This is a genomic window from Flavivirga sp. 57AJ16, assembly GCF_028736925.1.
GTDB lineage: Bacteria > Bacteroidota > Bacteroidia > Flavobacteriales > Flavobacteriaceae > Flavivirga.
This window is the reverse complement of the sequence record NZ_JAQZAT010000006.1, coordinates 1-57,671: the sequence shown is the minus strand read 5'-3', so window position 1 is coordinate 57,671 and position 57,671 is coordinate 1. Positions and strand designations below refer to the sequence as shown.

Genomic DNA, 57,671 nt, shown 5'->3' with positions numbered 1-57,671 from the left:
TTGACTTATGCAGGAGACTTGTCTAATTTAAAGGAAGTTGAAAACAGTAATAATTATAAGTTTATTAAAGGGGATATTTGTGATAGGGGTTTGATAGAGGACTTATTTAAACAATATAACTTTAATGGTGTTATTCATTTTGCTGCTGAATCACATGTAGATAATTCTATAAAAAGACCAAATGAGTTTATAAATACGAATGTTTTAGGAACCTTTAATTTGATTGATGTTGCCAAGAACCATTGGATGGAAGGACCAAACAAAATAAAAAAGAATCATGAAACCTCTAGGTTTCATCATATTTCTACAGATGAGGTTTATGGTTCTTTAGGAGATACAGGGCTGTTTACTGAACAAACACCTTATGGCCCTAATAGTCCTTATAGTGCATCAAAAGCATCTTCTGATTTTATTGTGAGGAGTTATTTTCATACGTATGGGATGAATGTCGTAACAACAAATTGTTCAAATAATTATGGACCCAAGCAACACGACGAAAAATTAATCCCTACCATTATTAGAAAAGCATTACAAGGAGAAAGCATTCCTATTTATGGTAAAGGGGATAATATTCGCGATTGGTTATATGTCGAGGATCATTGTAAAGGCATAGATTTGGCTTTTCATAAAGGTGTTTCAGGAGAGACCTATAATATAGGAGGTCAAAACGAACGGGATAATTTATACATTGCAAATACGATTTGTGATATTCTAGATAAAAAATTACCAAAAGACACATCATATAAAGACCAAATTACCTTTGTTAAAGACAGGCCAGGGCATGATTTTAGATATGCTATTGATGCTGCTAAAATTGAAGAGGAATTAGGTTGGAAGGCTGAGGAGAGTTTTGAAACGGGGATACGGAAGACGGTTGGTTGGTATGTAAAAAAGTATAGGGTTTAATTTAAAGAGATTTCCACCTACGTGGAAATGAAAATAGAATTTTCAATGAAAGGAATCATACTAGCAGGAGGATCGGGCACACGTTTGCACCCACTTACTAAAGTGGTGAGTAAACAATTGATGCCTGTTTACGACAAGCCCATGATTTATTATCCTTTAACCACGCTCATGTCTGCTGGAATCAACGAGATTTTAATTATTTCTACATCCAAAGACACACCTAAGTTTAAAGATTTATTAGGAGATGGCAGCGGCTATGGATGCCGTTTTCATTACGCTGTTCAAGAAGCTCCTAACGGGTTAGCAGAAGCTTTTTTAATTGGCGAAGATTTTATTGGAAACGATAGTGTGGCATTAATCTTAGGCGATAATATTTTTTATGGATCAGGATTGGAACAAATTTTAAAAGCGAATACGAATCCTGATGGGGGGGTTATTTTTGCATATCATGTTTTGGATCCTCAACGTTATGGTGTGGTGGAGTTTGATAAAAATAACAAAGCCATTTCCATTGAGGAAAAACCACAAAGGCCTAAATCTAATTTTGCCGTTCCAGGAATTTATTTTTATGATAATAGAGTGATTGGTTTTGCCAAAAATATTAAACCGAGTAACAGAGGTGAATTAGAAATAACGGATATCAACAAAGCCTATTTGGAAGAGAATGCACTTAATGTAGAAATATTAGATAAGGGCACGGCATGGTTAGATACAGGCACTTTTAATTCACTTATGCAAGCATCACAATTTGTACAGGTCATTGAAGAAAGACAAGGATTAAAGATTGGCTGTATTGAAGAAATAGCCTATAAAATGGGATATATAGATAAATCCCAACTTAATAAACTTGCCGAGCCATTACTAAAAAGTGGTTATGGTGAATACTTACAACAATTAGTATAATATGATCGTTGAAGAAACATATTTAAAGGGCTGTTTTGTTTTAACACCTCAGGTATTTGAAGATGAAAGAGGGTACTTTTTTGAAAGTTTTAATAAAAAGATTTTTGAAGAAAAGACGGGAGTTGCTACTAATTTTGTACAGGATAATCAGTCCAAGTCTTCAAAAGGTGTTTTAAGAGGGATGCATTTCCAAGCTGGAGAATACGCCCAGGCGAAGTTAATACAAGTTGTAAAAGGGAAGGTACTTGATGTTTGTATGGATATTAGGAAAGAATCCCCAACTTTTGGAGAACATTTTTCTATTGTGTTGGATGCTATTGAGCATAAACAAGTTTATATGCCTAGAGGTTTTGCTCATGGTTTTTTAGTATTGGAAGATGATACCATTTTTTCTTATAAATGTGATAATTTTTATAATAAGGAAGCAGAATCTGGAATTTTATTTAATGATAAAGATTTAAATATTGATTGGAAGTTTTTGGGAGAAGATTTAGTGCTTTCAGAAAAGGACTTAAAACTCCCTGCATTTAAAAAGTTAGTTATATAATTTCCTAATGAAAAATAAAGTTATCAAGCAACCAATAACTAGCAACCAACGACCAACAACTGTATTGGTAACGGGAGCCAATGGGCAATTAGGAAAAACGATTGAGGAGTTATATGCTGACAATCAGAATAATCTTGGTTTTGTTTTTGTGTCGAAAGAAGAATTGGATATTACTAAAGCGAAAGATTTAAGACAGTTTTTTAATAATAACAATTTTGATTATTGTATAAATTGTGCAGCCTATACGAATGTGGAGCAGGCAGAAAAAACACCTGAAACTGCTTTTAAAGTGAATGCAGAAGGGGTTAAAAACTTAGCTGAAGTATGTAAAGAAAAGAATGTCGTTTTAATTCATATTTCAACGGATTATGTGTTTGATGGGGAAAAGAATGAACCATATACAGTTGATGATATACCCAATCCAATTAACGAATATGGAAGGTCAAAGCTGTTAGGGGAACAATATGTTCAAGAAATTTTACAAAAATATTTTATTATAAGAACATCATGGCTTTATAGTAAAAAGTATGGGAATAATTTTTATAAAACAATTCTTAAAAAAGTAAAAAAAGGAAAAACATTTTTTGTAACCGATGAACAAATAGGTTGTCCTACTGATACTGCTAGTTTAGCATTGTATATAATCAGTTTTATAGAGGTAGAAAGCACTAGTTTTGGAATTTGTCATTTTTGTGATGAAGAGGCAATGACTTGGTATCAGTTTGCAAAACAAATTTTAAAAGAAAACAATTTATTATTTCAAATGAATCTTATAAAGGCAAAGAAATATTTTACTTTTGCAGCCAGACCTAAATCAACCATTTTAATAAAGAAAAAAATATAATTTTATGAATAAAGATCAATATAAAATCGCTATTATAGGATTAGGATATGTCGGTTTACCTTTAGCTGTTGAGTTTTCAAAAAACAATTTTAGTGTTATAGGTTTTGATATTAATTTCGATCGAGTTGAAGCTCTAAGAAATGAATTTGATTACACCAATGAAGTATCAAAAGAAGATTTAAAAAAAGTAGCTCCTCTTATTAATTATACTGCTGATGAAAAGGTACTGAGTTCTGCAAATATATATATCATTACAGTTCCTACACCTATAGACTCTTTCAAGCAACCAGATTTAAAACCCCTTGAAAAGGCTAGTAATTTGGTAGGAACGTACTTATCAATTAAGGATATTGTTATTTATGAGTCTACAGTTTTTCCTGGTTGTACTGAGGATGTTTGTGTTCCTATTTTGGAAGAAGCAAGTGGTTTAATATTTAACAAAGATTTTTTTTGCGGATATTCCCCAGAAAGAATTAATCCAGGGGATAAAATAAGAAGAGTTCATAATATTGTAAAAGTGACATCAGGAAGTAATGAAGAAATAGCAGAAATAGTTGATAAACTCTATTCATCAATTGTATCAGTTGGAACTCATAAAGTGTCTTCTATAAAAATAGCTGAAGCTTCTAAAATAATTGAGAATACGCAAAGAGATTTGAATATTTCATTTGTAAATGAGCTAGCATTGATTTTTGATAGAATGAATATTGATACTTTAGAAGTTTTAGAAGCAGCAGGAACAAAATGGAACTTTTTACCCTTTCGCCCAGGTTTAGTTGGTGGGCATTGTATTGGGGTTGATCCATTCTATTTAACTCATAAAGCAGAAAGCTTAGGATACCACCCTCAAGTTATATTATCTGGCAGAAAGATTAATGATGATATGGGAGTACATATAGCAAATAAAATAATTAAACTTATGGTTAAAAAAGGCCATAGAGTAAAAGATGCTAAAGCATTAATATTAGGAATTACTTTTAAAGAAAATTGTCCAGATATAAGAAATTCTAAAGTAATAGATGTAATAGATGAACTTAAAGAATTTGGAGTAGAAGTAGAGATATTTGACTCTCATGCTAATAATGTTGAAGTTAAAAATGAATATGGAATAGACCTCATCGAAAAGCCTCAAGGGGTATACAATGCAATAGTATTAGCTGTTGGACATGACGAATTTAGAGACATGGATATTAGTAGTTTAGGAGATCATAACGCGGTTGTCTATGATATAAAAAGTTTTTTGCCAAAAGAACTAATTACAGATAGGCTTTAAGATTATTAAAAAGACTTAATTGATCTTCTATATAAAGATTAAAAATAAAAAAAGAGAAATCTAAACGGATGAAGGATAGTAGATACTTTGCACATGAGACGGCTATAATTGATGATAATTGTGAAATTGGAAAAGATACTAAAATCTGGCATTTTTCTCATATTATGTCTAATTGTAATATAGGAGAATCATGTAATATTGGTCAGAATGTTGTTATTTCTCCGGAAGTAAAGATGGGGAAAAATGTTAAAGTCCAAAATAATGTATCAATATATACAGGTGTGATCTGCGAGGATGATGTCTTTTTAGGGCCCTCCATGGTATTTACAAATGTTATTAATCCTAGAAGTGGTGTTAATAGAAGAGGACAGTATGCAGAAACTATTGTAAAAAAAGGAGCCTCAATAGGAGCAAACGCAACTATTATTTGCGGAAATAATATAGGCGAATATGCCTTAGTAGGAGCTGGAGCAGTGGTTACTAAATCTGTTAAACCTTATGCATTGATTGTAGGTAATCCAGCAAAACAGATTGGATGGGTTGGAGAATATGGGCATCGTTTGAGCTTTAATGAAAATAATATTGCTGTCTGCCCTGAAAGCGAACAAGAATATATTTTAAAAGGAGATACTGTAGAAAGAATTAAATAATATGATAATAGATTTCGCTAATTTAACAAAAGCTTATCAAGAGCATAAAGAAAATATAGACCGGGCCATAAATGATGTAGTGTCTACTTCTCGTTTTATAATGGGAGAAGAAGTAAAACAATTAGAAACTTTATTAGAGGAGTATACAGGAGCTAAGTATGCTATTAGTTGTTCTTCGGGAACTGATGCCTTATTGTTGGGTATGATGGCGCTTGATGTTGAACCAGGGGATGAAATTATAACGAGTCCTTTTACATTTATAGCTACAGCCGAGACCATTGCCTTTTTAGGAGCAATTCCAGTGTTTGTTGATATTGATGAATCGACTTATAATATTGATGTTAATCGTATTGAAGAAAAAATAACTAAAAGGACCAAAGTAATTATGCCTGTATCTCTTTATGGACAAGTTGCAGATATGGATGAAATTAATGAATTAGGAAGAAAATATAAAATAACTGTTATAGAAGATGCTGCCCAAAGTTTTGGAGCAACATATAAAGGAAAAAAAAGCTGCAATCTTTCTTCTATAGGATGTACTTCTTTTTTTCCCGCTAAACCTTTAGGTTGTTTTGGAGATGGAGGCGCTTTGTTTACCAATGATGAACAATTATCGGATAAAATAAAAAGTATGAGAGTTCATGGACAGACGCAACGGTATTTTCATAAATATATTGGAATGGGAGGACGTCTAGATACGATCCAAGCGGCTGTTTTATTGGAGAAATTAAAGCATTATGAAAATGATGTAAAGAGAAGGCAAGATGTTGCAAAACAATATGACCAAAACCTTAAAGATATTGTTATAACACCATTTATAAAGGAAGACAACACTTCTGTTTGGGCTCAATATTCAATTCGTGTAAAGAATCGGGATAATATCCAAGCTATTCTAAAGGAAAAAGGGATACCAACAGCTGTACATTACCCTAAGCCGCTTCACTTACAAGAATGTTTCGAGTATTTAAAATATAAAAAAGGAGATTTTCCTATATCGGAGAAAGTATCAGATGAAATTATGAGTTTACCAATGAACCCATATGTAACTGATCAGGAAATAAATTATATAACAAAACAAATAAAGAGTTTACTATAAAATAAGTTAAGGTTCTTTATAATTACTACAACCGATACGTTTTATTAGTAAATACTATGTTAATCTTATACATTAAAATTAGATAAATGAAAAATTTTGCATTGATAGGTGCCGCAGGCTATATAGCCCCAAGGCATATGAAAGCGATTAAGGATACCAATAATATGCTTTTAGCTGCATATGATAAAAATGATAGTGTTGGCATAATAGACTCTCATTTTCCAAAAGCTGATTTTTTCGTGGAATTTGAAAGGTTTGACAGGCATATAGAGAAATTAAAATATGAGCAAGATTTATACTTAGATTATGTAAGTATTTGTTCTCCAAATTATTTACATGATGCTCATATTCGTTTTGCCTTGAGAAGTGGAGCTGATGCAATTTGTGAAAAGCCTTTGGTGTTAAACCCTTGGAATATAGATAAGTTACAAAAGGTGGAAGAGAAAACAGGAAAAAAGGTTTATAATATTCTTCAACTTAGAGTACATCCTTCAATAATAGCATTAAAAGAAAAAGTTAAGAACTCAAAAAAAGACACTAAGTTTGAGGTAGATTTAACTTATCTAACATCTAGAGGCAATTGGTACGAAACATCTTGGAAGGGAAATATAAGTAAGTCTGGAGGAATTGCAACAAATATTGGGGTTCATTTTTATGATATGTTATCGTGGATCTTTGGAGATTTACAAGAGAATATCGTACATGTTCATGAGGAAGATAGAGCCTCAGGATATTTAGAATTTCAAAATGCTAGGGTACGCTGGTTTTTGTCAATAAATGCAGAATATTTACCTAATGAAATAAAGAAAAAAGGCCAAACTACTTTTAGGTCTATTACAATTGACGGAGAAGAATTGGAGTTTAGTGGAGGTTTTACAGATTTACACACACTAGTCTATAAAGATATTTTAGAAGGAAAAGGGTATGGCTTGGATGCAGCTAGAACCGCCATCGAGATTGTTCATGACATAAGAAATACTATTCCAATTGGCTTAAAAGGAGAATATCATCTTTTTGCTAAAAAATAATGAATTAAAAACATTTGAAGTACTTTGTATGAAACCTAAAATTATAGTTGTAATTGGTGCGAGACCTCAATTTATTAAGCATTTCCCATTCGAAAAAGCGTCTTTGGGCATATTAGAATTAAAAACAATTCATACTGGTCAACATTATGATAGAAACATGAGTGACATATTTTTTGAACAATTAAAAATGTCAAAACCAGACTACACTTTAAATATAGGAAGTAGTAGTCATGGGGCTCAGACTGGAAAAATGATAATTGAAATAGAAGAAATTGTCGAAAAGGAAAAACCAAATGGCATGGTTGTTTTTGGAGATACAAATTCGACTTTAGCAGGAGCACTAGTGGCTGCAAAACTTCATTTACCATTATTTCATATTGAGTCAGGATTGAGAAGTTTCAATAAAGAAATGCCAGAAGAGATTAATAGGGTTTTAACAGACCATATATCAAACCTTTTGTTTATCCCTAGTCAAATAGCATTTAAAAACTTATTAAGAGAAGGTATTAATGATGGTATTCATGACGTTGGAGATATAATGAAAGATTTAGTAAAATTAGTCGTTAATAATGGAATTTTGAAGACCAGCAATGAAATAACAGACGACTATTATTATATTACTATTCATAGACCATATAATACCGATCAAAAGGAAAGATTGGAGGGCATATTAGAAGAACTCAATAAATTGAATAAAAGGGCGGTAATGACATTACACCCAAGAACAAAAAATTTATGTAAAAAATATGATATTGATTTAAAATCTTTTCAAAATATAGAATTCATTGAACCTCAATCTTACTTTGATAATTTGAATTACCTGTTTAATTCTCAAGGTTTAATTACAGATAGTGGAGGGATGCAAAAGGAGGCCTATTGGCTAAAGAAAAAATGTGTTACTATTCGAAAGGAAACAGAGTGGGTAGAAACTTTAGAGTTCAATGCAAATAAATTAGTTTTTGAAAACCTATCCCAAATTCAGGAAGAATTGAATATTGCCCCATTAAAATGGGATGATACGCTTTATGGTAATGGAAATAGTGCAGATAGAATAGTTAATTCTATTAATAGATATCTTAAACACTAGATTTGAAAATACTAGAAAAGATAAAATCATTTAAATCAGAATTCGTTAGGAATGTAATTTTGGTTATGACTGGTACTGCAATTTCCCAAGTTATAGCAATTTCTGTTACACCTATTTTGACAAGGAATTACACTCCAGAAGATTTTGGTTTTTTATTAATATATTTGAGTACTTTAACAATTGTTGGTACTTTTTCGACAGGGAAGTTTGAAAAGGCCATTTTATTAATGAAATCAGAAAGAGATATCAAAAAAGTTGTTTTCTTATCTCTTTTTATAAGTTTTTTCATTTCGTTTGTTTTATCTCTAATATTGTTTTTTGGAAAGTCTTTAATATTAGAGAATTTTTCTTTTAATGAATCTTTATATGACTGGTGGTATACGTTGCCTTTTTTGTTAATTATCTATTCAGAGTATAGTGTTTTTAATACTATTTTAAATTACCAGAAAAGGTTTAAAAAATTATCTATGGTGAAAGTTGTTAAAACAATTTCTAGTGTTATAATAAGTATATCTTGTATTTTTTTTATTAAAGATGCCAGAGGTTTGATATTAGGAGAATTTTTGGGCTACTTAATTGCGTTTTCATATCTTCTTTATTTGAATTCGAATTTTTTTAGGTTTGATAAAAAAATTATTGGCGAATCCAAAATCATTGCAAAAAGATATAAGAACTTTCCAATATATTCAATTCCATCTGATTTTATGAATATGGCATCTTTTCAGATGCCTGCCTTCTTTTTAACAACATATTTTGGAGTAGGAGTAACAGGTTTCTATTCTTTAATGAAAAGAGTTTTAGATGCCCCGGTAGGTCTGTTTTCCTCGTCAATATTAGAGGTTTTTCGCCAAAAGGCGTCTGAACAATATTTAGAGAAAGGTAATTGTAAAAATTTATTTGTAAAAACAGCAAAAAGTTTAGCAATCTTATCAATAATTCCATTTATAATATTGTTTCTATTTGCTCCCAAGTTATTTGCTTTCGTTTTTGGAGAAAATTGGTTAATAGCAGGTCAGTATGCTAGAATATTATGTATATACTATTACTTTAAATTTATCTCAAGTCCTTTAAGTTATATGTTTTATATTGCAGAAAAGCAAAGTATTAATTTTCTTTTACAATTTTATTTATTTCTCACTACAATTTTAGTTTTTAATTTGCCAAGATATATTGAAATAACCGAATTTAATTTGTTATGGATTTATGCAGTAAATTTGGTGTTTTTCTATGTAGTAATGTTTCTTTTTTCTTTTCATTTTTCTAAAAACCACAAATAATCTATTGAAAGTTAGTATAATAAAAAATAATAGTTGTCAAATAATAAAAGTAAACATAAAGTAAATGAAACTAACTACAGAGGAAATATGAAAAACGTAATTTTATTATCTTTTTTTTGGACAGGAATAAGGAGTTTTTTTTTGAAAGGTGAGACTGAATTTAAAGGTATGCCAGCTTTTACTAATACATTCTTTAAATTATTAAACGACGATAATGTCAATATCGTTTATGTTATATTTTTTGGAAGTAAAATTGAAACAAATTTTCAAATCAATAAAGAATATAAAGACAAAATAAGGGTTTATGGGTTTAGTCATTCAAATGGGTTGTCTGCCATTCGTGCGATTACTGGTCTTGTTTTTAAAACAGTTGGGATAATTATTAATAACAAGATTGATGTTATCTATGGTCATGGTTCTACAAGTGGGTTTGCGGGAATCATTGGAAATTTGACTGGAATTCCGAATGTTCGAAGGATATACGGAACATTCTTATGCAATAAATTAGATAAGTCTAAAATAAGCATTTTTTTTAAACACCCATTAGAATATTTTGCTTTTTCTCTGCCAGCTAAAGCGATAATTTGTACTAATGATGGTACAAAAGGAGACTTGGTTTATAATAAGATCGGGCATAAAAAAAGCCCTTTTTATTTTTGGTTAAACGGGATAGACAAGGTTAATAAAGATATTCTTTCTTTTGAAGAAGTTAATGAAAAATATAAAATTGGTTTTACTCCACAGATATGTTATTTGGCAAGAATAGATATTTGGAAGCGGCAACATTTATTAGTAGAGGCATTAAAAGTTTTGTCGAAGAAAAATGAATTTTATAACACAATAATAGCGGGGCCAGTTATTAATAAAAAATATTATAAAGAACTTAAAAATAACATTGAAAATAATGGGTTATCTAAAACTGTTAAAGTAATACCAGGTTTAACAAAGGAAGAAAGTATTAGCGTTATAAAAAAATCTGATATTAGTGTTTCTTTTTATGATTTTTCTAATCTTGGAAATGTGTTTTTAGAATCATTGAGCTTAGGAACTGTTATGTTAACAGAAAACATAAATAATTCTCTAGAGTTAATTGATGAAAATGTATTCTATGATACGAATCCTTTAAATTATGAGGAGACAGGCAATGTAATAGATAAGATTTTTGATAATAAAGAAGAATTGTTGTTAAGATCTAAACAAGCTATAAATTTTTCACATCAAAAACTCTTAACTTGGTCAGAAAGGGCAGAAAAAGAATTAAAGTTGTTATGTTTGGATACTTAATCAAGCAAGCCTCTTTAAGAATGATGGTTCTGTTTTTTAGCCTCTTATATATTAATTTTTTTAATGCCCAAGAGCTAAAAACTGACTCAAATGATTTTTCATTAGATTTTATGGATAAAATTTTTAGGCAAAAACCTGATGAAAATTTTTATGAATATAACATTGGTAGTTGGAAAACATTAATACAAGATTATAAGTTTGATTATCCTGGTTTGCCTGATTTAGCTTGGAAAACGAGGAGTACATTGGAAGCTTTTTTTCTCCTTTATAAGTTATCATCAAATAACAAATCTGCAGATTTCCATATAATGCTTACAGATGATTTGATAAAAACCAGAGATGATAAAAGAGGAATTATTGCGTGGAATGGTAGAATTTACAAATGTTGGTCTTCAGGTAATAGGTATAATTATGGATATTATAACTTGAAAGATAAGAGAGGGAAAATAATAGGTATTTTTGAATTCAAAGATGCGAAAATAGACCAATGTTATATATCCTTAATGAAATCAAAAACCTATCCTAATAATTTTGATATTGTTATTAATAACTTAAGAAATGGAAAAATCTTTAAGTTGGAAAATACAAATCTTTTTAATTTAGAAGAAGATGTAAAAAAGATAGAGTGGAATTCATATGTTTCTAATAATATAAAAAATAGGGTTGTTAATTATGTTTCTAAAAATTACAATATAAATAGTAAAATTGAGCTTGAAGAAATTCAAATGGAACGAATCAATAGTTATTATGTTCCTAGTATTGATGTTAATGCGATTCATATTAATAGTTTGATAAATTCATATTTGATATTAAAAGAAAGGAAGGAACTACGCAAATTAAAAAAATATCACAAATATATTGAGGAATCAATAGAAGCTAATACTAAACTTTATCTTAAAGAGAATGAAAGGGAATGCTATTTTTCATATCCTAAAGATGCTAAAACCTTTATGGGAGGAGGTATAGTATATCCATTTAATAAGCAATTTTCATATGTAGCTATGTTATCTAGATGGTATAAAATTACAGGAGATGATTTTATATATAAGATAATTAATAAGTGGAAGAATTATTTTCTAAGTAAAGTAGAAAAATCAAATCATGGTTTGGTTTGGAGATATTGGGACGACCCAACTAGTACTATTACAAGATATGAAACTCAAAATTATGGGAGCCATGATATAAAATACTTGATGACAATTTATGAAAATTGTGATATTTTTTCAAAGGGGGATATCATTAAGCTAACAAAAGCAATAAAAGAGAATTTGATTACTTGTAATCCAAACAAAGTAAGAACCAAAACGGCTTTCGATTTTAAATGGAGCTCTGACCAGTTACCAAATATAAATTATTTAGCTTTAGGGGGGGGGTGGAATGATCTATTTGAATGTTATAAATGGCATGTAGATATTAATAGTTTATATTGGGCAGATAGGGTGGCAATTATTTATTATTTTAAAAAGATTAGTGAATGAATTTTTACTTTAAATTAAAGCATTATTTATTTTTATATTTTAAAACTAAGTATCATTATTCAGTCAATGATAAATTGAATGAAAATTATTGGATAAAGGGTTACAAGGTAAATATAGAATCACAAAAATGGAAAGTTGAGAAAGGAATTCCTTTAGGTCTATATAATGGAGTTATGAAAGCTCCAATGAAAAGAAGAGTTCACATTTCAGGACTATGTGAGTATTGCTTTGCCTTAAAAGAAATAGGGAGAGAACCTGAACAAGATAAAGTGATTAATTTTCTTCTTAAAAACTTAGACTCAGATAGCATTTATATAGGCCATAATAGCTTGTTAAAATTCTTATTTTGGAAAACATACGTCAGTAATGATTCTGATGAATACTATGTACATGGCATGGGACAGGGTCAGATACTTTCGTTACTTACTAGATATACTATAAAAAATTCAAGTGAGTCATTGGAAGAAAAAATAGTTGAGGTTTCAAATTCTTATTTAGTACAATTAAATCACGTTCATGGATTTGTAAATAAGCAAGAAGAAACTAATATTATTCTTGAAGAATACCCAAAGAACCCTGATAGACCCCATGTTTTAAATGGATGGATTTATTCTTTAATAGGATTACATGATTATATTGAATACGCTTCTCAAAAGGGGATTCAAGATAATTTAATTTTGGAGAAGAAAAGAACATTAGATAAATCGCTAAAAACATTAGAAAGATATATAAATGAATATGATATTGGGTTTTGGTCTCTATACAACCTTCCGAAAGGACTACAAAATATTTGTAGTATGCATTATCAAGAACAGCATATTGTTCTACTAAAGGCCTTAGGTAATATTACAAACAACCAGCGTTTTATAGATTATAGTGATATTTTTCAAAAACAATACAATAACGTTTTTTATAGACTATTGGCTTTATTTGTAAAAGTATTTATTTCAAATTTAATAAAGCATAAGTGGATATATAAAACCTAATAAATAACACATAAAATTATTGAACTATAGCCTTAAATGAAGCTAAACATTTCACATAAAGTTTATCAGAATAGCCTATTGTCCCTTTTGATAGTATCGGGAACTTTAAAAGTCTTTTTGTCGTACTATAGTTATCCTTTTGATATTACTATACAAATACTTTTTTTAATTACAATAGATATTTTTTATTCCAATGTTTTTAATAAAAAAATAAGATTTAATAAAATAGAAGTGTTTTATGTTTTTACACTACTAATTTTCTGTCTTATTGCTACAATAAGTCTTGTTTATACACCATCTCATTATTTAGGGAGTAAAAAGCTTTTCTTAATGCTTATTCCTGTAATAGGGTTTGTATATGTAAAGTTTATAGATGAAATTGATTTAAAAATACTTTATAAGGCTTTACTTTATATTATTATTCCACTTTCAATTTGGTTTGTTGCGTTTAAATATTTCTTATATAATAATGCGCCTTTTTTTGACTTTCGTACAGATAGAACTCTATTTATGCCTCTAAGAAATTCTTATTTAAATTTTGGATACATCTTAGGTGTATTATCTATATTGTCTATAAAGTATTCTAAAAACCCTTTTTTAATAATTTTAGTTTGCTCAATATTAATTTTAGCGCTTGGCTCTAGAGGAGCGTTGTTATTTCTTATGATAAGCTTATTTATTGTGTATTTTAAGGAGTTAGTTTTATTTTTTAAAAACTTAAAAATAAAAAAAAGGATTCTTCGCTTCATTTTGTTTTCATTTGTGCCGTTTGTATGTTTACTTCTTATTTATTATGACAAATTAAAAGGAGCCATTGAATACGGCCTTATAAGGTTTACTTCTTTACTTAATGCCTCTAGTGATAAATCTCTGTTAGGAAGAATAGATCAGTATTATTATGTAATTAAAGAAGGGTTCAAACCCCAAGGTCTTACTATTGGTTATGGTCTTGGAAGCTTTGGTTTAAACTATACACATGAAGAGAAGCTAGCCTATCCTCACAATATTTTTTTAGAAGCTTGGTATGAATTAGGGTTTTTCGCCATGTGTCTCTTAATAGTGCTTTTTGTTTTTCCATTTTTTCACTTAAAGAGAGAGCAAGTATTAAAGACATTAGCACTATTTGCTTTTTTTAATGCGATGAAAACCCTAAGCTTTTCAACAGACAGAAATTTGTTTATTCTGTTCGGAATATTAATTTTCCATAAAGAAATTTGTCAAAAAATATATAAATCATATTAAATATAAATGAGAACCAAAATAGTTCATATTACTACCGTGCATTATAGGTATGATGTTAGAATTCATTATAAATACTGTAAAACTTTGTCCAAAGAGAACGATTTGAATGTTACTCTTGTAGTTGCTGATGGTGATGGCCCAGAACAGATTGAAGGTTTAACTATATTAGATTTGGGGAAAATAAAGTTTGGAAGGTTAGGAAGGTTTATTATAGGGAATTTCAAAGTTTTAAAATTTGGATTGAGTAACAAAATGGATTTGATGCACTTTCACGATCCCGAGCTCCTTCCTTCTATAGCCTTTTTAAGGCTAATAGAAAAAAAAATTGTGTTTGATATGCATGAAAACTTTCCTCTTCAAATTCTTACAAAAACTTACATATCTAAATTTATAAGAATTATTTTAAGTAAAGGGGTTCAACTTTTTCAAAATTTATTTTTTCGTTTTATTCCAGTTATTTTTGCAGAGTTTTCCTACGAAAAACATTTCCCTACCATAAAAGAAAAGGAAACCATATTAAACTACCCATTAAAAACTGAGGTTACAGGTATTCAAGCTGAAAAATTCAACAAATTCACAATAGGATACATGGGAAGTGTAACCGTTGAGAGGGGCGCTTTAATAATGCTAGAGACTGTTGCTAAATTAAGAAAACAAGGAGAGGAGGTTAATATATTTTTTGTAGGTCCTTTAGATAATAATATCAAAGAACACGCTATTTGTTTAGAAGCAATAAACGATGGTTGGGCAATTTTTAAAGGCAGATTAAAACCAAAAGAAGGATGGCAATTTATGGCTCAATGCCATATTGGTATGGCGGTACTTAAAGATTCTCCTAATTTTATTGAATCTTATCCAACCAAGTTGTTTGAGTACATGTTATTAAAGTTGCCAATAATAACATCTAATTTCCCTTTATATACTGATATAATTAATGATGCAAAGTGCGGTATAGTTGTAAGCCCTTCTTCAGTAGAGGATATCAGTGATGCTATATTGAAAATTAAAACTAATAATACAGAGCGTATGCTAATGGGAGAAAGAGGGTATAAAAGAGCAATAGAAAAATATAGTTGGGAATCATCAGAGCTATCAAAATTAAAACACTTTTATAGTAAGGTGTTAAAATAAATATTTAGTAATGAAAAAAGTAATACCACTTATAATTATCGCAACACTATACTTTTCTTGTAGTCCTAGTTCAAATTCTAATGAAATTACAGAGTGTATAGGTAGTAAACAAGAATATACAGGAGATATAATTTTAAAAACACAAACTGATGTAAATAATTTTAATAAATGTATATCAAAGCTTAACGGTTTTTTGGTAATTGATGGCTTTGGAATAACATCAGACCATATTGTTGATTTATCACCATTAGATGGTAAAATTGATACAATTACAAGGAGTTTACTAATTGGTAATTTGAGACTATTAAAAAATATTGATCCGTTTGTCTCTATCAAAAGGATAGATGAATCTGTAGTTATTGAAAACAATGATGAATTAGAGAGTATAGAAGGGTTTCCAAATAGTATGGTTTCGTTAGTAGATACTGATTGGCCTGCAGGGGCGCGTTTTAATAATTGGCCTAGCAATAATATTACAAAATATGAAGGTGTATTAATAAAAGGAAATTCAAAATTAAAGACATTGAGAGGGCTACATAACCTAACGGCTGTTGGACATAATTTTTCTGGAGGAGGCGTTCATGTCTCTAATAATAATTCACTTATAAATATGGAAGGGCTTCAAGCCCTAGAAGAATCACATGATTTAACTATTTCTAATAATAAAAATTTAATAAACCTTAAAGGTTTGGAAGGTCTTAAGAGAGTGAGGGGCTATTTAACGATATCTTCAAATGATAAGCTTATTTTAGATAATTTGGAAGGTATTGGAGCTCTTACAATAGCTTATAACTCTAATTTATTAAAAATAGAATCTTTATCCAATGTTAAGGGAATTTCTGGTGGACAAGAAATATACTCTTGGGGTGTTTTAATAATTAAAGACAATGTATCTTTAAAAAGTTTAGAGGGATTGCACAATATTCAGAAGGTTGTGAGTGGTGAAGAAGGAGATACTAGGTTGTTAATTGAAAACAATAATAATTTAATTAATTTAAAAGGACTAAGAGGTATAGAAAAAATTTCTGGAGGTTTTACTAAGATAACAATTGAAAATAACGAATTAATAACTACCTTAGGGTTAAGCAGTCTGAAAGAAATTAAAAGTATTCACCCTTTATCTGATAATAATTCTGGATATAGCAACTTCGAAATCAAGAATAATCCTAATTTGAGTAATCTAGATGATTTATCAAATTTAGAAGTAGTTAATAGTAAACATCTTCAATTGCAGATTCACTCAAATGCTTCCCTAAGTAATTTCTGTGGGTTAAACAATTTAGTTTTGTCAAATACAAACTTATTAAACTTGGATATCGCTAACAATTCTTTCAACCCAACCTTAGAAGACTTAACAAATGGAGACTGTTCTCAATAAACATTCAAAAACTATGAATGTATGGGTTAATATTGGATTGTTAACCTTTCCATTTGTGTTACCGCTTCCTTTACCTTTAAATGTAAAGAGTATCGCTTTTATTCTTTTTTTAATTACTTTATCTTTTAATATTTCAAAACAAAATTTTAAAATAAAGGAAATTATCACAAATAAAATTGTTGTATTGTTTGTAATATTTTATCTGTTAGACCCTGTTTTTTCAATTATTAGAGGTAATGGCTTTTATTTGAGAGATTTAAGAATTTCTTTTTTATTAGCTCCATTATTATTTTTAATAAGCAAAGATTTACTAAAACGTTTTAAAAATAAAATATTAAATGTATTTGTATTAGGGGTTTTTGGATATATTTTGTTTACAGTTGTATATGTAATTTATTTTTATACTACATCAAAGAATCATGAATTTGCTATTGACTATTACTTAAAGTATGTAACCTATCATCACCTACCCTTTGCTATTCATCATACTTATTTAGGTATGTATATATGTTTTGCCGCTTCTATTATAATGTTTAATAAAAAACTAAAGCACAATTTAAAAGCATTTTTATGTATTTTTTTATTTTTATCAACTTTCATAATAGCAAGTAAATTAAGTATCGTCTTTTTTATTTTAATCTTATTTATTTATTTATTTAAAACATTTAAAGTCTCATTTTTGAAACTTACAATATCTATAACTGCTTTTACAGCTGTACTTATATTTATTTTTTATTTTTTGTTGCTAAAAACAGATATATTTAGAACATTACAAAATAGTATTAGTGATAGAATTAGTTTGATTTATTGTTCTTTAGAGGGCATATATTCTAATTTTTTATTAGGTATAGGTAATAAAAATATTAAAGGCTTTATTGAACAATGCGATTCCAATTTAGGACTTTTAGACACCCATAATTTGTTTTTACAGGAATTTTTATCAAATGGTTTTTTTGGGGGTGCCATATTAACAATTATATTATATATTTTTACTAAAACGTTTTTTAAAGCTAAATCTATTTTAGGAATTATATTAATTGTAGCTGTTATATTTTTTGGATTAATAGAACACGTTTTGAGCCTTCAATATGGAATGCTTTATATTGTTTTTTTTTCACTCTTATTTCACTCTACTGTAGATTTAAACTCAAAATTTTATGATAAATGATGGTTAGTATAATAACACCTGTACATAATTCAGCAAACCATATTTCCAAAAATATCGAATCTGTTCAAAAACAAATTTTTCGTGATTACGAACATATTATAATTGATGATTGTTCATCTGATAATACTGTTTCAATAATAAAAGATTTCATAAAAAAGAATAATAAAATAAGGTTAATACAATTACAAAATAATTCAGGTGCTGGATTTGCTCGGAATAGGGGAATTAAAGAAGCAAAAGGAAGATATATAGCATTTTTAGACTCTGATGACTTTTGGGCTTTAGATAAATTAGAAAAACAAATTTCCTTTATGAGGGAAAATAATTTCCCATTTACACATACCCAATACTATGAATTTGATGATAAAACGGGGCAGATAAAAACTTTGGTGAAATGCCCAGAAAAAGTAACCTACCAAATGATCTTAAGGAATGGAGGTCATATAGGTTGTTTAACAGTAGTGTATGATACAAATTTTTTTGGAAAAAGATATATGCCAGAAATCAGAAAAAGACAAGATTGGGCATTATGGATAAAAATGCTTAAAGGGATTGACTGCTCATATGGAATACGGGAACCATTAGCATATTATAGAACTGGAAATTCATCGTTGAGTAAGAGTAAAATAAAGCTAGTTAGGCATAATTTTATGGTATATAGAAGAGAATTAAAAATGTCTTTCGTAGAATCGTTTTATAGGATGACCATATTTTTAGTTTATCATTTTTTATTTAAACGAAAGGCTAAGGTTAAGTTATAAACTTAAATCGGATATGAATGACTTTATTTCTATTTATTTAGTAGTTTTGGGTTAAATTATTAAAATACTTTAAGTGCCGTTTTATATTCCAATACTTTTTTTTGTAGGAGCCTACATTCTTACATATTTAACAATCCCAAAAATTATTGGATTAGTTGAGTATAAAAAACTTATGGACGAACCTAATAAAAGAAGCTCTCATATGAAAAGAACACCAACGTTAGGTGGTGTATCTTTTTTCTACACACTAATTTTTGCACTTTTTTTTCTAAGAGTTTGGTGTGACCATGGAGAAGCAATGTATTTAATACCTGGTTTAACAATCCTTTTTATAATCGGTTTAAAGGATGACCTAGTTGTACTTTCGCCGTATGCAAAATTAATTGCACAAGTAATAGCTATAATATTCGTAATAAGTAATGAAAGTTTTACTATATATTCGTTAAATGGGTTTTTAGGAATTGATGACATACCTATTTATATTTATTATTGTATTGCAGGGTTTATAATGTTAACAATAATTAATGCCTACAATTTGATTGATGGTATTGATGGATTAGCAGCAATTGTTGGTATAGTTATACTAATAATTTATGCTACAATATTTTATATGACAAAAGAATATTTTTTTCTTTTAATCAGTTTAACTTTAAATGGATGTTTAATAGCCTTTTTGAAGTTTAATCTGTCTCCCTCTAGGCAAAAGATTTTCATGGGAGATACGGGCTCTCTTATCGTAGGATTCATTATTAGTATATTAACCCTTAAGTTTTTGGCATTATCTCCAGAGAAGTATGATGATCTTCCTTTTTTAATGGAAAATATTCCACTAATAGCAATAAGTATTCTGATTGTACCATTATTTGATACTGCAAGAGTTTTTACAATTAGATTGGCTAATAAAAGAAGTCCATTTTCACCTGACAGAAACCATACACACCATATATTAATAGATTATTTTAAGTTGTCTCATAGAAAAGCTAGTTTTATTATTGGTGGTTTTAATTTAGCATTTGTATACCTCTTTATAATCTTGGGAAGTGCTTCTTATAATTTTTGGCTGGCAACAGTTTTAGTAGTAACCGTTATTATTTTAGGATATTTTTTCTATCGGTTTGATTATAGTTTTTCTAATATTAAGAGAAAAATACGTTTTAGAAGAAAGGTAGATAACGTTAAGGAAAAAGGTAAAAATATAATAAATTCACCCAAGGATAATTAAAAAATAGTTTTAATGACAATAAAGAATATTTGCTGTATAGGCGCTGGATATGTTGGAGGTCCCACAATGGCAGTCATTGCCCATAAGTGTAAACATATAAATGTTACTGTGGTAGATATTAATGAATCAAGAATTGCTGCTTGGAATGATAGTGATTTAAATAAATTACCTGTTTTTGAGCCAGGATTAGTAGAAATAGTAAAAGAAACAAGAGGAAGAAATCTATTTTTCTCAACAGAAGTAGAGAAAGCTATTGATGAAGCGGATATGATTTTTATTTCTGTTAATACTCCTACTAAAACTTATGGAAAAGGGAAAGGGATGGCTGCAGATTTAAAATATATAGAATTGTGCTCAAGACAAATCGCTAGAGTTGCTAAACAAAATAAAATAGTTGTTGAAAAATCTACGCTTCCAGTCCGAACAGCTTCAGCTATAAAAAGTATTTTAGATAACACAGGGAATGGTGTTCAATTTCAGATATTATCAAATCCAGAATTTTTAGCAGAAGGAACAGCTGTAGAAGATCTTTTGAGACCTGACAGAGTATTGATTGGAGGAGATACTAATGAAGAAGGAGAAAAAGCTATACAAGCTTTAGTAGAGATTTATGCCAATTGGGTACCCAAAGAAAGAATATTAACAACCAATGTTTGGTCTTCAGAACTCTCTAAGCTTACCGCAAATGCGTTTTTAGCGCAACGGGTATCCTCTATAAACGCCATGTCTGAAATATGTGAAAAAACAGGAGCAGATGTAAGCGAAGTTTCAAAAGCCATAGGGATGGACTCTAGAATAGGTTCTAAATTTTTAAATGCTTCTGTTGGTTTTGGAGGATCTTGTTTTCAAAAAGATATTTTAAACCTTGTTTATATTGCTAAAAGCTATGGATTAAATGAAGTGGCTGACTATTGGGAGCAGGTCATTCTTATGAACGAGCATCAAAAGAATCGTTTTTCAGATAATATAGTGAGTACTCTATACAATACGGTTTCTGGTAAAAAAATAACGTTTTTAGGTTGGGCATTTAAAAAAGACACCAACGATACCCGTGAGTCTGCAGCTATAAAAGTAGCAGATAATTTATTAAATGAACAGGCGCATATAGCTGTTTACGACCCAAAAGTTCCAGAAGAAAGAATATATGCTGATTTAGATGACTTAAATACACGTTCACCAGACGAAAACAAAAATTTGTTAACCATAAATAAAGATCCTTATGAAGCTTGTAAAGATTCTCATGCCATAGCTATTTTAACCGAATGGGATGCGTTTAAAAATTATGACTGGAAATGTATTTATAAAAACATGCAAAAACCTGCTTTTGTTTTTGACGGCAGAGGTATTTTAAACAAGAAAGAATTAGAGGAAATTGGTTTTACTTTTTACAAAATTGGTAGTGGTAAGTAAAGTTTAAGCAAGGATTGATCGTGTTTTTGTAAAAAACTGCACAATTTCGGAATTTAATTCCGAAATTGTGCAGTTTTTATTATACCTTTGCATATGATTTTGAGAGAAGCTCATAAGGAACTTTTAAATTTATCTAAGCAATACAAGGCAATAGCCGTTGTAGGCCCTCGACAGTCAGGGAAAACAACATTGGTAAAATTAGTGTTTCCAGATAAACCTTATGTAAGTTTAGAAAATCTAGACACAAGAAGTTTTGCTTTAGAGGATCCAAAGGCGTTTTTGGAACAATATTCAAAGGGAGCTATACTAGATGAGGTTCAAAGAACGCCAAAGTTATTTTCATATTTACAGCAAATATTAGATGAAAGTAATGAAACAGCACAGTTTATATTAACAGGCTCTAACAATTTTTTATTACAGCAGAACATTACACAAAGCCTTGCGGGTAGAGTGGGTTACTTAAACTTATTACCTTTTTCTTTATCTGAAATAAAAGATATAGCGCCTAGAACCATTCATGAAAAGCTTTTTAAAGGGTTTTACCCACCATTGTATGATAAACCTTTTGAAACTCAAAAATGGTTTCTAAATTACATTAAAACATATATAGAAAGGGATGTAAGACAATTAAAAGGGATTGAAAACTTAGTGGTGTTTGAAAGGTTTTTAAAACTATGTGCTGGCAGAGTAGGTCAATTGCTGAATAAAAATGCTTTAGGTGTTGAGGTAGGTGTAGATAGTAAAACCATTGAATCTTGGATAGGAGTACTAGAAGCCAGTTTTATTTTATTTAGGTTGCAGCCACATCATAATAATTTTAATAAGCGTGTTGTAAAGATGCCTAAGCTCTATTTTTATGATGTAGGATTAGCAAGTGCTTTATTAGGGGTTCAGGATGCTAACCAATTAAATTTACATCCATTTAAAGGGAATTTGTTTGAGAATATGGTTATCGTTGAACTTTTAAAACAACGATTAAATAAAGGAAAAGCAAATAACTTATATTTTTGGAGGAATAGTAAAGGAAACGAAATTGACATTATAATAGATAACTTTAATGAATTAATACCTGTTGAAATAAAATCTGGAAAGACCGTTACAAATGATTATTTTAAAGGATTAAAGTATTGGAATAATCTAACAGGATATGAAGGAGGAAAAATTATTTATGGAGGCCAAGATTATCAAAAAAGGAGCGATAATTTTGAAGTAATTCCTTTAGATTTGATGGATGAAAAAATTAGGGAATAAAAACGAGTAAAGTTGAAAAGAGTATTAATAACAGGAGCAGCAGGTTTTTTAGGGTCACACTTATGTGATCGCTTTATTAAAGAAGGTTATTATGTTACTGGAATGGACAATTTCATTACTGGAGACAAAAAAAACCTTTCCCATTTAGAAGGGAATCCGAATTTTGAGTTTATAGAGCATGATGTTACTGAATTTGTAGATATAGAAGGAAATTTAGATTATATACTTCATTTTGCTTCACCAGCAAGCCCTATTGACTATTTAAAAATACCCATTCAGACCTTAAAAGTAGGTTCTTTAGGGACCCATAACCTCTTAGGTTTAGCAAAAGCAAAGAAAGCAAGAATACTCATAGCGTCAACATCTGAAGTCTATGGAGATCCATTAGTACATCCCCAAACCGAAGATTATTATGGTAATGTAAATACCATTGGTCCAAGAGGTGTTTATGATGAAGCAAAACGTTTTCAAGAATCTATAACCATGGCATATCATAGATTTCACGGATTGGAGACACGTATTGTTCGTATATTTAACACCTATGGTCCTAGAATGAGGTTGAATGATGGAAGAGTTATTCCTGCATTTATGGGGCAAGCACTACGTGGAGAAGATTTAACTATATTTGGTGATGGTTCTCAAACCCGATCATTTTGTTATGTAGACGACCAGATAGAGGGAATATATAGATTATTGCTAAGTGATTATAGTTTGCCAGTTAATATTGGTAACCCCAATGAAATTACTATTAAAGACTTTGCAGAAGAGATTATAAAATTAACAGGAACTACTCAAAAAGTGATTTATAAAGATTTACCGGTTAATGACCCGATGCAGAGGCAACCAGACATAACTTTAGCTAAAAAATTATTAGATTGGGAACCGAAAGTAGGTAGATCTGAAGGTATGAAAATAACGTTTGATTTTTTTAAAAGTTTAACCGAAGAAGAACTCTATAAAAGTGAACACAAAGATTTCTCAGGATATATTAATAAGTAATTAGTAAATGGGATTTAAACGAGGTAGGTATTCGTGGCTGTTAAGACCGCTTTTAATAGTATATGATATTTTTATAATAAATCTCTTTGCATATTACTTATTGAATTTTAATAATGAAAAGTTGCTTTTTTTTTCAATAAAACTACTAAATGACAAGCACTTACTTTACATTGTTTATTCTATTGCTTTTTGGCTTTTAACGACATTCTTATTAGAGTTTTATAAAGTATATCGGTATACTTCCTTGTTAAGCATAATTTTTCTTTTGGTAAAACAATTTTTAGTATATGCAATCATTACGTTTGCTTTTGCTGGTATATTTAGAAGTATCAATATTGGAGTTGTTGTCGTTTTTAAATATTTACTTTGTTCATTTATAGCTATTGGAATTATTAAAATATTAAGTTTTTATGTTTTAAGAAAGGTTCGCATATATTTAAAAGGAAACCTAAGAAATATCATCATAGTTGGTAGTGGAGAGAGTGCCAATGAACTTGAAAATATATTTAAAAAGAAGAAAGAGCTGGGGTATAATGTAAAGGCTATTTTTAATGATTCAAGAGATAATAATATAACAGGTACAATTAAAGAAAGTTTTAAATTTTTAGAGGAAAATCATCATATTGATGAAATTTATTGTGCTATTGATGAGTTAACTGAAAAAGAAGTTAATACCTATGTAAAATATGCTAATATAAACCAATGTAATATTAAGTTTATTCCCAATACACTCAAGCTTTTTAGCAAGCGATTAGACACAGATTATTACAATTACCTTCCTGTTTTATCAATTCAAGAAGTCGCTCTGAATAGCGAACTTAATAAGTTCTTAAAACGTAGTTTTGATATTGTACTTTCTTTGTTCATTATTATTTTTATCTATTCTTGGCTATCAATAATTTTATTTATTTTGATTAAAATCGAATCAAAAGGGCCTTTGTTTTATAAGCATAAAAGACATGGGATTAATTATACAGAATTTAATTGTTATAAGTTTAGATCGTTAACAACCACAAAGGAGGATAAAGGCACTTATGTAAAACAAAATGATGCCCGTTTAACAAAGATTGGAAAGTTTTTACGAAGAACAAATTTGGATGAATTACCCCAATTTGTAAATGTTTTAAAAGGAGATATGAGTGTTGTAGGGCCTCGCCCCCATATGTTAACATATACAGATGATTATTCGAAAAAGATAGATAAATATAATTTTATTTTCAGACACCGTGTTAAACCTGGAATAACGGGTTTAGCTCAAATTAAAGGGTGTAGAGGGGAAGTAAAGTCAGATGAAGATATTATAAATCGTATTAAATATGATAATTTCTATATAGAAAATTGGTCATTACTTTTAGATATTAAAATAATTTTTCAAACAGTACTAAATATGTTAAAGGGGCAAGAGACTGCCTATTAAATTTGAACTGTTTATTTAAGTGAATTGGATTTAAAAACACCCCTCAGCTCAAGGGGACGATTTATAGGAATAGCTTCTACAATGTTAGGATTCCTCCCTTGAGGGAGGATTAAGGAGGGTGTTTGTGAAAGATAGTAAGCTATGTTTTGATACAGTGATATTACACAATCTTGATTACATCAAACCAACATCATTAAATTTTTTACATAAGAGATCTAATTGAGTATGGAAGTTGAAATTCTTTAAAGCAGTTTTATTAATAGCCTCTCTTCTTTTTATACAAATATCTGATGGATTTATTTCAGAAATAACACCATTTAAATGATTGTAATCTCCAGATTCAGCTACCCAACCAAGATCATATTCTTTAATTATTAATTCCCCCTCACCGCCACCAAAATAAAGCATAGGCAAGCCCAGTCTCGCATATTCAAATATTTTTGAAGGTACAGACCCATAAATTCTATTTAACAGCGGAATAATGGTCAGGTCATATTTCACAAGTTCTTTATGTAAGGTGTCTCTTGAAACTTCACCGTGATATATAATATCTAATTCTGGATTATTAGATATAAGTGTTCGAATCTTATCTTGTTCTGCACCGCCACCATAAATATGAAATTGAATATGCGTATAATCTAACTCCTGGCACAATTTGTAGACACCTTGTGCGATACCTAGCAAACCAGCATACACCATTTTTAGTTTTCCTTTAGAAACGATTCTTTTAGAAATTTTAGGTGTAACAAAATCCGGATAATTACGGTACAAAAAAGTATCTTTTTTAGGAAACAAAGATGTTACATGATCTAAAATTTCATGGCTTTGCCCTAAAATTAAATCGGCATGTTTATAATTAAAAGATTCAATTTTTTCCAGCATTTTATAACTAAAGTTCTTTTTAAAGGCCCCTAATTCCAATCCAGCAATGGGCCACAGATCACTAACGTTTAAAATAAGTTTTCGTTTTTTAGAACGTAGAAACAAAACAGATGTAAATGCAACCAGTAATGGTGGGGATTGTATGATAACTGTTTTAGGGATAGTATTCCACAGAAAAAACCAGCATAAGCTAAAGCTATAAGAAAGCATAGCTATTAAGCGTAGCAGTTTATTTTTAGAATTACTGGCATAAATCCATAAACGGTGAATCGTGATATTATTTTTTGTTGAAGTGTCCTTAAATTGGCCTTTATAAGCATCAAAAACACTGCCCGTTGGATAGTTAGGTAAAGGTGTTAAAACAGAGACCTTAAAACCACGTTTTTCTAAGCCTTCTGCTAAATGAAAAATCCGGTTTGAAGCTGCGCCAGTTTCTGGTGGAAAATAATTGGTTATAATGAGGATATCGGTCATGATAACTTGTAAATATCCAATAAATGATCAACAATTCTTTTTGCAGCAGCTCCGTCCCATAATTCTGGAACAGTTCCTTGCTTCCAGGATCCAGAAATCAATACTTTAAAAGCATTTTCAATTTTTTCAGCATCCGTTCCAACTAAGATATTGGTGCCAATATCGCAAGTCTCAGGACGTTCTGTAGAGTCTCTAAGCGTGATACAAGGCACATTCATAACAGTCGTTTCTTCGGTAACACCACCAGAATCGGTTAATACGGCCAAAGCATGTTTTACTAAATAATTAAACTCCAAGTAGCCTAATGGGTTTACATAATGGAGGTTTTTAAAATTCAAATTTAAACCGCTTAAAAGTTTTTTAGTTCTGGGATGTACAGGGAAAATAATTGGGTAATTCTTAGCTAATGTTACAATTTGAGTGACTAATTTTTTTAGAAGAACTTCTTCATCTACATTACTGGGTCGGTGAAGCGTCATAACCAGATATTTTTTATCCGATAAATTCAAATCCTTCCAAAGCGCAGGCTTTTTTAAGCGGGTTTCATTTTTTCGAAGGGTATCGATCATGACATTTCCAACAAAAAAGACATTCGATTTTGGCACACCGAGTTTCATCAAATTCTCATTGGCATACATGGAAGTTGTGAAAAAATAATCAGTTAAGCTATCCGTAACAATTCTGTTAATTTCTTCGGGCATTTTCATGTCACCAGAACGAATGCCTGCTTCAACATGAGCTACTTTTATATGAGCTTTTTTAGCAACAATAGTACAGGCCATAGTGGAGGTAACATCACCAACAACCATGACCAAATCACACGGATTTTGCTCTAGTTCTTTTTCAAAACCAATCATAATGGCAGCCGTTTGCTCTGCTTGTGTGCCGCTTTTAACTTCAAGATTCTTATCTGGAAAAGGAATGTTTAATTCTTCAAAAAAGGTGTCACTTAAGTTTTTGTCATAATGTTGCCCTGTATGTACAAGTCTGTAATTAATATTGACCCCCTCTTTGTTTTTATTCTGAATAGCTTCAATAATAGGAGCAATTTTCATAAAATTAGGGCGGGCTCCGGCAACTATCGTTATATTCATTTATTTGGGTGTATTAATGATGAAAACTGTTTCAATTTACCACTTTTCGAACGCTTTAATGCTGTTTGTCTTTCAAATAGGATGGTAAGCCCATGCTCAAGATAATTTTCCATTTCATTTTTTATCATAGCCATTTTGTTTTGGGAAATATCTATGTCGCTAACATAGTAAACTTTAAAAGTATCCGGTTTTAACTGTTCGATAATAAACGCCTTAACATGGCCACCATCTTCGATAATACTTTTCGTAATATAATAGAATGTTAATCCGGCCGCTTTTTTTCCACTAGGCAATACAGCCATATCGTTTGTTCTACCTACTAGTTTTTCTAAGATAGGTTTTTTCAAGGTGCTTTTTTTTGAAAGCATACCCATATCACCAATATCATACCTTATAAAGGGTTGTGCTTTATTGTATAAGGATGTAATCACCAAACGACCTTCACTACCATAAGGTAAGGCGTTGTTGTTTTCGTCTAAAACTTCAACAAAAAGGGTTTCACTATTAACAACCCATTCACCATTCATATTCTCAAAAGCAATCAGATCTAATTCCGAGGCACCATATTCATTGATTACTGGTATTCCAAATTGTGTTTCCATAAGTTGCTTGTCGTCTTCAAAAAGCATTTCAGAGGTCACCACACAGGCTTTTAAGGTAGGGCAAATAGCTTTAAGGATGATATTTTTACGATCAAGGTATTTTGCGAATTGAACAATAGGGCTTGTATAGCCATTCATATAGACAAAAGGCTTTTTTTTAAAATCGACTAACCAGTTTTCAAGAGCCGTATCACTTAAATCAAAGACATTAAAACGATATCTATTACTAATAAAGTCTTTTAGCTTTTCGGTATAATACCCTTTTTTATCCAAGGGAATACCATAAAATCGAGCTTGTTTTGTGGTGTTAAAGTTAAGATCGAACCAAGAAAACCGATCCATGATAATACTCCAGGTCAATGCATGTGCAAATTTATCTTTAGAGAAAATAAAAGGCTGTCCAGAGGCTCCAGAAGTCTTATCTATATAGATGTTTTTTGTTGAAAACCCATCAGATAAAAGAGTTTCCAAGGGTTGCTGTAAATCTTTTTTAGACATCACTGGAACCGTGTTCCAATCTAATGGATTTGTATTTTTTGTAAACGATTTATAAAACGGATTATACTTTAAATGATACCCAACAATATCTTGCTTTTTAGTTTCAATATAGGCATTAAATTCAGTAGCGCTTTTCTTTTGAATGGCTTCCAAAGTGTGTTTGGCTTTATTTATGGGAAAGCCTTTGAGTTTTAATGAAAGATTAAATAAATTCAACAGATATAGGGTAAAATATGTTTCTGTAAAGTAAAGAAATATTTTATAATTGATGCTTTTACTTTTTCATATCATTTATACCAGTTATACTTTGAATTTACCCAAAAATAAAATGAATAATTTTTGTGATAGATGAGGCGTAAAAATCAAGCATAGCTATCGTTCTGGTTAATTTTTATAACGAAATAAAGCACAAAAAGACGTATTTTATTGGGTAAATTCAAGGTGTAAATGGTATTACAATATTTTATTGCGATATCTCTTAAAAATAAGCACCCTGTGAATATTTTCTTTTTTTAGAATATTTGGAAAATAAGGAAAGTTTCACGATTTTTATTAAAAAAACAAGCATGTCTACCTTAGATAATATAAAAAACAAATTAATTGATAGAATTTTGGTGACTAGAAATGAGCAATTGCTTACGGCTATTAATAGCATTTTAGATTCTACTCAGTTTGATGAAAAATTAACTTTGAATTCTCAGCAAATTGAAATGCTAATGATGAGTGATATGGACATTGAAAAAGGGAATCTAATTTCAGAAACTGATTTAAAAAAATTGGATTCTGAATGGCTGAGTTAAAAGTTTTTTGGACTCAAACGGCAAAAAAGCAAAGAGATTATATTTTTGAATATTGGAATAAAAGAAATAAAAGTGCTAACTATTCAAAAAAGCTTAATATATCAATTCGTGATCGAATTAACTTACTTAAAGATCATCCAGAGATAGGAAAGGAAGTCGATTTTAAAAACACAAAAGCTATTTCGCTAGGTCATTACAGTATACTTTACAAAATAATGCGACCCAAAATTATAATAACTGCATTTTGGGATAATCGACAAGACCCTGAAAAATTTATAAAGTCTTTAAAAAAAAACTAGAAATAGTTACATTAAAGTATATCAGGATTTATTAATGTATCTTATATCTAAGATTGTATTTAGTTTAAACCACTTCTAAGAAAAATTCTTTTTGGAATAATTCTTTTTTAAGATTAAAAGCAATTATTTTTGCATTCGATAAAATGAGTTCAATAACAAAGGTTTCTAATAAAGATTATAAGATGTCATTCTGAGGAGCACCAAAGTGCGGTTGCTTGCACTGAGCGAAGTCGAAGTGTGAGAATCTGTTTAATTTAAACAGATTGTCGTAGCCCTATTTTCCTCTAAATAATGCTTTTGGAAATCCTCAACAAAAATGGTCATTCTCATTTAATGGGAATCTAAAAACTAAACACAATGAATATCTTAATTCTTGGTTCTGGAGGAAGAGAACACACATTTGCTTGGAAAATTGCCCAAAGTGCTAAATGCGAACAACTTTTCGTAGCCCCGGGAAATTCTGGAACAGCTCAAATAGCAACGAATGTCAATATTGGAGTGAATGATTTTGATGCGATTAAAGAACTCGTTTTAAAGGAAAGTATCGATATGGTAGTGGTTGGCCCTGAAGATCCATTGGTCAATGGCGTACACGACTATTTTTTAAATGATGAGGCCATTAAGCATGTGTCTGTTATAGGTCCTCAAAAAGTAGCAGCAGCATTAGAAGGAAGCAAAGAGTTCGCCAAGGAATTTATGTATAGACACCATATTCCAACAGCTGCTTACGAGAGTTTTACAAAAGAAACCGTAGAAAAGGGCTATGCCTTTTTAGAAACTTTAAGCGCACCCTATGTTTTAAAAGCAGATGGATTAGCGGCCGGAAAAGGAGTTGTTATTCTGAATGATCTAGAGGAAGCTAAAGCCGAATTAAAAAGTATGTTGGTGGATGCTAAATTTGGACAGGCAAGCACTAAAGTAGTTATAGAAGAATTTTTAGACGGCATAGAATTAAGCTGTTTTGTACTAACCGATGGGACGAACTATAAAATTTTACCAACAGCAAAGGATTATAAGCGAATAGGTGAAGGCGATACGGGATTAAACACAGGCGGTATGGGAGCTGTGTCCCCTGTGCCTTTTGCAACCGATGAATTCCTCAATAAAATTGAAGAACGTATTGTAAAACCTACTATTAGTGGTTTTAAAAAGGACCATTTACCTTATGTAGGCTTTGTGTTCATTGGGCTTATTAAAGTTGGGGAGGATCCTAAAGTGATAGAATACAATGTACGTATGGGCGACCCTGAAACCGAAGTCGTATTACCAAGGCTAAAAAATGACTTTGTAGACATACTCCAGGCGATGTCCCATGGGTCACTAGATACAATTAATATTGAGATAGATGAACGAGCAGCAACAACTATTATGTTAGTATCTGGCGGATATCCTGAAGCCTATGAAAAAGGAAAAATAATTACAGGCATAGAAAATATTCAAGGTTCTATACCTTTTCATGCAGGAGCTGCATTAAATGGAGATAAAATAGTGACTTCTGGGGGACGTGTAATGGCTATAACATCATATGGCAATACTTATCAAGAGGCCATAAAGAAATCTTATCAAAATATAGAAAAGTTACACTTTGATAAGATGAACTATCGTAAGGATATAGGATTTGATTTAAACTAATTTGACGAATAATGTTTAAATAAGTTCAAAATTAAATAGTCTCACTTCAAGATAAATTCTTATGGGATTAGTATCATACATGTTTTGAGAGAGGCCATGGTCTATGGAGATAATAATAATACCATTTTCACTTTAAAGTTACCCGCTAAAATTTGTTCTCTATATAGACTAGGGATTCATATTCATGCAGAGTCCAATCAATACCATAAAGCATTGGATTCGTGTGAATTTGTGCCATTCGTGTCTTTTTTATAGATGTGTACTCACAGTAGTTAAATTTAAAGAGGAGACCGTGTTAAATTAAAATGACACTAAAATTTAAAATAGTACTCGAAAATATAAATTAGACTTGCTCCTTCCTTTTAAAAAGGAAGGATAATTTCGATATCATCGAAATTTAGGAAGGTTAATTATAATATAGATCTATTTGCTTTGGTATATCAAATTACGAAATTAGATAGGCAAGCAAGTACAATTCCTTATTCGTTAAATTATTAACCAAAAGGCATTTTACAAAAAAGAGTGTGAAGAAACACTTTTGTCCTCCTCGTTATTATCGTTAAACATTTTAAGTTGCTTCATCCAATAAACCATAGCAACAAAACCTACAATAAGGAAAATCCAAGAAACGGTATTTGCTGCAAACCAGCTTTCTAACTCAAGAGCTCGTAAAGCGTCATATGGAGCGAAAAGGACGTTAACAAATAAATCCTGTATAGCGTAAAAGAAATCTTTCATGTGTTTTTAATTATTGTTTTTTATTGGTCACATGTAACATTCATTTAATCATATCTTTGTCTATAGGAAACTTAGCTATGAATGTTTCATGGGTTGTATTTATTGTTTTTTAACTAATTTTAGTTAGTTATATTTACGCAGCAAAAATACAAAAAGAGTTAATGATAACAAGCATTTTTAGCAAATCTAAGTCAATAAATTTCATCATTGTTTTTTTTATTACGCTTTTAGCTTTCATAATAGCTAGGATTGAGTCAATAAACGAACCAATAACATGGCTATTTGTATTAAAGCAAATTGTTTTACTTTTTGTTTGCTATTCCTCAATTTTGCTTTTAAATTTTATTACTAGTAAGAATAATTTAACAAAGAGGAACAACTATGAGATTTTATTGTTTAGTCTGTTTTTGTTGCTAATTGTTCATGCTACCAGTCATACAGCTATAGTGCTTTCCAATTTTTTTATTTTACTCGGTTTAAGACGTATAGTAAGCTTACGGTCTGAAAAAGAGATAAAAAAGAAATTATTTGATGCTGCTTTTTGGATCGCTATCGCATCGGTATTTTATTTTTGGGCCATTCTGTTTTTTGCTTTAATACTGATTGCCCTGATTTTATATACAGATAATAAATTAAGGCATTGGATCATACCTTTCCTAGCAGTTGCTACTGTTTTTGTGATTTCCATAAGTATCTCCATAATTGTGTATGACCGTTTTTTCGAAATATTTAACATCCCGCTAGGAATCAGTTACGATTTTAGCAACTATAATTCTGTAAAATACATGGTTGCCATTACGTTACTATTGTCTTTCGGAATTTGGTCGTCCATATTTTACTTACGGAATATTAAAAAGAAGAAAAAAGACTTTAGGGCCTCTTTTAAAATCATTATTGTCTCGGCCTTGGTCGCATTTTTGATAGTGCTACAAGCACCTGAAAAAAGCGGAAGCGAGTTTTTATTTATGTTTGCACCACTAGCCATCATTATAACAAATTATATAGAGATTATTCAAGAAAGGTGGTTTAAAGAAGTGTTTCTTTCGCTACTTATCATCGTGCCATTTATAACATTATTGCTGTAGTTTTTCGCCAAAAGCCAAGTCACCTGCATCTCCCAGCCCAGGGATAATATAACCTTTATCGTTTAGCTTGTCATCAATAACTGCAATCCATAAATGTGTTTTGTCATCAAAATGACTTTCAACAAAGCCGACACCTTCCTGAGCACCTATCACACTAATTAAATGTACTTCCTTTGGTGTTCCAAACGGTTTTAGAGCTTCAAAAGTGGCTACCATGGATTGTCCTGTTGCTAGCATGGGGTCTGCAAGAACAAGTGTTTTGCCTTCTAAGTTTGGGCAAGCCAAATATTCTACAATAATTTCAAAGCTTTCGGGATCGTGTTTATGGTGTCTGTAAGCCGAAATAAAAGCGTTTTCAGCAGTATCAAAATAATTAAGCAATCCATTATGTAATGGAACACCGGCCCTTAAAATGGAGCATAGAACAATATCATTATCCAATAAATCAATATGGCAATGGCCTAAAGGCGTTTTAATGGTCGACGCCTCATAATTTAAAGATTTACTCATTTCATACCCCAAAATTTCGCCTATGCGTTCAATATTTCTTCGAAAGCGCATGCTATCTTTTTGAATATTAATGTTTCTAATTTCAGAAATAAAAGTGTTTAGAACGGAGTTTTCTTTAGAAATGTTATGAATATGCATGCCGTTATATGTCTTTTTTGAATAGTAAAGTTAATTAAATATAAAGTATATTTGCACTTTTAAATTAAGACAATATGTTTACAGAAAAAGCCAATAAAATATTTCAGGATGTCATTGAAAAATATCATGTTATAAATACGGTAGATCAACCTTTTGAAAACGCTTACGATAAAAGTAATTTATTGGAGTATTTATTATATAGAAAATGTTGGATCGATACTGTACAATGGCATTATGAGGATATTATCAGGGATCCACAAATAGATCCTGTTGCTGCTTTAACCTTGAAGCGTCAAATTGATGCCTCAAACCAAGACAGAACAGATATGGTTGAATATATTGATAGTTATTTTCTTGAAAAATATAAAGATGTTACACCTAAAACAGGAGCGACCATTAATACCGAAAGCCCCGCTTGGGGAGTTGATAGATTATCTATTCTGGCGTTGAAGATTTTCCATATGAATGAAGAGGCAACAAGAACAGATGCTTCTGATGCCCATAGGGCTGCATGCCAGAAAAAACTGGATATTTTATTGGAGCAACGTGTAGACTTATCTACAGCTATCGATACGCTACTTAGGGATATTGAAAAAGGGGATAAGTACATGAAAGTTTATAAGCAAATGAAAATGTACAATGATGATGAGCTAAACCCAGTTTTACGAGGACAAAAATAAAATTCCTGCGGAGGCAGGAATCTCATCAAGATAGTTGAGATGCTAAAATCATCAAACCATATTTTAGTAATCCGTCTCTCCGCCATGGGAGATGTCGCTATGTCTGTACCTGTTTTACGAGCATTAACCGAGCAATATCCAGATACTAAAATAACGATTTTAACCAGAGCTTTTTTTTCACCTTTTTTTCGAGACCTCAAAAATGTTAGGGTTTTCCCTGCCGATGTTAAAGGAAAGCATAAAGGTGTTTTAGGATTATACAAACTTTCAAAAGAATTAAAAAGCTTAAAAATTGATGCTGTTGCCGATTTACATTATGTGCTACGAAGTCGTATTTTAAAGTTTTTTTTATTTGGAAAACAATGCAATCAGATTGATAAAGGAAGAGCTGAAAAAAAAGCCTTGGTTTCCGGCAAAATATTTCGGCAATTAAAAACAACGCATCAAAGGTATGCTGATGTGTTAGAAGGATTGGGCTTTAAGCTAGACCTATCAAACCCAGTATTCCCAAATAAATCGAATTTAAATGAAAAGACCCAGGCGCTTATAAGGTTAGGTTCAAGAAAAATGATAGGAATAGCCCCTTTTGCAGCCCACGAAGGAAAAGTATATCCTTTAGATTTGATGAAGAAGGTTATTGTTGCGCTTTCAAAAGATTATAAAGTGATTTTATTTGGAGGCGGTGCAAAAGAGATCACCATATTAAATGATCTTGAAGAAAGTTTGGATCATGTAATAAATATTGCCGGTAAATTATCACTTGATGAAGAGTTGGACGTGATTTCAAATCTTGAAGTGATGCTTTCAATGGATTCTGGCAATGCGCATGTAGCCGCCATGTTAGGGGTAAAAGTCGTCACTATTTGGGGCGTTACCCATCCGTATGCCGGGTTTGCACCATTTAATCAACCAGAAGATTTTGCTATATTATCGGATAGAAATCAGTTTCCAGAAATCCCTACTTCTATTTATGGAAACAAATATCCAGAAAATTATAAAGAAGCATCAGGTAGCATATCTCCAGAAACAGTCATTGAAAAAATTAAATCGATCCTGTAAACCAAATTGGTATAACTTCATTATTCAAAAACCTCAAAACTTGACACCCCTATAATCCCCTCAAGGGGATATTTGTTTGTGTTAAATATGTTGTTTTAGGTTGGAACACTTTATGGATAGGTTGATAGGTCAGGGTTTTGTCTGTTTGTACTAAGGTGCTATGATTGAGGTTGTCCCCTTGAGGGGACTTTAGGGGTGTTCTTATTCAACCAATATCAATTAAACAGATTCTCACACTTCGGCATTAGTTTATGCTGAGCGAAACCAAAGTACTCAAGATAAACTAAAGTCAAAGTACTGAAGTAGAAAGGAAAAAAGGGCGTTTCATTACGGTAATATCAGATGAGAAATGGTATTACTTCTCCCCTTCGAGAAAATGCCCAAAGGGCAGAGGGGCTTTTAAACATCATCATAATCCACCACAAGAGTTGGTGTTGTAGGATGTGCTTGACATGTTAAAATTAAACCTTCGGCAACTTCATTTTCGGTTAAAATATTGTTCTGTCTCATAGTTGCCTCACCTTCTTTTATGCGAGCTAAACAACTACTACAAATCCCACCTTGACAAGAATAAGGCGCATCAATATCTTCATCTAAAGCAGCTTCAAGAACCGTTTGCTTCTGGGGCATTTCAAATGTAGAGGCCTCATCATCAACAATAACTGTTATTTTGGTTTTACCACTAGGTACAATATCTTCTTTTATTTCGTCAGGTTTGGCAGCTTTAAAAAGCTCAAAGTGAATGCGGCTTTCGTCAATATCATGATCCGTTAAAACATCTTTTACAGTATGAATCATGGCTTCTGGCCCACAAAGATAAAAAGCATCAACCTCTATATGCTTATGTTTATTTTTCATAACATAATTAACGGTACTTTTTTCAATACGACCAAAAATAGAGTCGTCTTCATCTTGTTGACTAAATACAAACTGTATGGAAAAACGTTCTTTATACGCATGCTGAAGCTCTAAAAGCTCGTTTAGAAACATAGTATCTTTAGTTGTTTTGTTACCATAAACCAAAATAACTTTACTATAAACCTCTTCTTCTAATGCGCATTTTATAATACTTAAAACAGGCGTAATACCACTACCAGCAGCAAACGCTGCGATATTTTTTGTTTTAGAATCATTAGGTTCAAAAACAAAACGTCCTTTTGGAGGTGCTACTTCTAAAATATCCCCAACCTGTAATTGATGGTTTGCATAAGATGAAAAGATACCGTCCTTTACTGCTTTAACAGCCACTTTTAATTCACCACTTTTTGGAGAAACACATAAAGAGTAATCTCTTCTCGCTTCACTTCCCTTGATGAAGGTTTTTAGGGTGATGTATTGACCAGCTTTGAAAGTAAAAACGTCTTTTAGATTATCCGGGACATTAAATGAAATGCTTACTGATTTATCAGTTTCTCTTTTTATATCCTTAACCGTTAACTTATGAAATGATGACATTTAAAATTTTTTTCACAAAAATAGTGAAGCTTTAAGTCTTAGTCGACAAATAAAGCGAAAATTAATACATAAATAATTTATGCATAAGAATTTTATGTATATATTTGAACTGTATGGGAAATTCAAAATTATATAAAGGCAGTCTTATAACCATTATTTTAAAGCTTTTGAATGAGCATGATAAAATGTATGGTTATGAAATTGTACAGCGTGTCAAGGAGATTACAAAAGATGAGCTTAAAATAACAGAAGGAGCTCTTTACCCCTCGTTACATAAACTGGAAGCAGAAGGCCTATTGAATGTTGAGGTTTTAAAAGTAGGTAATAGGTTAAGAAAGTATTATAAGCTTACCGAAAAAGGCACTAAAGAAACAGTTAACAAATTGGCAGAGCTCGAAAGTTATATTAAAACCATGCGTGCATTGGTAAACCCTAAATTTCGTATAGATTAAATAAAAAAGGGATAAAATATTAAATACAGTAAATAATTTTTTATGAAACATGTAACATTTTTAGATAAATGATTACTTATCTTACATAGGAATATAAATACAATTATAAAGAACAATAAAATGAAAAAAACACTACTGGTATGCTTATTAGGAATTACAATAATATTCCAAACAAATGCGCAAGATAATACCGAGTTTAAAAAAATAACCGTTGAATTTATAAAACTTACAGGTGCAGGGGCAGCGTTTGAAAATGCGATAGCCCAAATTGGATCTGGGGTTTCAGATACGAATAAAGAAGCTTATACCAAAGAAGCAAAAGGAACCTTAGATGCCTTATATGCGAAAATGGCCGAGCTTTATATGGCCGAATTTACTCAAGATGAAATTAAAGAACTGGTCGCTTTTTATAACACGGATTTGGGAAAAAAATTATCTGAAAAGCAATTAAGTTTAACTCAAAAAGCCATGATGTTCGGGCAGTCTTGGGGCATGGAAGTCCAAGGCATAGCTCAAAAATATAACTAACCAGCAAGGATGATTAAAAACTTTTTAAGTTTAGAGTGGAAATCTTTTTTACGATCTGCCAATTTTGGTAAAGGGCTCGCTATAAAAATATTAATGGGCTTTTTTGTGCTGTATTTTATAGCTATGTTCTTGGGAATGGGATTGATGATGTATCCTCTACTTAAAAAGGTCTTTCCAGAACAGGATCCATTAGTAATCGTTAATAACTATCTTTTTTATTGGATCCTGGGCGATTTGGTTTTTAGGTTTTTCTTTCAAAAACTACCTGTAATGAGTGTAAAGCCGTTACTAACATTGCCTGTAAAAAGAAACAAAATTGTTAATTACGTTTTAGGCAAATCCGTAACATCGTTTTTTAATTATCTATCACTTTTTGCTATTGTGCCATTTGGAATAACTTTAATTGCAAAAGAGTATCCACCAAATGCCGTATTGGTTTGGATGCTAGCCCTCATTCTGGTCACGCTTTGTATTAATTTCTTAAATTTTATAATTGAGAGTTTTTCAGCAGAAAAAGAACTGTCTTTTTTACCTATAATTATATTAACGGGCGGGCTATTCGTATTAAACTATTTTAATATGGTTTCTTTTACCGAGATGGTTGCAAATGGATTTAATGCTATTTATAAAACACCTATTTTAATAGGTATCCCTTTGCTTGTTTTAATGGGGCTTTACCTATTCAACTTTAAGATTTTAAAGCAAAAATTATTTTTAGATAGCGGTTTAAAAAAAGAAGTTAAAGTAGTCAATGCATCTAATCTTGAATGGACAAAAACCTTTGGGGATATTGCACCCTTTATGCAATTGGATTTAAAACTGCTTTGGCGTAACAAGCGTACCAAATCTTCTGTTTGGATGCTGGCCATTGGGCTGTTTTATGGGTTGTTTTTTTATCCCCAACCTATGTATCAAGACATGCCGTGGTTTTTTGCTTTTATTGGCGTTTTTGTAACAGGCATCTTTTTAATCAATTTCGGACAGTTTATTCCAGCTTGGGATAGTGGTTATTATAAATTGCTGATGAGCCAAAATATTAAATACGAACAGTACTTAAAATCTAAATTCACATTAATGGCTTTAAGTGTTGCTATACTTTTTGTACTCAGTATTCCATATGTGTATTTTGGATGGAAAATTTTATTGGCCCATTTGGCAGCGGCTATTTACAACTTAGGAGTGAATACACATGTTATCCTATATGGTGGTTCTTTTAATCGCAAAAAAATTGATTTAAATCAAAAGGCTGCTTTCAATTATCAAGGGACTGGTGCTGTGCAATGGCTTATAGGGATTCCTTTGTTGCTAATACCTATGGGTATATTTGCGTTATTTTACTTTTTAATAGGTTTTGAAATAGCTTGTTTGTCATTAGCGACCCTTGGTGTCATTGGTGTCGTTTTTCACCAAAAATTAATGAAAACAATAACTAAGAAATATTTAGAGTCAAAGTATAAAATGATTGATGCCTTCGATCAAAATAATTAACACATAGCATGATGATAACAACTTCAAACTTATCAAAGATATATAGCGGAAACGACGTTTTAAATATAGAATCATTAGACATTCCAAAAGGACAAAGTTTTGGCTTAGTAGGAAATAATGGTGCAGGAAAAACCACTTATTTTAGTTTGCTTCTAGACTTAATTCAACCGTCGACAGGGTTTATAAAGAACAAAGGTATTCAAGTAAACAAAAGCGAAGATTGGAAACCGTTTACATCGGCATTTATTGATGAGAGTTTTTTAATAGGCTATTTAACAGCTGAAGAGTACTTTTATTTCATTGGTGAATTACGTGGTCAAAATAAAGCAGATGTTAATAAACTAGTGGCTCAGTTTCAGGATTTTTTTCATGGAGAAATACTAGGGCAAAAGAAATATTTACGTGATTTAAGTAAAGGGAATCAGAAAAAAGCGGGCATTGTAGCTGCTTTAATTGGAAACCCAGAAGTTATTGTTCTAGATGAGCCTTTTGCAAATTTAGACCCAACCACTCAAATTCGCCTTAAAGGGATTATTAAAGATTTAGCTGAAAAACAAGGGGTTACCGTTTTGATTTCCAGTCATGATTTAATGCATGTCACCGATGTTTGTGAACGTATTGTGGTACTCGAAAAAGGCAAAGTTATAAAAGACCTAAAAACAAGCGAGGCCACATTAAAAGAACTTGAAGTGCATTTTGCAGAAACAGGTTTTCAGTAAGCAGTATTCAGTGTTCAGTGTTCAGTATGCAGTTGGCAGTGTTCAGTATTCAGTGAGCAGTAATCGGTCTCATTTTACAGATTTTATAGGTTATTAGAGCTTTTTCTTCGCGCCTTTGCGTCTTAGCGAGAAATAGTCTCAGTGTCCAGCAACCAAATACCCAATAACAAACAACCAATAACCAACAACCAAATCACACAGCCCAACAAGACGCTTTTAGCTCAAAAGTCCTTTCATTTTATAGGTTAATCAAAAAAGATGTTTATTTTTACCTGTTTACATAATATATGTGAGCGTTTATAGTTATTTATTTAGACTTAAAAATACCAGCATTGAAAAGACCTTCTAAAGCAATATTAATTATTCTATGCGCTACATTATTAGTGGTAAGTTGCTCCAGAAAAAAGAACAAATTTATCAGCCGAAACTTTCATGCTGTTGCAACAGAGTTTAACACTCTTTATAATGGGTATAATGCTTTAGAAGAAGGCAGGCAAAGTCTAAATGAGCGCTATACCGATAATTATTGGGACGTGCTTCCTATTGAGCGGATGCAAATATTCGACGAGGTTGTGCTTCCAGGACAATCTAAAAACGAAAGTTTTTCTAGAGCAGAAGAGAAGGCGGTTAAAGCTATTCAGAAGCATAGTATGAATATTGATGGGAAAGAGAAAAACCCACAAATGGATGAAGCGCATTTACTATTAGGAAAAGCCAGATATTTTGATCAGCGTTTTATACCGGCCTTAGAAGCATTTAATTATATCCTTTACAAATACCCAGCGAGTGATAAAATAAATCAAGCAAAGGTTTGGCGAGAAAAAACCAATATTCGTTTGGGCAATGATGATTTAGCTATTAAAAATTTGAAGCGCCTTTTATTTCAGGAGGATTTAAAAGGTCAGGATTTGGCAGACGCTACCTCCATGCTGGCGCAGGCATACCTAAATACAAAATCTATAGATAGTGCTATCACGCAATTGGAAATAGCATCAAATGCCACTAAGAGCCATGATGAACGGGGGCGCTACCGTTTTATACAAGGGCAGTTGTATAATAAATTAGGTAAAAAGGACAGTGCAAATATAGCATTCGATGAGGTGATTGCACTTAACCGTAAAACACCTAGGATATATATGATAAGCGCTCATATTGAAAAGATTAAGAATTTCGATTACGAGAAGGGTAATAAATTAGAGTTAACAGAGTTACTAACAAAGCTTCAAGAGAACAGGGAAAACAGACCTTTTTTAGATAAAATTTATCATCAAATAGGAGAATATCATTTAAATAACCAATCAGATAGTTTGGCAACAGCTTATTATAACAAATCGCTGCGAACCAATTCCCAAGATAAATTATTAAAAGCTAGGAATTATGAAATTCTTGGTGATATGAATTTTGACAAGTCCATTTATAAAGCCGCTGGTGAGTATTATGATAGCACCCTGGGGAATTTAGTTTTAAATTCTAAGCCATATCGTGTTATTAAACGTAAGCGAGACAATTTGGAAGACGTTATTTATTATGAAGCCATAGCACAGGTTAATGATAGTGTTTTAAGGCTTGTAAATTTATCAGAAGCAGAGCGGTTAACTTATTTTGAATTATTAGTTGAGAAGCTAAAAATTCAAGCAGCGGAAGAAGAAGAAGAAAAGAAAAGAGAAGAAGCTGCAAAACGCAATGCAGGTTTGGTGACCGTTAATAATACAATGGGAGGTCAAAATTCTAGAGGTGGTGCCCCTGGCCAAGCGGCCGTGTTTTACTTTTACAATCCTACAACAGTAGCATATGGTAAAAATGAATTTGTGAAAATTTGGGGAGATAGAAGTTTAGAAGATGACTGGAGATGGTCCAACAAAGCAAAATCGGGAGGCGTTAGCAGCCAAATAAAGGATGCTAATATATTAGCTTTGGCAACAGAAGAAGAATTATTCGATCCCCAATTTTATATATCAAAAATCCCTTCCGAAGAAAAAGAGATAGACAGTATTTCTAAAGAGCGTAATTATGCTTATTATCAATTAGGGCTCATTTATAAGGAAAAGTTCAAGGAGTATGAATTAGCAAAAAGTAAATTCCAAAATTTACTTAAAAGCAACCCAGAAGAGCGATTAATATTACCGTCTAAATACAATCTATATAAAATTTATGAGGCTCTAGGCGAAAAGAACGAAGCTGAAATTGCTAAACAAGAGATTATCTCTACATATCCGGATTCTAGATATGCCACTATTTTAAGTAACCCGGAACTGGCGACAGAGCGCGATGAAAATAGCCCCGAAAGTTTATATGAAGCGCTTTACGAACAGTATGAAAATCAGGAATATGCCGATGTGATTTCTAAAAGTGAAAACTACATAAATGTATTTGATGGAGAAGCCATTGTACCAAAATTCGAATTATTAAAGGCTACAGCTACAGGACGCTTATATGGGTATGATGCTTATAAGAAAGCAATCAAGCACATAGCCGTTACGTATGCAAATACAGAAGAAGGGCAACAAGCCCAAAATATTGAAGCTAATATCTTACCTAAACTCATAAGCAAGGATTTTGTTGAAGATCAAGAAGGCGTAACTAATAATTACAAAATTATTTTTAAATTTGAAAACCCAGAAATGGAGCAAGTTTTAAGCTTTCAAAAAAACTTGGATGCCGTTTTAAAAAACATAAGATATTATGATTTAAAATCTTCGGTCGATGTTTATAATCCAAATACTGTTTTTGTGATTGTTCATGGGTTAAAAAGTGCACAAGTAGCAAAAACATTTGACCAAATAATAGTTGAGGAAGATAAAAATAAAATAAAGGAACCTTATTTTGCAATAGCATCTGCAAATTATCAAATTGTTCAAATTCATAAAAACTTAGATGCTTATTTGAATATAAATACCAATTAATATTAATAGCACACATTATGTTCTCCGATAATAAAAAAGAAAAACAAATGGTAGAGGGAAAACCAAGTCAAAACATTATAGCACAAGGCACCAAAATAGTTGGTGATTTTAATAGCGAAGGCGATTTTAGAATTGATGGCATTATAGAAGGAAATATTAAAACTTCAGGCAAAGTAGTTGTTGGAAAAACAGGTCTCATTAAAGGAACCTTGAATGGTACAGACGCTTATTTTGAAGGTAAATTTTCTGGAAAACTGGCGTTGTCAGGTACATTAACGCTAAAAGCATCTGCCTTTATTGAAGGTGAAGTCGTTGCTGGTAAATTAGCTGTTGAGCCAGGAGCTACGTTTAATGTAACCTGCATCATGAAAGGCACTGTAAAAGAAATGAATAAAGGTGGACAAGAACAACAAAGACCGAAAACCGAAAAAACAGCTTAAAAATGCAGCTGTTCTTACAGGAATAGGTTTACAAATGGGCGTTACTATTTACCTGTTTGTAATTCTAGGTAAGTGGCTTGATACTAATTATAATGATGGTGAAAAACTATATATTATAATTATGACCCTTTTAGGAGTTGCTATTTCGTTGTACGCGGTACTCAAACAGGTCAATCGAATTGAATATTGATGGATAACCCTTTTTTTAATTTTACGGTAAAGGCCTGTATTGTTTTAGCGTTGGTCTTTTGTGTACATATAGGCATATTAAGTGTTTTAGGCCTTCCTCCTTTTGAAAATAGAATTATATTATCATATATAGTAAACCTTATTTTAATCATTGTTATTTTTGGGGTACTTTATCTGCTTGAAAAAAAGTATAAAAGCCAGTTAGGTTTTTTGTTTTTAGTGGGTAGTTTTTTGAAATTCGCTGTCTTTTTCATGGTGTTCTATCCTTTTTATAAACGTGATAATATGATTACAAAACTAGAATTTGCAGCTTTTTTTGTACCCTATGTTTTTGGTCTGGTTTTAGAATCGGTAAGCTTAAGCAAATGGCTAAATAAACTTGAATAACCACCATAATTTTTTCGTTAAGGCAATCCTTTAAAATAAAAAGCAAAATTGTTTTTGTTTTTGATATAAAAACATACCTTTGCAGCGATTTTTAAGCCACTATTATTTAGAGTGATATGCGTAGAAAAATATCTTTAAAGCCAATTACATTATTACTGCTTTTAGTAACCTTTGTTTCTTTTGGAAAAGAGCAAGACGGTCACGGTGAACCAAAAACCGATCAAAAGACTGAAATAAAAGAATATATTCAACACCATTTACAGGATTCTTACGATTTTAGTTTGTTTTCGTACACAACTGAAACTGGAGAACATAAGTCTTTTGGGTTTCCCTTACCGGTCATTTTATGGGATAATGGTTTAAAAGTATTTTCTTCGTCAAAATTCCATCATGGAGAGACTGTTGCAGAGGTTGATGGAAACTTCTATAAAGTGCATCATGCAAAAATTTATAAAGTTGATGGCCCTGATGGACAGATCATCGAAGACGATCACCACCATGCGACCAACGAGAAACCTTTGGATTTTTCAATTACTAAAAACGTAATCATGATTATGATGGTGTTCTTGATCATGTTTTTTATGTTTAAGAGAATGGCCAGTGCTTACAAAAAGAATGGTGGCATGCCAAAAGGTATGGGACGTTTCTTGGAGCCTATAGTGTTATATGTGAGAGATGAAATAGCGATCCCCAATATTGGTAAGAAACATTACAAAAGATATATGAGTTATTTGCTAACCGTGTTCTTTTTTGTGTGGATCGTTAACCTTTTTGGATTAACTCCAATAGGAATGAACGTTACAAACAATATAGCTGTAACATTTTGTTTGGCGATTATTACTTATTTGATTACTACATTTTCAGGAAATAAGAATTATTGGAAGCATATCTTCTGGATGCCGGGAGTACCTGTGCCAATGAAAATAATATTAGCGCCCATTGAATTGCTGGGAACCTTTATCAAGCCTTTTGCTTTAATGATTCGTTTGTATGCGAACATTACTGCAGGACATATCGTATTGATGAGTATTATTGGGATGATGTTTGTATTCAATAATTGGTTAGGCAGTTCTTTATCATTCTTGTTGGCCTTTGTACTGGGAATTTTAGAATTACTGGTTGCGGCTTTACAAGCTTATATTTTTACAGTGCTATCGGCGCTGTATTTTGGTATGGCGGTTGAAGAACATGACCATCATTAATCAGATTAATAAATTGAATGTTTAATTTTTAATTATATATATTATGGAAATTCCAGCTATCGTAGGAGCAGGTTTAGTAGTAATTGGAGCAGGAATCGGAATCGGAAAGATTGGTGGTTCAGCTATGGAAGCAATTGCGCGTCAACCAGAAGCTACAGGAAAAATTCAAACGGCTATGCTTATTGCAGCAGCCTTAATTGAAGGTATTGGATTTGCTGCTTTATTTGCAGTATAATAACCAAACAAAATGAAGAAACAGCTATAACGGTTGGTTATAGCTGTTCTTTAAAAATTAAACAGAAGTTATTTTAGAAATATAAATTATTATGGAAGAATTATTAGGAGGGTTTTCTTTAGGACTGTTTTTTTGGCAAGCTGTACTTTTCATAGCATTAATACTTTTGTTAAAAAAGTTTGCTTGGAAACCCATATTAGATTCAGTAAATGACAGAGAAGAAGGCATTAAAAATGCATTGGATGCTGCTGAAAAAGCAAAATTGGAAATGCAAAACCTTCAAGCTGATAATCAAAAACTATTAAAAGAGGCCAGAGTTGAACGTGAGACCATGTTGAAAGAAGCGCGTGATATCAAAAATAAAATGATAGAAGATGCTAAAGGCGAAGCTCAAGAACAAGCTAATAAACTCATTCAACAAGCACAAGCCGCTATTGAAAGTGAAAAGAAAGCCGCTATGGCCGAGCTTAAAAACCATGTAGCAGGTTTGTCTTTGGAGATTGCAGAGAAAGTAGTGCGTAACGAATTATCTAACAAAGACAAGCAATTGGAATTGGTTGAAACGATGTTGGGTGAAAAATTATTAACCGAAGCATAATGGCAGGAGCAAGAGCAGCAATACGTTACGCAAAAGCAGTATTAAGTTTGGCCTCAGATCAAAAATCGGCAGAAGCTGTAAATAACGATATGAAGCTAATTGCTGATACTATTGCAGAAAGTAAAGACCTAAATGAAACACTTCAAAGTCCTGTAGTTAGTTCTTCAGTAAAAAAAGCTATTTTGTTAGAGGTTTTTAAAAAATCGGATAAAATAACTTTAAACTTAATAGATACTTTAGTTAACAATAAAAGAATTGACATTTTAGGGCATGTTGCTTTAAAATACAATCAATTATTTGATCAGTCAAAAGGCATTGAAGTCGCAACGGTTACAACAGCCATTGCTTTAACAGCAGATTTAGAGAAAAAAGTTTTGGCAAAAGCAAAAGAGCTTACAGACAAAAATGTTGAAGTAGAAAATATAATAGATGAAAGCATTATAGGTGGTTTCATTTTACGTATAGGAGATATACAATACAATTCAAGTATTACAAATCAACTAAACAAATTAAAAAGAGAATTTACATTAAATTAAACTTGCCCTGAGCTTGTCGATGGGTCAAAATAAATAAGTAAGATGGCAGAAGTAAAACCAGCTGAAATATCAGCAATCTTAAAACAACAACTCTCGGGTTTTGAAGCAGGTGCTTCATTAGATGAAGTTGGAACAGTATTAACAGTAGGTGATGGTATTGTACGTGCTTACGGATTGGCTAACGCACAATACGGTGAGTTAGTAGAATTCGATGGTGGATTAGAAGGTATTGTACTTAACCTTGAAGAAGATAATGTAGGTATCGTATTATTAGGTGCTTCCGTAGGAGTTAGAGAAGGTTCTACTGTAAAACGTACAGGACGTATTGCTTCTATTAATGTAGGTGAAGGTATTGTTGGACGTGTTGTAGATACTTTAGGAAACCCTATTGATGGTAAAGGGCCTATCGCTGGAGATACTTACGAAATGCCTTTAGAGCGTAAAGCTCCAGGGGTTATTTTTCGTGAGCCGGTAACAGAACCATTACAAACAGGTATCAAATCCATCGATGCCATGATTCCTGTAGGACGTGGACAACGTGAGTTGGTTATTGGTGACCGTCAAACTGGTAAAACAACCGTTTGTATCGATACCATCTTAAATCAAAAAGAATTTTACGATGCAGGTGAGCCTGTATATTGTATATATGTTGCTGTAGGTCAAAAAGCATCTACGGTAGCAAACATTGCTAAAACATTAGAAGATAGAGGTGCTCTTGCTTATACGACTATAGTGGCGGCAAACGCATCAGACCCTGCGCCTATGCAAGTATATGCTCCTATGGCAGGTGCTGCAATTGGTGAGTATTTTAGAGATACAGGACGTCCAGCTTTAATAATCTATGATGATTTATCTAAGCAAGCGGTAGCATACCGTGAAGTGTCTTTATTATTACGTCGTCCACCAGGACGTGAGGCGTATCCAGGTGACGTTTTCTACTTACACTCTAGATTATTAGAGCGTTCAGCCAAAGTGATCAACGATGATAATATTGCTAAAGATATGAATGACCTTCCAGAATCATTGAAGTCAATGGTAAAAGGAGGAGGTTCTTTAACAGCATTGCCAATTATTGAAACACAAGCAGGTGACGTATCGGCATATATTCCAACAAACGTAATTTCCATTACAGATGGACAGATTTTCTTAGATGGCGATTTATTTAACTCTGGTGTACGTCCAGCAATCAACGTAGGTATTTCTGTATCGCGTGTTGGTGGTAATGCACAGATTAAATCAATGAAAAAGGTATCTGGTACTTTAAAATTAGATCAAGCACAATTTCGTGAATTAGAAGCATTTGCTAAGTTTGGATCCGATCTAGATGCTGTTACTTTAAACGTTATTGAAAAAGGGAAGCGTAATGTGGAGATCTTAAAACAAGCTCAAAACGATCCGTTTACAGTTGAAGATCAAATAGCAATAATCTATGCAGGTTCTAAAAACTTGTTAAAAGATGTTCCTGTTGAGAAAGTTAAAGAATTCGAAAGAGATTTTATTGAATTCTTAAGAGCTAAACATGCAGATGTACTTGGTACACTAAAAGCAGGTAAATTAACTGATGAAGTTACAGATACATTAACAGCTGTAGCAAAAGATTTATCAGGGAAGTATAAATAAGCCCCTCCCAGCCTCCCCAAAGGGGAGGAGTTATCAGGAGGATCTAGAATATTAAGTACAATTAATAAAAATCCCTCCCCTTTGGGGAGGTTAGGTGGGGCCAATGGCAAATTTAAAAGAAATACGTAACAGAATATCATCGGTATCTTCTACAATGCAGATTACCAGTGCCATGAAAATGGTATCTGCTGCAAAGTTAAAGAAGGCACAAGATGCCATAACTGCTATGCGTCCTTATGCAGATAAGTTAACGGAGCTTTTACAAAGTTTAAGTGCAACTTTAGATGCAGATTCTGGAAGTAAATTTTCAACACAGCGCGAGGTCAATAATGTTTTATTAGTTCCTATCACCTCTAACAGAGGTCTGTGTGGCGCTTTTAATTCAAACATTATTAAACAAACACAACATTTAATTAATAATGTTTATGCAGGTAAAAATGTATCTGTTGTAGCAATAGGAAAGAAATCGAACGATGCTTTCGCTAAACAAAACAGAGTTATTGCGAATAAAAGTGACATTTTTGACGATTTAACTTTTGATAATGTTGCCGTAATTGCTGAATTATTAATGGATAAATTTGTTTCGGGCAAGTTTGATAAAATTGAAATCGTTTATAATAAGTTTAAAAATGCAGCGACTCAAATTGTAATGACAGAGCAGTTCTTACCTATCGTTCCTGTTGAAGGTGTTGCAAATAATAATGCAGATTACATTTTTGAGCCATCTAAAGTAGAGATCGTAGAGCAATTGATACCTAAATCCTTAAAAACACAACTGTATAAAGGTATTAGAGATTCTTTTGCAAGTGAGCATGGGGCACGTATGACAGCCATGCACAAAGCCACAGATAATGCAACCGAGTTAAGAGATCAGCTTAAATTAACTTATAATAAAGCGCGTCAAGCAGCCATTACTAACGAAATTTTAGAAATTGTTGGTGGTGCGGAAGCGCTGAACAATTAGGCAGAGAGCAGCGAGGCCAAATGTTCAAAAGGTGCGGAAGCGTTGAACAATTAGAAAGTTGAACATTGAAAAAATAAAACATTTTACCCTGACTGCAGTTGATGGGCATAAATGTAAAGCCTCACGAAAGTGAGGCTTTTTTTATGGCATCAATTTTGAAATCATATATTTATACCAATTATTACTCAAAACAACCCATATAATTTGTTTCTATTTCGCTCATATTTCAATATAAAATAAAACCATAACAAAAGCTATGATTGAATTTTCTATCTTATCTGAACAAAATATAATTCAAATTATTTATAGCTCATTTTAAATAATAATTGGTATTATATATTGAACTTCTTTAAATGAAATCATTAAAATATAGACTAAACTCATTTTTGTTTTTGTTAATTGCCCTGGGGTTTTTACAATGTGCAAGTACCCAAAAGTTAGAAGACACATTACCTTTAGAAATAGGGGATGTTTATTACCAACATTGGATTTCAGGTGTGAAAGGTGAAGCAGCAGGTTATAATGTATACATTCCGATTAAATCAAACCCTAACAACATCGTTTTGGACAGCCTTTATTTTAAAGGAAAGCAAGTAGCGTTAGAATTAAAGAATGCGTCCGTTTTTGTAGGACACTTTAAACCTGAAACCAATCAAAAACATGACATTATTATGAGTAGTGATCCATTGGCCGAATACGGTAATCCAGTTCCGGAAACCACTAAAAAATCACCTTTCGAATTAAAAGATACGGAATGTATTGTTAGCTATCAGAAAGGTAATAAGACATTATACCATAAAATATCCAATATTATAAAAAAGGCACCTGCAAAATAGTCTAGTGAACCATTAAATAGATCATAGCATATCTTTTGGTTTACATTCGTTAAAAACGTATTTTTAGCGTAATAAACAACCAATCATTGAGCGCACTCAAATCATTATTTAAGCAAACGGTTATTTACGGATTAGCGACGGTGCTTCCTAGAATGTTGAGCTTTTTATTGGTGCCACTTTATACGTCCGATGGGGTATTATCTTCTGTTGCAGAGTATGGCGAAGTGTCGGTTATCTTTTCATATTTTGTACTATTCAATGTTGTTTTGTCCTATGGCATGGAAACAGCTTTTTTTAGATTCTTTAATAAAGAAGAAGATAGGAGCAGTGTTATAGGGACCTCAGCAATTTCTTTAATAATATCATCTATTGTTTTTTTTGTAATAGCCTTAATATGTCAAAATCAAATAGCATCGTTAATAGGGATTGATGTAAAATATATCAACTTGGTTGTTTGGATTTTATTGCTGGATGCCCTTGTTATTATCCCTTTTGCATGGCTAAGAGCAACGCAAAGACCTATGCGTTATGCCATAATTAAAATTTTAAATGTAGTTGTTAACTTAGGCTTAAATCTGTTCTTTTTATTGATTTTAAAAGACCTAGCTGCAAATAGCTCAATATTCGAAAGTATTTATAAATTAAACTTCGAAATCAGTTATATTTTTATTGCTAATTTAATAGCAAGTGCCATAACATTAGTTTTAATGTTTCCTTTCTATACTAAGATCAAATATGTATTTAATTCTGGGTTATGGAAAAAAATGATGCGCTATGCACTTCCTGTTTTAATTGCAGGTATTGCCTTTTCGATTAACGAAACTTTTGACCGTATTTTATTAGATTATCTGCTTCCCGAAGATATTGCTAAAACCCAGATAGGGATGTATTCAGCTTGCTATAAATTAGCATTGTTTATGACCTTGTTTGCAACAGCTTACAGGCTTGGCATTGAGCCTTTCTTTTTTAGCCATGCTAAAACGGAAAACCCTCAAAAAAATTATGCTAAAATACTGGAGTTTTTTGTGGCATTTGGGGCTGTTATTTTACTTAGTGTGGTTGTTTTTGTAGATGTTTTGAAACCAATAATAGTAAGAAGCGAAGACTATTGGGAAGCTATGTGGGTTGTCCCGATTATTCTGTTGGCTAACTTCTGTTTAGGGATCTATCATAATTTATCCGTTTGGTATAAGATAACCGATAGGACAAGGTTTGGAGCTTATATTTCAATTATTGGAGCTGTTGTAACATTGGTTATTAATATCCTGTTTATTGAGATCTATAGCTATAAAGCATCGGCCATAGCAACTCTTGTTGCTTATGCTATAATGATGTTGTTATCGTATTATTTTGGAAGAAAATATTATCCGATTCCGTATAATCTTAAAAAGATAGGACTTTACCTAGTACTTTCTATTAGTTTTTCAGGGCTATCATTTTATCAATTTAGAGCCAATTATTTCATGGGAATTTCTATGTTAATCGTATTTTTGAGCATTGTTTATGTTTCAGAAAGAAATCAATTAAAACAACTATTAAAGAATAAATAATATTAATCACTAATAAGTTTCTTTCCGAGCCTGAGCCTGTCTTGAACATCTGTTGGACGGGGAGGCAGTCGAAAAGGGAAGACAGAAGATGAGAATGGATATAAAAATAATAAATAAATCGAGTCATGCTTTACCACATTATGAGACTATAGCGTCTGCAGGTATGGATTTAAGAGCGAATATTTTAGAAGCAATGACGTTAAAGCCTTTAGAGCGCACCATAGTAAAAACAGGCTTATTTATTGAGCTGCCCATAGGGTTTGAAGCGCAGGTGCGTCCGCGTAGTGGGCTGGCAGCAAAAAAAGGTATTACCGTTTTAAATGCTCCGGGAACTATTGATGCCGATTATAGAGGAGAAATAGGCGTAATTTTGGTAAACCTTTCAAATGAAGATTTTATTATTGAAAATGGTGAACGTATTGCACAAATGGTTATTTCAAAACATGAACGTGCCGAATGGATTGCTGTTGAAGAACTATCTGAAACGTCGAGAGGAGCAGGTGGATTTGGAAGTACTGGGGTGAAATAATTCCTGCGAAGGCAGGAATCTCATAGCAAAAAAGCATGAAACTCTGGTATGTCTACATCATGACAAATAAACCCAATGGTGTTATATACATAGGAGTAACCGATAATATAGAAGAAAGAGTAAAAGAACACAAACTAAAAATCCATCCTAAATCATTTACAGCAAGATATAATTGCAATAAATTGATGTATTTTGAGGAGTATAAAGATGGAACTGAAGCTGAAATAAGGGAAAGACAATTTAAAAAATGGAAAAGGCAATGGAAAATAAATCTAATAGAAGAAATGAATCCAAGTTGGTCGGATCTTAGTGCTAACTGGAACTTGAATTTTAATAAATTAAGATAAAAAATAAGATTCCTGTGCAGACAGGAATAAAGTGTAACCAAAAAAGATACCTGCTTACGCAGGCATGTATATGAAAATAATAGTACCAATGGCGGGACGGGGTTCTCGTTTACGCCCACATAGTTTAACAGTACCGAAACCACTTATTCCAGTGGCAGGACAACCCATTGTTCATAGATTAGTAAAAGATATCGCTAAAGTTTTAAAGCAACCTATAGAAGAAATCGCTTTTGTTTTAGGAGATCCGGCTTGGTTTGGTGATGATGTGGTTTCAAGTTTACAGGATTTGGCAAAAAGCTTAGGAGCTAAAGCCTCTATTTATCGTCAAGACCAGCCATTAGGAACTGGGCACGCTATTATGTGTGCAAAACCATCATTATCTGGACCTGCTGTTATTGCATATGCAGATACCTTAATTAGAGCTGAATTTGATTTAGATGCAACTGCAGATAGTGTTATTTGGACCAAACAAGTACAAAACCCTGAAGCTTATGGGGTCGTTAAATTAAATGATAATAATGAGATTGTTGAGTTGGTTGAAAAACCAGAAACCTTTGTGAGCGATCAGGCAGTTATTGGAATTTATTATTTTAAAGACGTCGCTATTTTAAAAGGAAAGTTGCAAGAGATCCTGGATGAAAATATTATGAATGGCGGGGAATATCAAATTAATGATGGTATTAAACGTATGATGGCCGAAGGGAACCTTTTTAAAACAGGAACCGTCGACGAATGGATGGACTGTGGCAATAAAGCCATAACCATTGAGACGAATCAAAGAATGCTAGGTTTTTTAAAAGCAGATAACGATGAGCAATTAGTATCGGCATCGGTAAAATTGAATAATTCGACTATTATAGAGCCGTGTTTTATTGGTGAAAATGTGATTCTTAAAGATAGTACGATTGGACCTTACGTATCTATAGGGGATAACAGTGTGATTGAGGCTTCAAGTGTTAAGAATAGCTTAATTCAAACAAATGCCATAATTAAAAATGCTAATTTAGATGATGCTATGATTGGTAACCATGTTAAATATGATGGTCATTATACATCTGTAAGCATTGGCGACTATTCGGTATTAGAGTAATCCCTGCGAAGGCAGGAATCTCATAGCGAAATGTATAAACATTGATATGCCTATGTTATGATAAACAAGCATAAGCGAGTCACTATATTTGTGACTAAGTAATATAGAAGAAATGAATCCAAGTTTAAACTTAAATAAATCATAATACCTGCCTACACAGACACTGTATGAAACATAAAATCTACATATTTTTTTTAATTCTAGGCATGTTAATCTTTCCTCAGATTAGCTATGCGCAAGTAGATTTTAATAAAAAACCAGATGATGATTTAGGTGATGTAGAAGACAAATTTCAAGAGTTTTTCTATGAGGCTTTAAAACAAAAAGGTATTGAGAATTACGATAGATCTATTGAATCACTTTTAAAATGTATAGAATTAGATAGCTCTGTGCCAGTTTTGTATTATGAATTAGGTAAAAATTATAATAAGCTTAAAAATTTTGAAGCAGCTGAAGAAGCATTAAAAAAAGCTGTTGGTAAAGAACCGGATAATGAATGGTTTTTAGATGAGCTGTATGGGTTTTATGCATCGCAAAACGATTATGATAAAGCCGTAAAAACGGTTAAGCAACTTGTTAAATACCATCCAGATTATAAAGAAGATTTGGCATCGCTTTATCTTAGATCCAAAAAATATGACGAGGCTTTAAAGCTTTTAGATGAATTAGATTCAAAGTTTGGGATTTCTAAGTCCCGGGATTGGATGCGTAACCAAATTTATGAAGAAACAGGACGAAAAAAAGATCAAATAGAAAACCTTGAAAAGCGTATCGAGAGCCGCCCTGATAAAGAATCTAATTACTTAGCTTTGATTTTCCGTTACAGTGAAAACAATGAAAAAGCAAAAGCCTTCAAAACAGCTAAAGAACTGTTAAAAATAAATCCAAACTCACAATTGGTTCATTTAGCACTATATAAATTTTATTTAGATGATAACGATGCTGAAAAAGCAATTGAATCTATGAAAATTGTTGTTAAAAGCAATGAAATAAAACCAGAAGCAAAACTTAAAGTATTAACGGATTTTGTAACGTTTGTTGGGAATAACCCACAATACGAAGCAGATTTGGTGGAGGCGACGGCCATGGTTGGTAACAATAATAACAGTAAAACACTTATTGAGTTAGGACAGTACTATTTAACTAAAAAGGATAAGAAACGGGCTTTAGAGTATTTTGAGGCGGCGTTAAAGTTAGAGCCAAATAACTTTGGTGTCTTACGAAATGTATTATTACTGTATATAGATTTACAGAAGTATCATTTAGCTGAAGAAAAAAGTAGTGAAGTACTTCAAAAATATCCCTCTCAGCCCCTATTTTATTTGATAAATGGTGTTGCTTTAAATCAATTAAAGCAACCTCAAAAAGCAGTTGAGGCTTTAGAAACGGGATTAGATTATATTATTGATGATACTAAAATGGAAATTGATTTTTACAATCAATTAAGTAAGGCCTACACCCTATTAAACAATACTGCTAAAGCAAAAACGTTTAGTGATAAAGCAAAACAATTAGAAAGTTCGAATTAATGAAAATACGTTCTCAACTTAATTTAGTCTTATTAATCTTATTAGTCTTTAATTGTAAATCATCAAAAACAATTGTTGAAGGAGACGCGAATTATAATCTTTCTACAAAACAATTAATAAAAGAAAACGCTAAGCGAACGCCTAACTTTAAAACGCTTAAGTCAACGCTTAAAATAACCTATACGCAAAAGGGAGACTCACAAACACATTCGGTAAGCTTTAGAGCGAAAAAAGATGAAGCCTTATGGATCAGTGCGACGTTTTCGATAGTAAAGGCTTTAGTGACACCAGAAAGAGTTAGTTTTTATAATAAGCTGGATAACACTTATTTTGATGGTGATTATAAATACTTGAGTGATTTATTGGGAACTGAACTAGATTTCCAAAAAGTTCAAAATTTATTATTGGGAGAAGCTATATTTAATTTAAAAGATGGCACCTATAAAGGGTCTGTTGATGATGGATCTTATATACTTCAGCCCAAAAGACAACGTGAACTTTTTGAAATATTCTTTTTGTTGGACCCATCACATTTTAAAGTCAAGTCACAGCAAATATCACAGCCAAAGGAGTTTAGGCATTTGCAGATTGATTACTTATCATATCAAGAAGTTGAAAAACAGATCCTACCAGAAAAGATAAAAGTTATAGCTTTAGAAACTAATGAAGAAACGATCATAGGTTTAGAGTTTAAAAATGTTACCTTAAATGAAGCGTTACGATTTCCATTTAAAATACCATCAGGTTTTAAAGAAATAAAGCTTTAATGTTACAGAAAAAGTCTTCATATAGAATCGTTTTTTTTCTAGCACTTTTGCTATGTGGGTCTTTTGCTTTTTCCCAAAATAATAAGCAAAAACAGTTAGAGACAAGGCGACAGGAATTACGCAGGGAAATTGAAAAAATTAATGAATTGCGTGCCGAGAATAAGTCGAAACAAAAATCACAAATATCATTAATAGAAGATTTTAATTATAAGATAAATGTGCTGTCCAACCTGATTAAGGTTACCAATCAACAGGCTAATTTACTAACACGTAAAATTAATTCGAACCAGAAGAAAATAACGGTTTTAAGGAACGAATTAAAGGAGTTAAAGGAAGATTATGCTGCTATGATCGTTAAGTCCTATAAAAGTAAAAATAAGCAAAGCAGAATCATGTTTTTGTTGTCGTCTGATGATTTTAAACAAGCTTATAAGCGATTGCAGTACATAAAGCAGTATTCCGATCACCAAAAACGGCAAGGAGAAACCATAAAAGCTAAAACATTGGAACTACAGGCTACAAACAGGGATCTGCAAGACCAGAAAGAAGATAAAAAACGGTTGATTGCCGATAATAAAGCGGTTCAAAGATCATTAGAATCAGAACGGAAGCAGCATGAAGCCCTAATGAGGGCGATTAAACAGAACCTATCTCGATATGCTGCTCAAATAAATCAAAAACAACGAGAAGCCGATAGAATTGATAGGGAAATAGATCGTATTATTAAAGCAGCTATTGCCAGATCGAATAAAAAAGCGGGAAAAGAAGTAACGAGCTCAAAAAGTTTTGCATTGACGGCAGAAGAAAAAGTTTTGGCCTCTAACTTTATAGCCAATAAGGGTAAGTTGCCCTGGCCAGTTGAAAGAGGCGTGGTGAGGTTAGGCTACGGTACACAGCGTCACCCTATTGATAAATCATTAACGATTAAGAGTAACGGTGTAAGGATTGCGACGCAAAAAGGGGCTAAAGTTAGAGCTGTTTTTAATGGTGAGGTAAGCGAAATACTTAAAATGAAAAACGTGAATCCTATTGTAATGATTCGACACGGAAGTTATTTGACCATCTACAAAAATTTATCTAGCGTTTATGTTAAAAAAGGGGACAAGGTATCAACTAAGCAAGTTATAGGTGAGGTTTTTACAAACCCCTCAAATGGGGAGACTGTTTTGAGTTTTACATTATCCAAAGGGATGAAAACAGAAAACCCAGCTTCTTGGATTTATAAAATGTGATAGTATTTATCTACAAATAAACACATGGTCATTGTGAGGGAGGAACCACCAAAGTAGGCACATTCGCAAAACACGAAAGCCCTTGTGAAAACGAGGGTTTTATTGTATATTGAAGTACTAATAAACCCCGAAAAAGGCCAAAAAGGCACAAAAACGGGGTTTTTATCTTCGATAATTATGAAAGTACAAAGAATTTCTGACTTACAGGGTCGTCTTTCTCTTTTTTCCCCTTCAGGAAGATTACGA

The 57,671-nt window shown here is 31.9% G+C and carries 57 protein-coding genes (1 of these 57 running past the window's edge); 51 read left to right on the top strand and 6 right to left on the bottom strand.

Features of this window, described 5'->3' with window-relative positions; all coding sequences use genetic code 11:
- From rfbB to PQO00_RS07860, 23 genes are all read left to right on the top strand, one after another.
- Positions 1-906, top strand: partial view of a dTDP-glucose 4,6-dehydratase gene (gene rfbB / locus PQO00_RS07970; protein ID WP_274184312.1) — the 3' portion only. 102 nt of this gene lie to the left of the window's left edge; only the last 906 of its 1,008 coding nucleotides appear in the window; the start codon falls outside the window, past its left edge; the stop codon is at positions 904-906.
- A 45-nt stretch (positions 907-951) separates the two neighbouring features.
- Positions 952-1,809, top strand: a complete 858-nt coding sequence (rfbA, locus tag PQO00_RS07965; RefSeq protein WP_274184311.1) for a glucose-1-phosphate thymidylyltransferase RfbA — start codon at positions 952-954, stop codon at positions 1,807-1,809.
- A gap of 1 nt (position 1,810) precedes the next feature.
- Positions 1,811-2,356, top strand: coding sequence for a dTDP-4-dehydrorhamnose 3,5-epimerase (rfbC, locus tag PQO00_RS07960; RefSeq protein ID WP_274184310.1), 546 nt, complete (start codon positions 1,811-1,813; stop codon positions 2,354-2,356).
- 7 nt (positions 2,357-2,363) lie between these two features.
- Positions 2,364-3,200 carry a dTDP-4-dehydrorhamnose reductase gene (gene rfbD / locus PQO00_RS07955; RefSeq protein WP_274184309.1) on the top strand — a complete coding sequence of 279 codons (837 nt, stop codon included), beginning with the start codon at positions 2,364-2,366 and terminating at the stop codon, positions 3,198-3,200.
- A gap of 4 nt (positions 3,201-3,204) precedes the next feature.
- Complete coding sequence (locus PQO00_RS07950) at positions 3,205-4,473, top strand: nucleotide sugar dehydrogenase (RefSeq protein ID WP_274184308.1); 1,269 nt, start codon at positions 3,205-3,207, stop codon at positions 4,471-4,473.
- A 68-nt stretch (positions 4,474-4,541) separates the two neighbouring features.
- Positions 4,542-5,123, top strand: coding sequence for an acyltransferase (locus tag PQO00_RS07945; RefSeq protein WP_274184307.1), 582 nt, complete (start codon positions 4,542-4,544; stop codon positions 5,121-5,123).
- A 1-nt stretch (position 5,124) separates the two neighbouring features.
- Positions 5,125-6,219, top strand: coding sequence for a DegT/DnrJ/EryC1/StrS aminotransferase family protein (locus tag PQO00_RS07940; RefSeq protein WP_274184306.1), 1,095 nt, complete (start codon positions 5,125-5,127; stop codon positions 6,217-6,219).
- Positions 6,220-6,305: 86 nt separating this feature from the next.
- Complete coding sequence (locus tag PQO00_RS07935) at positions 6,306-7,247, top strand: Gfo/Idh/MocA family protein (protein WP_274184305.1); 942 nt, start codon at positions 6,306-6,308, stop codon at positions 7,245-7,247.
- A 28-nt stretch (positions 7,248-7,275) separates the two neighbouring features.
- Positions 7,276-8,334: a non-hydrolyzing UDP-N-acetylglucosamine 2-epimerase gene (gene wecB, locus PQO00_RS07930; protein WP_274184304.1), complete on the top strand. Its 1,059-nt coding sequence runs from the start codon at positions 7,276-7,278 to the stop codon at positions 8,332-8,334.
- A gap of 2 nt (positions 8,335-8,336) precedes the next feature.
- A complete protein-coding gene (locus tag PQO00_RS07925; protein WP_274184303.1) occupies positions 8,337-9,611 on the top strand; it encodes a lipopolysaccharide biosynthesis protein in 1,275 nt (424 codons plus the stop codon).
- 87 nt (positions 9,612-9,698) lie between these two features.
- Positions 9,699-10,895 carry a glycosyltransferase gene (locus tag PQO00_RS07920; protein ID WP_274184302.1) on the top strand — a complete coding sequence of 399 codons (1,197 nt, stop codon included), beginning with the start codon at positions 9,699-9,701 and terminating at the stop codon, positions 10,893-10,895.
- Complete coding sequence (locus PQO00_RS07915) at positions 10,880-12,373, top strand: hypothetical protein (protein ID WP_274184301.1); 1,494 nt, start codon at positions 10,880-10,882, stop codon at positions 12,371-12,373. The genes PQO00_RS07920 and PQO00_RS07915 overlap by 16 nt, the downstream gene beginning before the upstream one ends.
- Positions 12,370-13,359, top strand: coding sequence for a D-glucuronyl C5-epimerase family protein (locus PQO00_RS07910; RefSeq protein WP_274184300.1), 990 nt, complete (start codon positions 12,370-12,372; stop codon positions 13,357-13,359). The genes PQO00_RS07915 and PQO00_RS07910 overlap by 4 nt, the downstream gene beginning before the upstream one ends.
- A gap of 330 nt (positions 13,360-13,689) precedes the next feature.
- Positions 13,690-14,601, top strand: coding sequence for an O-antigen ligase (locus PQO00_RS07905; RefSeq protein WP_274184299.1), 912 nt, complete (start codon positions 13,690-13,692; stop codon positions 14,599-14,601).
- A 6-nt stretch (positions 14,602-14,607) separates the two neighbouring features.
- On the top strand, positions 14,608-15,732 hold the full coding sequence (locus PQO00_RS07900) for a glycosyltransferase (RefSeq protein WP_274184298.1): 1,125 nt from the start codon (positions 14,608-14,610) through the stop codon (positions 15,730-15,732).
- A gap of 10 nt (positions 15,733-15,742) precedes the next feature.
- Positions 15,743-17,110, top strand: a complete 1,368-nt coding sequence (locus tag PQO00_RS07895; protein WP_274184297.1) for a hypothetical protein — start codon at positions 15,743-15,745, stop codon at positions 17,108-17,110.
- A gap of 13 nt (positions 17,111-17,123) precedes the next feature.
- A complete protein-coding gene (locus PQO00_RS07890; RefSeq protein ID WP_274184296.1) occupies positions 17,124-18,278 on the top strand; it encodes an O-antigen ligase family protein in 1,155 nt (384 codons plus the stop codon).
- On the top strand, positions 18,275-19,039 hold the full coding sequence (locus PQO00_RS07885; protein ID WP_274184295.1) for a glycosyltransferase family 2 protein: 765 nt from the start codon (positions 18,275-18,277) through the stop codon (positions 19,037-19,039). Before PQO00_RS07890 ends, PQO00_RS07885 begins: the two co-directional genes overlap by 4 nt.
- A gap of 202 nt (positions 19,040-19,241) precedes the next feature.
- Positions 19,242-20,261 (top strand): MraY family glycosyltransferase, encoded by a 1,020-nt coding sequence (locus tag PQO00_RS07880; RefSeq protein ID WP_274184294.1) that lies wholly within the window; start codon positions 19,242-19,244, stop codon positions 20,259-20,261.
- Between the two features lie 12 nt (positions 20,262-20,273).
- The gene (locus PQO00_RS07875) at positions 20,274-21,671 is read left to right on the top strand and encodes a UDP-glucose 6-dehydrogenase (RefSeq protein WP_274184293.1); all 1,398 of its coding nucleotides are present in this window, start codon (positions 20,274-20,276) and stop codon (positions 21,669-21,671) included.
- Between the two features lie 93 nt (positions 21,672-21,764).
- On the top strand, positions 21,765-22,922 hold the full coding sequence (locus tag PQO00_RS07870; protein ID WP_274184292.1) for an ATP-binding protein: 1,158 nt from the start codon (positions 21,765-21,767) through the stop codon (positions 22,920-22,922).
- 12 nt (positions 22,923-22,934) lie between these two features.
- Positions 22,935-23,921, top strand: a complete 987-nt coding sequence (locus PQO00_RS07865; RefSeq protein WP_274184291.1) for a UDP-glucuronic acid decarboxylase family protein — start codon at positions 22,935-22,937, stop codon at positions 23,919-23,921.
- Between the two features lie 7 nt (positions 23,922-23,928).
- Positions 23,929-25,338 (top strand): exopolysaccharide biosynthesis polyprenyl glycosylphosphotransferase, encoded by a 1,410-nt coding sequence (locus PQO00_RS07860; protein WP_274184290.1) that lies wholly within the window; start codon positions 23,929-23,931, stop codon positions 25,336-25,338.
- Between the two features lie 174 nt (positions 25,339-25,512).
- Here the strand turns inward: PQO00_RS07860 and PQO00_RS07855 are convergent, their stop codons facing one another.
- From PQO00_RS07855 to PQO00_RS07845, 3 genes are read right to left on the bottom strand one after another with little or no spacing between them, the layout of a single operon-like run.
- Positions 25,513-26,694: a glycosyltransferase family 4 protein gene (locus tag PQO00_RS07855; protein ID WP_274184289.1), complete on the bottom strand. Its 1,182-nt coding sequence runs from the start codon at positions 26,692-26,694 to the stop codon at positions 25,513-25,515.
- The gene (wecB, locus tag PQO00_RS07850; protein ID WP_274184288.1) at positions 26,691-27,788 is read right to left on the bottom strand and encodes a non-hydrolyzing UDP-N-acetylglucosamine 2-epimerase; all 1,098 of its coding nucleotides are present in this window, start codon (positions 27,786-27,788) and stop codon (positions 26,691-26,693) included. The genes PQO00_RS07855 and wecB (PQO00_RS07850) overlap by 4 nt, the downstream gene beginning before the upstream one ends.
- On the bottom strand, positions 27,785-29,104 hold the full coding sequence (locus PQO00_RS07845; RefSeq protein ID WP_274184287.1) for a phenylacetate--CoA ligase family protein: 1,320 nt from the start codon (positions 29,102-29,104) through the stop codon (positions 27,785-27,787). The genes wecB (PQO00_RS07850) and PQO00_RS07845 overlap by 4 nt, the downstream gene beginning before the upstream one ends.
- 350 nt (positions 29,105-29,454) lie before the next feature.
- Here PQO00_RS07845 and PQO00_RS07840 point away from each other — a divergent pair, with 350 nt between their 5' ends.
- The 3 genes from PQO00_RS07840 (at position 29,455) to purD (ending at position 31,619) form a co-directional block, all read left to right on the top strand.
- The gene (locus tag PQO00_RS07840; protein ID WP_274184286.1) at positions 29,455-29,688 is read left to right on the top strand and encodes a hypothetical protein; all 234 of its coding nucleotides are present in this window, start codon (positions 29,455-29,457) and stop codon (positions 29,686-29,688) included.
- Complete coding sequence (locus PQO00_RS07835; RefSeq protein WP_274184285.1) at positions 29,676-29,987, top strand: type II toxin-antitoxin system RelE/ParE family toxin; 312 nt, start codon at positions 29,676-29,678, stop codon at positions 29,985-29,987. The genes PQO00_RS07840 and PQO00_RS07835 overlap by 13 nt, the downstream gene beginning before the upstream one ends.
- A 357-nt stretch (positions 29,988-30,344) precedes the next feature.
- Positions 30,345-31,619 carry a phosphoribosylamine--glycine ligase gene (purD, locus tag PQO00_RS07830; protein WP_274184284.1) on the top strand — a complete coding sequence of 425 codons (1,275 nt, stop codon included), beginning with the start codon at positions 30,345-30,347 and terminating at the stop codon, positions 31,617-31,619.
- A gap of 510 nt (positions 31,620-32,129) precedes the next feature.
- Here the strand turns inward: purD and PQO00_RS07825 are convergent.
- On the bottom strand, positions 32,130-32,357 hold the full coding sequence (locus tag PQO00_RS07825) for a uracil phosphoribosyltransferase (protein ID WP_274184283.1): 228 nt from the start codon (positions 32,355-32,357) through the stop codon (positions 32,130-32,132).
- Between the two features lie 161 nt (positions 32,358-32,518).
- Between PQO00_RS07825 and PQO00_RS07820 the strand changes: the two genes are divergently transcribed.
- Positions 32,519-33,442 carry a DUF6427 family protein gene (locus PQO00_RS07820; RefSeq protein ID WP_274184282.1) on the top strand — a complete coding sequence of 308 codons (924 nt, stop codon included), beginning with the start codon at positions 32,519-32,521 and terminating at the stop codon, positions 33,440-33,442.
- Here the strand turns inward: PQO00_RS07820 and upp are convergent.
- A complete protein-coding gene (gene upp, locus PQO00_RS07815) occupies positions 33,431-34,090 on the bottom strand; it encodes a uracil phosphoribosyltransferase (RefSeq protein ID WP_274184281.1) in 660 nt (219 codons plus the stop codon). The genes PQO00_RS07820 and upp overlap by 12 nt on opposite strands.
- A gap of 74 nt (positions 34,091-34,164) precedes the next feature.
- On the opposite strand from upp, the gene PQO00_RS07810 reads away from it, so the two are divergent.
- Positions 34,165-34,770, top strand: coding sequence for a DUF4254 domain-containing protein (locus tag PQO00_RS07810; protein ID WP_274184280.1), 606 nt, complete (start codon positions 34,165-34,167; stop codon positions 34,768-34,770).
- A 39-nt stretch (positions 34,771-34,809) separates the two neighbouring features.
- Positions 34,810-35,829: a glycosyltransferase family 9 protein gene (locus PQO00_RS07805; protein ID WP_274184279.1), complete on the top strand. Its 1,020-nt coding sequence runs from the start codon at positions 34,810-34,812 to the stop codon at positions 35,827-35,829.
- A gap of 399 nt (positions 35,830-36,228) precedes the next feature.
- Here PQO00_RS07805 and PQO00_RS07800 read toward each other — a convergent pair whose 3' ends face one another.
- Positions 36,229-37,284: a ferredoxin--NADP reductase gene (locus tag PQO00_RS07800; RefSeq protein WP_274184278.1), complete on the bottom strand. Its 1,056-nt coding sequence runs from the start codon at positions 37,282-37,284 to the stop codon at positions 36,229-36,231.
- Positions 37,285-37,397: 113 nt separating this feature from the next.
- Here PQO00_RS07800 and PQO00_RS07795 point away from each other — a divergent pair, with 113 nt between their 5' ends.
- The 22 genes from PQO00_RS07795 to PQO00_RS07690 all read left to right on the top strand — a co-directional run bounded on the left by PQO00_RS07795 (position 37,398) and on the right by PQO00_RS07690 (position 57,425).
- Entirely contained in the window at positions 37,398-37,736 is a 339-nt protein-coding gene (locus PQO00_RS07795; RefSeq protein WP_274184277.1) for a PadR family transcriptional regulator, read from the top strand.
- A gap of 120 nt (positions 37,737-37,856) precedes the next feature.
- Positions 37,857-38,264, top strand: coding sequence for a DUF2059 domain-containing protein (locus PQO00_RS07790; RefSeq protein ID WP_274184276.1), 408 nt, complete (start codon positions 37,857-37,859; stop codon positions 38,262-38,264).
- Positions 38,265-38,273: 9 nt separating this feature from the next.
- Positions 38,274-39,752 (top strand): DUF5687 family protein, encoded by a 1,479-nt coding sequence (locus tag PQO00_RS07785; protein WP_274184275.1) that lies wholly within the window; start codon positions 38,274-38,276, stop codon positions 39,750-39,752.
- Between the two features lie 11 nt (positions 39,753-39,763).
- On the top strand, positions 39,764-40,471 hold the full coding sequence (locus PQO00_RS07780) for an ABC transporter ATP-binding protein (RefSeq protein WP_274184485.1): 708 nt from the start codon (positions 39,764-39,766) through the stop codon (positions 40,469-40,471).
- A 332-nt stretch (positions 40,472-40,803) separates the two neighbouring features.
- Positions 40,804-43,374 carry a tetratricopeptide repeat protein gene (locus PQO00_RS07775; RefSeq protein WP_274184274.1) on the top strand — a complete coding sequence of 857 codons (2,571 nt, stop codon included), beginning with the start codon at positions 40,804-40,806 and terminating at the stop codon, positions 43,372-43,374.
- 17 nt (positions 43,375-43,391) lie between these two features.
- Positions 43,392-43,814 (top strand): polymer-forming cytoskeletal protein, encoded by a 423-nt coding sequence (locus PQO00_RS07770; protein ID WP_274184273.1) that lies wholly within the window; start codon positions 43,392-43,394, stop codon positions 43,812-43,814.
- The gene (locus tag PQO00_RS07765) at positions 43,771-44,004 is read left to right on the top strand and encodes an AtpZ/AtpI family protein (RefSeq protein ID WP_274184272.1); all 234 of its coding nucleotides are present in this window, start codon (positions 43,771-43,773) and stop codon (positions 44,002-44,004) included. The genes PQO00_RS07770 and PQO00_RS07765 overlap by 44 nt, the downstream gene beginning before the upstream one ends.
- The gene (locus PQO00_RS07760; protein ID WP_274184271.1) at positions 44,004-44,390 is read left to right on the top strand and encodes a hypothetical protein; all 387 of its coding nucleotides are present in this window, start codon (positions 44,004-44,006) and stop codon (positions 44,388-44,390) included. The genes PQO00_RS07765 and PQO00_RS07760 overlap by 1 nt, the downstream gene beginning before the upstream one ends.
- Positions 44,391-44,506: 116 nt before the next feature.
- The gene (atpB, locus tag PQO00_RS07755) at positions 44,507-45,592 is read left to right on the top strand and encodes a F0F1 ATP synthase subunit A (protein ID WP_274184270.1); all 1,086 of its coding nucleotides are present in this window, start codon (positions 44,507-44,509) and stop codon (positions 45,590-45,592) included.
- Between the two features lie 43 nt (positions 45,593-45,635).
- Complete coding sequence (atpE, locus tag PQO00_RS07750) at positions 45,636-45,827, top strand: ATP synthase F0 subunit C (RefSeq protein WP_076698954.1); 192 nt, start codon at positions 45,636-45,638, stop codon at positions 45,825-45,827.
- A gap of 91 nt (positions 45,828-45,918) precedes the next feature.
- Positions 45,919-46,425 (top strand): F0F1 ATP synthase subunit B, encoded by a 507-nt coding sequence (locus PQO00_RS07745; RefSeq protein WP_274184269.1) that lies wholly within the window; start codon positions 45,919-45,921, stop codon positions 46,423-46,425.
- Positions 46,425-46,961, top strand: coding sequence for an ATP synthase F1 subunit delta (gene atpH, locus PQO00_RS07740; protein ID WP_274184268.1), 537 nt, complete (start codon positions 46,425-46,427; stop codon positions 46,959-46,961). Before PQO00_RS07745 ends, atpH begins: the two co-directional genes overlap by 1 nt.
- Positions 46,962-47,003: 42 nt before the next feature.
- Positions 47,004-48,581 (top strand): F0F1 ATP synthase subunit alpha, encoded by a 1,578-nt coding sequence (gene atpA / locus PQO00_RS07735; protein WP_274184267.1) that lies wholly within the window; start codon positions 47,004-47,006, stop codon positions 48,579-48,581.
- A 103-nt stretch (positions 48,582-48,684) separates the two neighbouring features.
- On the top strand, positions 48,685-49,545 hold the full coding sequence (gene atpG / locus PQO00_RS07730) for an ATP synthase F1 subunit gamma (RefSeq protein ID WP_274184266.1): 861 nt from the start codon (positions 48,685-48,687) through the stop codon (positions 49,543-49,545).
- A 353-nt stretch (positions 49,546-49,898) separates the two neighbouring features.
- Complete coding sequence (locus PQO00_RS07725; protein WP_274184265.1) at positions 49,899-50,381, top strand: hypothetical protein; 483 nt, start codon at positions 49,899-49,901, stop codon at positions 50,379-50,381.
- An 86-nt stretch (positions 50,382-50,467) separates the two neighbouring features.
- Positions 50,468-51,931, top strand: a complete 1,464-nt coding sequence (locus PQO00_RS07720) for an oligosaccharide flippase family protein (protein ID WP_274184264.1) — start codon at positions 50,468-50,470, stop codon at positions 51,929-51,931.
- A gap of 94 nt (positions 51,932-52,025) precedes the next feature.
- Positions 52,026-52,460: a dUTP diphosphatase gene (gene dut / locus PQO00_RS07715; RefSeq protein WP_274184263.1), complete on the top strand. Its 435-nt coding sequence runs from the start codon at positions 52,026-52,028 to the stop codon at positions 52,458-52,460.
- 35 nt (positions 52,461-52,495) lie between these two features.
- A complete protein-coding gene (locus PQO00_RS07710; RefSeq protein ID WP_274184262.1) occupies positions 52,496-52,807 on the top strand; it encodes a GIY-YIG nuclease family protein in 312 nt (103 codons plus the stop codon).
- 70 nt (positions 52,808-52,877) lie between these two features.
- Positions 52,878-53,897 carry a sugar phosphate nucleotidyltransferase gene (locus PQO00_RS07705; protein ID WP_274184261.1) on the top strand — a complete coding sequence of 340 codons (1,020 nt, stop codon included), beginning with the start codon at positions 52,878-52,880 and terminating at the stop codon, positions 53,895-53,897.
- Positions 53,898-54,064: 167 nt separating this feature from the next.
- The gene (locus PQO00_RS07700) at positions 54,065-55,426 is read left to right on the top strand and encodes a lipopolysaccharide assembly protein LapB (RefSeq protein WP_274184260.1); all 1,362 of its coding nucleotides are present in this window, start codon (positions 54,065-54,067) and stop codon (positions 55,424-55,426) included.
- Positions 55,426-56,193, top strand: coding sequence for a DUF4292 domain-containing protein (locus PQO00_RS07695; RefSeq protein ID WP_274184259.1), 768 nt, complete (start codon positions 55,426-55,428; stop codon positions 56,191-56,193). Before PQO00_RS07700 ends, PQO00_RS07695 begins: the two co-directional genes overlap by 1 nt.
- Positions 56,193-57,425, top strand: coding sequence for a murein hydrolase activator EnvC (locus tag PQO00_RS07690; RefSeq protein WP_274184258.1), 1,233 nt, complete (start codon positions 56,193-56,195; stop codon positions 57,423-57,425). The genes PQO00_RS07695 and PQO00_RS07690 overlap by 1 nt, the downstream gene beginning before the upstream one ends.
- The last annotated feature ends 246 nt before the right edge of the window (positions 57,426-57,671 follow it).

What these genes read in the sequence shown, in the direction of transcription:
- rfbA (WP_274184311.1), top strand. Translation starts at nt 952, where the DNA reads ATGAAAGGAATCATACTAGCAGGAGGATCGGGCACACGTTTGCACCCA.
- rfbC (WP_274184310.1), top strand. Translation starts at nt 1,811, where the DNA reads ATGATCGTTGAAGAAACATATTTAAAGGGCTGTTTTGTTTTAACACCT.
- rfbD (WP_274184309.1), top strand. Translation starts at nt 2,364, where the DNA reads ATGAAAAATAAAGTTATCAAGCAACCAATAACTAGCAACCAACGACCA.
- PQO00_RS07950 (WP_274184308.1), top strand. Translation starts at nt 3,205, where the DNA reads ATGAATAAAGATCAATATAAAATCGCTATTATAGGATTAGGATATGTC.
- PQO00_RS07945 (WP_274184307.1), top strand. Translation starts at nt 4,542, where the DNA reads ATGAAGGATAGTAGATACTTTGCACATGAGACGGCTATAATTGATGAT.
- PQO00_RS07940 (WP_274184306.1), top strand. Translation starts at nt 5,125, where the DNA reads ATGATAATAGATTTCGCTAATTTAACAAAAGCTTATCAAGAGCATAAA.
- PQO00_RS07935 (WP_274184305.1), top strand. Translation starts at nt 6,306, where the DNA reads ATGAAAAATTTTGCATTGATAGGTGCCGCAGGCTATATAGCCCCAAGG.
- wecB (WP_274184304.1), top strand. Translation starts at nt 7,276, where the DNA reads ATGAAACCTAAAATTATAGTTGTAATTGGTGCGAGACCTCAATTTATT.
- PQO00_RS07920 (WP_274184302.1), top strand. Translation starts at nt 9,699, where the DNA reads ATGAAAAACGTAATTTTATTATCTTTTTTTTGGACAGGAATAAGGAGT.
- PQO00_RS07915 (WP_274184301.1), top strand. Translation starts at nt 10,880, where the DNA reads ATGTTTGGATACTTAATCAAGCAAGCCTCTTTAAGAATGATGGTTCTG.
- PQO00_RS07910 (WP_274184300.1), top strand. Translation starts at nt 12,370, where the DNA reads ATGAATTTTTACTTTAAATTAAAGCATTATTTATTTTTATATTTTAAA.
- PQO00_RS07905 (WP_274184299.1), top strand. Translation starts at nt 13,690, where the DNA reads ATGCTTATTCCTGTAATAGGGTTTGTATATGTAAAGTTTATAGATGAA.
- PQO00_RS07900 (WP_274184298.1), top strand. Translation starts at nt 14,608, where the DNA reads ATGAGAACCAAAATAGTTCATATTACTACCGTGCATTATAGGTATGAT.
- PQO00_RS07895 (WP_274184297.1), top strand. Translation starts at nt 15,743, where the DNA reads ATGAAAAAAGTAATACCACTTATAATTATCGCAACACTATACTTTTCT.
- PQO00_RS07890 (WP_274184296.1), top strand. Translation starts at nt 17,124, where the DNA reads ATGAATGTATGGGTTAATATTGGATTGTTAACCTTTCCATTTGTGTTA.
- PQO00_RS07885 (WP_274184295.1), top strand. Translation starts at nt 18,275, where the DNA reads ATGATGGTTAGTATAATAACACCTGTACATAATTCAGCAAACCATATT.
- PQO00_RS07880 (WP_274184294.1), top strand. Translation starts at nt 19,242, where the DNA reads ATGAAAAGAACACCAACGTTAGGTGGTGTATCTTTTTTCTACACACTA.
- PQO00_RS07875 (WP_274184293.1), top strand. Translation starts at nt 20,274, where the DNA reads ATGACAATAAAGAATATTTGCTGTATAGGCGCTGGATATGTTGGAGGT.
- PQO00_RS07870 (WP_274184292.1), top strand. Translation starts at nt 21,765, where the DNA reads ATGATTTTGAGAGAAGCTCATAAGGAACTTTTAAATTTATCTAAGCAA.
- PQO00_RS07860 (WP_274184290.1), top strand. Translation starts at nt 23,929, where the DNA reads ATGGGATTTAAACGAGGTAGGTATTCGTGGCTGTTAAGACCGCTTTTA.
- PQO00_RS07855 (WP_274184289.1), bottom strand. Translation starts at nt 26,694, where the DNA reads ATGACCGATATCCTCATTATAACCAATTATTTTCCACCAGAAACTGGC.
- wecB (WP_274184288.1), bottom strand. Translation starts at nt 27,788, where the DNA reads ATGAATATAACGATAGTTGCCGGAGCCCGCCCTAATTTTATGAAAATT.
- PQO00_RS07840 (WP_274184286.1), top strand. Translation starts at nt 29,455, where the DNA reads ATGTCTACCTTAGATAATATAAAAAACAAATTAATTGATAGAATTTTG.
- PQO00_RS07835 (WP_274184285.1), top strand. Translation starts at nt 29,676, where the DNA reads ATGGCTGAGTTAAAAGTTTTTTGGACTCAAACGGCAAAAAAGCAAAGA.
- purD (WP_274184284.1), top strand. Translation starts at nt 30,345, where the DNA reads ATGAATATCTTAATTCTTGGTTCTGGAGGAAGAGAACACACATTTGCT.
- PQO00_RS07825 (WP_274184283.1), bottom strand. Translation starts at nt 32,357, where the DNA reads ATGAAAGATTTCTTTTACGCTATACAGGATTTATTTGTTAACGTCCTT.
- PQO00_RS07820 (WP_274184282.1), top strand. Translation starts at nt 32,519, where the DNA reads ATGATAACAAGCATTTTTAGCAAATCTAAGTCAATAAATTTCATCATT.
- upp (WP_274184281.1), bottom strand. Translation starts at nt 34,090, where the DNA reads ATGCATATTCATAACATTTCTAAAGAAAACTCCGTTCTAAACACTTTT.
- PQO00_RS07810 (WP_274184280.1), top strand. Translation starts at nt 34,165, where the DNA reads ATGTTTACAGAAAAAGCCAATAAAATATTTCAGGATGTCATTGAAAAA.
- PQO00_RS07805 (WP_274184279.1), top strand. Translation starts at nt 34,810, where the DNA reads ATGCTAAAATCATCAAACCATATTTTAGTAATCCGTCTCTCCGCCATG.
- PQO00_RS07800 (WP_274184278.1), bottom strand. Translation starts at nt 37,284, where the DNA reads ATGTCATCATTTCATAAGTTAACGGTTAAGGATATAAAAAGAGAAACT.
- PQO00_RS07795 (WP_274184277.1), top strand. Translation starts at nt 37,398, where the DNA reads ATGGGAAATTCAAAATTATATAAAGGCAGTCTTATAACCATTATTTTA.
- PQO00_RS07790 (WP_274184276.1), top strand. Translation starts at nt 37,857, where the DNA reads ATGAAAAAAACACTACTGGTATGCTTATTAGGAATTACAATAATATTC.
- PQO00_RS07785 (WP_274184275.1), top strand. Translation starts at nt 38,274, where the DNA reads ATGATTAAAAACTTTTTAAGTTTAGAGTGGAAATCTTTTTTACGATCT.
- PQO00_RS07780 (WP_274184485.1), top strand. Translation starts at nt 39,764, where the DNA reads ATGATAACAACTTCAAACTTATCAAAGATATATAGCGGAAACGACGTT.
- PQO00_RS07770 (WP_274184273.1), top strand. Translation starts at nt 43,392, where the DNA reads ATGTTCTCCGATAATAAAAAAGAAAAACAAATGGTAGAGGGAAAACCA.
- PQO00_RS07760 (WP_274184271.1), top strand. Translation starts at nt 44,004, where the DNA reads ATGGATAACCCTTTTTTTAATTTTACGGTAAAGGCCTGTATTGTTTTA.
- atpB (WP_274184270.1), top strand. Translation starts at nt 44,507, where the DNA reads ATGCGTAGAAAAATATCTTTAAAGCCAATTACATTATTACTGCTTTTA.
- atpE (WP_076698954.1), top strand. Translation starts at nt 45,636, where the DNA reads ATGGAAATTCCAGCTATCGTAGGAGCAGGTTTAGTAGTAATTGGAGCA.
- PQO00_RS07745 (WP_274184269.1), top strand. Translation starts at nt 45,919, where the DNA reads ATGGAAGAATTATTAGGAGGGTTTTCTTTAGGACTGTTTTTTTGGCAA.
- atpH (WP_274184268.1), top strand. Translation starts at nt 46,425, where the DNA reads ATGGCAGGAGCAAGAGCAGCAATACGTTACGCAAAAGCAGTATTAAGT.
- atpA (WP_274184267.1), top strand. Translation starts at nt 47,004, where the DNA reads ATGGCAGAAGTAAAACCAGCTGAAATATCAGCAATCTTAAAACAACAA.
- atpG (WP_274184266.1), top strand. Translation starts at nt 48,685, where the DNA reads ATGGCAAATTTAAAAGAAATACGTAACAGAATATCATCGGTATCTTCT.
- PQO00_RS07725 (WP_274184265.1), top strand. Translation starts at nt 49,899, where the DNA reads ATGAAATCATTAAAATATAGACTAAACTCATTTTTGTTTTTGTTAATT.
- dut (WP_274184263.1), top strand. Translation starts at nt 52,026, where the DNA reads ATGGATATAAAAATAATAAATAAATCGAGTCATGCTTTACCACATTAT.
- PQO00_RS07710 (WP_274184262.1), top strand. Translation starts at nt 52,496, where the DNA reads ATGAAACTCTGGTATGTCTACATCATGACAAATAAACCCAATGGTGTT.
- PQO00_RS07705 (WP_274184261.1), top strand. Translation starts at nt 52,878, where the DNA reads ATGAAAATAATAGTACCAATGGCGGGACGGGGTTCTCGTTTACGCCCA.
- PQO00_RS07700 (WP_274184260.1), top strand. Translation starts at nt 54,065, where the DNA reads ATGAAACATAAAATCTACATATTTTTTTTAATTCTAGGCATGTTAATC.
- PQO00_RS07695 (WP_274184259.1), top strand. Translation starts at nt 55,426, where the DNA reads ATGAAAATACGTTCTCAACTTAATTTAGTCTTATTAATCTTATTAGTC.
- PQO00_RS07690 (WP_274184258.1), top strand. Translation starts at nt 56,193, where the DNA reads ATGTTACAGAAAAAGTCTTCATATAGAATCGTTTTTTTTCTAGCACTT.